Source organism: Photorhabdus caribbeanensis, assembly GCF_018448885.1.
In the GTDB taxonomy this organism is placed as follows: Bacteria; Pseudomonadota; Gammaproteobacteria; order Enterobacterales; family Enterobacteriaceae; genus Photorhabdus; species Photorhabdus caribbeanensis.
This window is the reverse complement of the sequence record NZ_RCWB01000008.1, coordinates 115,343-167,142: the sequence shown is the minus strand read 5'-3', so window position 1 is coordinate 167,142 and position 51,800 is coordinate 115,343. Positions and strand designations below refer to the sequence as shown.

Genomic DNA, 51,800 nt, shown 5'->3' with positions numbered 1-51,800 from the left:
AAACCACCCGGAATTTCACAGACTGTAATAACAGTGATTCCAGATCAATATCGGCCCGTTTACTGACCAGCATTAAAGATAGGGTAAAGAGTTCGGATAATTCCTCCTGCAAAGAAAATTCAGCTACCGCAAACGTTTTCTCCGGCAAATCGGTAATATGACAAAGAAAGTGTAATCCATCGTTCATATGGACTCCTTATTTTTGATGTTTAGGTAAATTAATAATATGGCCTTGGTGACGTTACTTTATTTTCCAGTAGTCTATTGTTTGACGATTAAGATCGATTCGTCCATCAGGATATTCAACCCATTCCTTCCCCTTAGTTATAGTAATTTTTGGCATCTTAGTTTCATCTAATTTAGGTTTATAAGTAATTTTCCATTCTGCACCCGGCGTTAACCTCAACCGAAAGGGATACATATCGACCCTACCTTGCAAAAATATACTCTTCGGGAATTTCTCAGATATTTCCAAAACAGGATAAATAACCGGACTAAAATCAATGGTATTCAATGCCGAAATTTCACTAATATTCGTCTGGACAGCATCATTAATAAATGCGGTTAAGCCGGTTCCCGTATATGGCACAGCATCTTTCACCAGATGTCGGACATCGGTATATCCCACTGCCACAGAAGCTTGATTGATTTTCCATTTACACCATCCTCCACCATTGAAAGGCAATTTCGCCTGAAAGTAACCAGTTTGTGGATCAGCTTTTACATCCAAATCCAATCCATAATAAGTCGGCACTTGATAAGGCGACATACCTGCATCAAACTGATATCTAAGACAGTCTTTTGAGATATATTGCGCAGACACATACGGTTTTGTGTATTTCGGCACGATACCCTCCACCGTAATCAACTGTTTCTTCTCGTCAGGTGAAAAAGGAAAAAGCCCGTCAAAAAAGGTGTCACCAAACGCCCAGTAAATAGAATAGAGAAATAATAAGGACAGCGTTATCTTCAATATTTTCATACGGACAGTTCCTGTTTATCACAGTAATGCTGTAAGGCCAGTATTCCTTATTCTTCCTACTGGCCCACGGTCAATGGTTTTTACTGGAAACTCTGTTAGCACTACTTTATTTTCCAGTAATCAATAGAATCTCTGTCTAAATCAACTCTGCCATCAGGATATTCAACTCTTGAAGGTTCTTTACCTGGTGGGATAATAATTTTAGGCATTTTGGTTTCATCTAACTTAGGTTTATAGGTAATTTTCCACTCCGCTCCTGGCGTTAACATAAACCTGAATGGACGCATTGCTTTCTCACCTCGCAAATATATTCTTTTTGGAAATTTGTTAACTATTTCCAAAACAGGATAAATAACTGGGTGGTAATCTATAACATTCAATGTTGCAGTTTCGTTAAGATATGTCCGAACCGCATCGTTAATAAATGCAGTTAAACCTGTTCCTTCCGCGCCTTCATCCTGAACCGCATCTTTTACCAAATGGCTGACATCGGTATAACCTACCGTCACAGAAGCTTGATTGATTTTCCATTTACACCATCCTCCACCATTGAAAGGCAATTTCGCCTGAAAGTAACCAGTTTGTGGATCAGCTTTTACATCCAAATCCAACCCATAATAAGTCGGCACTTGATAAGGCGACATACCTGCATCAAGCTGATATCTAAGACAGTCTTTTGAGATATACTGCGCGGACACATACGGTTTTGTATATTTCGGCGCGACACCTTCCACCGTAATCAACTGTTTCTTCTCGTCAGGTGAAAAAGGAAAAAGCCAGTTAAAAAAGGTATCGCCAAACGCCCAGTAAATAAAATAGAGAAATAATAAGGACAGCGTTATTTTCAATATTTTCATACAGACAGTTCCTTTTAATAACAGTATTCTCATGTTGGCATTTAGATAAACTGGTGATATGACCTTAGTGAGTTACTTTATGTAACGGGTATCTGCCATCTGGGTATTGATTTCAATGTGCCCTCCGGGATACTCAACCCATTCACCTTTCCTAGTTACTATAACCTTCGGCATTTTAGTTTCATCCAATTTAGGTTTAAAAGTGATTTTCCATTCCGCTCCTGGAATTAATTTTAGCCGAAAAGGAAACGAATCCACTACACCCAGTAAGGAAACTCTGTTTGGACGTCCCTCTACCATTTTCAATACAGGGTAAATAACCGGCCTGTAGTCTATAGTATTCACTGCGCGCGTCTCAGAGGCTTCAGAATAATCTTCTCGTTCAGCATCGTTGATAAAAGCGGTTAAACCTGTCCCTGAATAGGGAACAGCATCTTTCACCAAGTGACTGACATCGGTATAATTCGCCGATACATAAGCCTGCTCAATTTTCCATTTACACCAACCTCCGCCACTAAAAGGCAATTTCGTCTGAAAATAACCTGTTTGGGGATCAGTAGTTACCTCCTGATAAAGCACATTATAAGTCGGTACTTTATGAGGTGACATATCTGAATCAAACTCATATTCAAGACAATCTTTTGAGATATACCTTGCCGCTACATACGGCTCGGTGTATTTCGGCATAATACCTTCCACTGTGATCCACGGCCCTTTTCCCTTAGATGAAAAAGGAAAAAGCCAGTTAAAAAAGGTGTCACCAAACGCCCAGTAAATAGAATAGAGAAATAATAAGGACAGCGTTATCTTCAATATTTTCATACTGATAATTCCTTCTTATCACAGTAATGTTGTAAGGCCAATGTTCCTTGTTCTTCCTACTGGCTCACGGTCAGTGATGTTTACTGGAAACTCTGTTAGCGCTACTTTATTTTCCAGTAGTCTATTGTTTGACGATTAAGGTCAATTCGTCCATCAGGATATTCAACCCATTCCTTCCCCTTAGTTATAGTAATTTTTGGCATCTTGGTTTCATCCAGCTTAGGTTTAAAAATAATTTTCCATTCCGCTCCTGGCATTAATTTCAATCGAAAAGGAAACGAACCCACTATGCCTTGTAAGGAAATGCTGTTTGGATATCCCTCAACCACGTTCAAAACAGGGTAAATAACCGGGCTGAAATTTATCGTATTCAATGCACGAGTTTCAGAGGCTTCAGTATAATTTGTTCGTGCAGCATCATTAATAAATGCGGTTAAACCGGTTCCCGAATAGGGCACAGCATCTTTCACCAAATGTCGGACATCGGTATATCCCACTGCCACAGAAGCCCGGTTAATTTTCCATTTACACCAACCCCCGCCATTGAAAGGCAATTTCGCCTGAAAGTAACCAGTTTGTGGATCTGACTTCACATCTAGACGCAATCTATAATAAGTCGGCACTTGATAAGGCGACATACCTGCATCAAGCTGATATCTAAGACAGTCTTTTGAGATATATTGCGCAGACACATACGGTTTTGTGTATTTCGGCACGACACCCTCCACCGTAATCAACTGTTTCTTCTCGTCAGGTGAAAAAGGAAAAAGCCAGTCAAAAAAGGTATCACCAAATGCCCAGTAAATAAAATAGAGAAATAATAAGAACAGCGTTATCTTCAATATTTTCATACGGACAGTTCCTTTTAATAACAGTATTCTCATGTTGGCATTTAGATAAACTGGTGACACAACCTTATAGAACGTTACTTTATGTAACGGGTATCTATCATTCGGGTATTGATTTCAATGTGCCCGTCAGGATATTCAACCCATTCACTTTTCCTAGTTACTATGACCTTTGGCATTTTAGTTTCATCCAGTTTAGGTTTAAAAATAATTTTCCATTTGGCTCCCGGTGTTAATTTCAACCTAAAAGGATACAATTCAACTTTACCTTGTAAGGACACGCTTTTCGGAAATCCTTCAACCATTTCTAAAACAGGGTAAAGAACCGGATTAAAATCAATCGTATTTGATGCAGGGATTTCGCTAATATTTGTCCGGGCAGCATCATTAATAAATGCAGTTAAACCAGTTCCCGTATACGGCACGGCATCTTTCACCAGATGTCGGACATTGGTATACCCCACTGCCACAGAAGCTTGATTGATTTTCCATTTACACCATCCTCCACCATTAAAAGGCAATTTCGCCTGAAAGTAACCCGTTTGTGGATCTGACTTCACATCCAGACGTAATCCATAATAAGTCGGCACTTGATAAGGCGACATACCTGCATCAAGCTGATATCTAAGACAGTCTTTTGAGATATATTGCGCAGACACATACGGTTTTGTGTATTTCGGCACGACACCTTCCACCGTAATCAACTGTTTCTTCTCGTCAGGTGAAAAAGGAAAAAGCCAGTCAAAAAAGGTGTCACCAAATGCCCAGTAAATAAAATAGAGAAATAATAAGAACAGCGTTATCTTCAATATTTTCATACTGATAATTCCTTCTTATCACAGTAATGCTGTACGGCCAGTTCTCCCTGTTCTTCCTACTGGCTCACGGTCAGTGATGTTTACTGGAAACTCTGTTAGCGCTACTTTATTTTCCAGTAGTCTATCGTTTGGCGATGAAGGTCAATTCGCCCGTCAGGATATTCAACCCATTCTCCCCTTCCGTTAGTGATAATAACTTTCGGCATCTTAGTTTCATCCAGTTTAGGCTTATAGATAATTTTCCATTCAGCATCCGGCGTTAACCTGAATCGAAAGGGATACATACTAACTTGACCCTGTAAAAATATTCTTTTTGGGCTCCCCTCAGCCATTTCCAAAATAGGGTAAATAATTGGGCTGAAATCAATGGTATTCAATGCCGCAATTTCGCTAATGTTTGTCTGAACAGCATCGTTAATAAATGCGGTTAAACCTGTTCCCGCATATGGCACAGCATCTTTCACCAGATGACGTACATCGGTATACCCCACTGCCACAGAGGCCCGATTAATTTTCCACTCACACCAACCTCCGCCACTAAAGGGTAATTTCGCCTGAAAGTAACCAGTTTGTGGATCTGACTTCACATCCAGACGTAATCCATAATAAGTCGGCACTTGATAAGGCGACATACCTGCATCAAGCTGATATCTAAGGCAGTCTTTTGAGATATACTGCGCAGATACATACGGTTTTGTGTATTTCGGCGCGACACCTTCCACCGTAATCAACTGTTTCTTCTCGTCAGGTGAAAAAGGAAAAAGCCAGTTAAAAAAAGTATCACCAAACGCCCAGTAAATAAAATAGAGAAATAATAAGGACAGCGTTATCTTCAATATTTTCATACGGACAGTTCCTGTTTATCACAGTAATGCTGTAAGGCCAGCTCCCCTTGTTCTTCCTGCTGGCTGACAGCCAGTGATTTTATTAACTGCTTATCCATATCCAGAAAATAGAGATTTCGGTAGTAAACATTGTCAGGGATAAGCATCTTATAACTGTCCATTTTCTCCTTAAATTGACGCTGACTGTCCTGATAGACTGTAACCTTATCCGGCTCACATAACTCTCTGAGGCGCTTATCAATATAACCCGCATATTTATACGAGCTATGGTTAGAAAAACCGAATCCGCCTTTCAAATCAGCACTTCTGTTTTCAACAAACAGTTTGTCTTTTTCTTGTTGACTGAGCTGATTAAACAACGCATTCTGCCGCTCACCGGCCAGCGAAAAATCCTTTTCTGTTTCCTGATTTAACTCAGGAATTAAGTAGAGTTTTGTGGTGTTATCCAATATTTTTTCAGCAACACCCGTTATAAGAGAGGCATTCCGGGCGGAAACCAGCCATTCCGGGCAACTGTTGGCTTGAAAAAAATGAACCACTTTACCGTGATGCAAATAGATTTCTTTACTGGCTGTCGCCTGTTTAATTGCCTGAATAACCGGTGACGGCGACAACAACTTCATCACTGCCCAATCGTACCCCGCCGGGGCCCAATAATTGAAAAAAACATTATCCATATCCTGCTCAAATGGCACCGCAGGGATGACATCATCTTCATTAACATGACGATAGTGGATAATAGAAGATAATTCCTCTACCGCACTACGGGTTAATGTTCGCGGCATCCCGTAACTGTAGAGACAAGGATTGTGTTCTTTCAGTTGTGCGCTGTGCAATAATGCTAAGGCTCCCCCCAAGCTGTGACCACAGATAAATAGCTTTCTATTTTTAACCAAATTCTGGATATCACTGAACACTTCTTTTTTTTCATCATCGCTGGGAACTGTCAGCTTCCCAACCAGATTAAATGCCTCCCAAAACCCTTTATGCACTTTACCATGATGAATAAACTCGCTGCACAACGCTTTGTCATCATCGCAACTTAAAGCCAATGGCTGGAAAGTGGCATCAGTCAGGTAATTATCCAGGCTAACGGTTCCCCGCCAACTAACAATCATATCTTTCTTACTGGCAACATAAAACAGTTTGGTATCACCTTGCTTATTGTCTCCTGCTTGTGAATCAATAAACTCCACCCGGGTATAACGTTCACTAAATGGCACATCACAAACTACAGGAGTCGCCGATGCTTTTTCCACCTGATAAGGCAACTTCGAGGCATCCACCATTTGACGGTTAAAAAAGTGTTTAACGGAGCCTGCTACATTGACATCCCCATCGGCATAGGCCAGTACACTCATCAAGCACTGGTTATAAGCATTCACAATGGAATACTCCTTCTGATGATGTAGCAGTAAAACCCAGGCTCGAAAAGGACATATTTCTAGCACATAGCGTCGATTTAACGGATGAACCTGATAGCCTTTTGGTTCCGGGTCTGGGAAATGATAGGGAGGTGGAATTTTTTTGGGATCATTCCAATCATCTAGCGCTGGCAATCCATCACTGATCTGCCCGATAGTCACATAGCGATATTGATGGCCTTCCGCTTCTGCTTTTGGTTTCACCACCGAAGCCTCTTCTCCCCGTTCTTCCCGCAACGGGCGCTGTTCCATTTCATTGGCCAGCGGCTGAGCATCAATATATAGCGTCACCGGATGAGGCAACAGATCCTCTTCTCTGAGCACACCGAAACCATCCGTCACCCCTTGACGCACATAACCTGGGGTTCCGCGACTTATCAGGCGATAAGGCATGTTGACCAGCGGCTTTCCCTGTTCATCCACCAACTGAAATTCCACCCAGTTTTTCAAAAACCGTTTACAATCAAAACACAAACGTGGATCTGATATACCCATTAGTTTTACTTCCTTCTTTTAACGTTACAAATGTAAGCACGCAGACCGCACGTTATGCGTTGAAAATCTCACAAGATTTCCCCGCCCGGCTATCAATCACTTTCATCAGCATCAATATCCTGTCAGGAATAGCCGTGATTGATTGCGTCACTACAGAAACAAGATAGTAAAAATCCTATTACCACAGATAAGAAAAACCGCTTATACCGTGAGTAATAGCAAGTTGAACGACAGGAAGACGAAATGTATCCCCATCGATTAATCCCTTTGAATAAGGGAACAGGAGTTGGAAGGTCCTTCATATTGTCCATATGACGGAACGCAAGTTATGATTATTAAACCATCACCAAATAGCAAGAAAAATTTTCATTTTTTTAATTTACAAAAAGTAGATTTTGTAACAAAGTGTTACAAATTCAATAATGATTAAGTTATTGTAAATATAATAACGGATTCAATGACAAAAATACCCCATTCCCAAAAAAGCAATCTACGATATATGAAAAAGCCTGACCTTTACTGATTTCCCACTCAATAACCAATTCAACATATTAATTTTTAATGAGAAATACCTTTATTACCACTTATTCAAGCGACCAATGACATCATCTATTTAAAAGGTTGACTTCATCTGTGTTACATCACAGCCCGTTAGGTGTAAGACACCTAACCAGTGACAGAACCGTGGTAGAAGCGGCATGTTTTCATTATCATCTCCTGACTTCGCTGTATCGAATGTAGAACACATAGCATTTTGTGTTTTAAGGGTATTGTGATTATCGCCATTTTATAAATTTATTTTATGTTTAACTGGATATAATAACCAGTCACGAGAAGATATTTATCTCATGGCTGGTTATTATTTTTACATCAATAATAATATTATTATTTTAGTATCAATATCACACGATTAAACTTAATCAATTCATATGGAATATAAGTTACTAATTTATCACTCATACTAAAATATCAAATCAGAAATTAGTGAATTTAATGGCTCTTTATATTTATTTCTCAGAGTATAAGCACAATACCTTACCGATGGCGCTGGACGTGATTCAAAATTCAGAAACGCTATACCTTTATCAATATGGGCAGAATAGCGCATTTCATTGGGAGTCATTAAACTTATCGCGACACCCGTTTTTACCAGATCTAATCTATTAGTAAAATCAGGCACCGTCAATAACGCTAGATTCTGGCATTCAGGCGAGTAATTCAATGGCATAAAATTATCGCATTGCTTTAAAAAGGCACTATTATGCTGAACCAAAGGAAAACTATATATTATTTTATCAGCATGACTTTCTGGTTCTAAAATATCATTGGATACAGCAAGAGACAGCTTTTGATAAGCACCATCTATCCTGATAATATCATCATTATCTGGGTAACATTCCGTCGTCACATAAACCGTTATATCCCCTTTCATTACGGAAGAAAATACCGCATCTTGTCTTATTAAATCATCAATGAGGAAATTATTGATGATACAAATATCGCGGTAATGATAACGTTGTACCGCTCTTTTTACGACCGTAGATATCTTATTAACATATTCCCCGCTTGTGCCAATAACCAGTTTGTCTCTGTTTGATAATTTATAATTTCGACGACAATTCCAGTTATCCTCAACTTTCTGGATTCTTTCATAACACGGCAACAGTTCCTGATATAACGCCTTGCCCTCTTCTGTGAGCTTGGTTTTTCCCGGTAATCGCTCAAATAATTGGCATCCCACACGCTGCTCCAGTTGATATACGAGCCTGCTAAGTGGAGAGGGGGTAATACAAAGCGTATCCGCTGCTAACGTGAATGACTCTTTCTTAGCTGACTCCATAAAATACTTTAGTTGCTTTGAACAAAATATCATCACATACCCTCTTGTTTTCATTCCAGAAATAGAATATTAACCACAGAACATGACAACCGTGTTTCTACTTTGCATTCTTTTACATTAGGACATGCGTTAATTGACATTGGATTTCACCACTTTAATTCTTAATATTTATTTAATAATTACATTATATTTATAAAATAAATATAATTTACCACTATGTTGGAATAATGATTTTAATGAAAACCCAGATCATTTCATTGAATATAAATATATCTTATCATCATTCATATTTTATATTTCAATTTATTACAAAAATATTTCCATTAAACAAACCAAAATATAACATCAAATAATTTACATCAACCACAACTTATTAATATTTCACAAGAAGAAACTAACCACATTTCTTCTTGTTTAAAATCGCCATCATAATGATAGGTTTATAAATTCGTAAAATATTGACTATTACTCGCTAATTAATGCCCGTATATTGTTCATTGAGCGTCTGTAAATAATCTGCACTGGTCAGGTGACTAATATTACATCCACTTTCTAAACGCGATTTCAGCCAATCAATAATCCGTTCCTGTAATTTCCCTGCTGGCTTATCCAGCTTATCAGCCAATTCACCGTGGTTTTCCCATAAATCGCTAATAAGTGCGAATACCTGACCTTGAAAAGCATAATCAGAATGTAACCAAGCCTCAATTAAATGGTCGCCCAAGACAAAGGGTTGTTCACTGCCACCGTGACCACAATTTTCAGGCCGATAATAAATCTGTGGCTCGGGCATATCGATCATGAGTTCACTCACCGGTGTCAAAAATGCCGACCAATCGCTGACGATCATTGCCGGTAATAACTGACCGAGGATACGCGCATCCATACTGCGTAAGAGCACCTGTTTCTCCTGTAATATCACCTGCTGGCGTGAACGCCAATGATTAAGCTGTCGCGCCCATAAATCCTCACTGCGATAAGCCCAACCCCAACTGTTATCGCTCAGGGTATGGCTATCAAGCAGATGACCGATTACTGACAGACAGCCTGACTTAGGCTGAACCAGCCAGGGGCTTTGCGCCAGCAGGTGATCCATTGGTGTATTGCTGTATAGCGGAAAAGTCTGCTCTACCCAGTCATTACGATAAAAGAGCTCCACCGGGTTAGGTTCCGCCAGTGAATTGAGCATAAAGAAAACAGGTGGCTTATTAGGCGTAGTCAGCCATTGTTTCCAGTTCATAGAAGTGTTCATACATCCTCCTGGTTATCGATAATCAAGTTAGCTTCCAATTGAGCCTGCACAGCACAAAGCGGTCTGGCAGGATACTTAAGGCGCGACGCCTTACCGTGATCAACTATTTCTCCTCGTCAGGTGAAAAAGGAAAAAGCCAGTTAAAAAAAGTGTCCCCAAACGCCCAGTAAATAAAATAGAGAAATAATAAGGACAGCGTTATCTTCAATATTTTCATACTGATAACTCCTTCTTATCACAGTAATGTTGTAAGGCCAATGTTCCTTGTTCTTCCTACTGGCTCACTGTCAGTAATTTTTACTGGAAACTCTGATAACACTACTTTATTTTCCAGTAATCAATAGAATCTCTGTCTAAATCAATTCTGCCATCAGGATATTCAACTCTTGAAGGTTCTTTGCCTGGTGGAATAATAATTTTAGGCATTTTGGTTTCGTCTAATTTAGGCTTATAGGTAATTTTCCATTCAGCACCTGGAGTTAACCTTAATCTAAAGGGACGCATTCCTACTTCACCCTGTAGAAATACTCTGTTTGGGCGCCCATAAACTATTTTTAGAATAGGATAAACAACCGGTCTGTAATCTATATTATTCAATGCGTTAGTTTCGCTGAGATATGTCTGGGCTGCATCATTAATGAATACAGTTAAACCTGTTCCCTCAGCTCCTTCCTCTTGAACAGCATCTTTCACTAAATGGCGAATATCAGTATAACCTACAGTCACAAAGGCACGGTTAATTTTCCATTTACATCGGCCTCCGCCATTAAAAGGTAGTTTTGCCTGAAAGTAACCAGTTTGTGGATCGGCCTTCACTTTCAAGCGAAGCCCATTATAGGTTGGCGCCTTATAAGGTGACATGTCAGCATGTAGCTGATATTCAAGGCAATCTTTTGAGATATACTCTGCGGATACATATGGTTGTGTGTATTTAGGCGCTACCCCTTCTACGGTGATCCACTGATTCTCTTTGGGAGGAGAAAGCGGTTCATTAGGGTCAGCGCAGCCCGATATTAAAATCACTGACAAGACAGATAAGTATTGCTTGATATTTATCATGGTAAGTTTTCCTCAATTCCTACAGAGGGGGCATTATTTTATTTTCCAGTAATCAATAGAGTCTCTGTTTAAATCAACTCTGCCATCAGGATATTCAACTCTTGAAGGTTCTTTGCCAGGTGGGATAATAATTTTAGGCATTTTGGTTTCGTCTAATTTAGGCTTATAGGTAATTTTCCATTCAGCACCTGGAGTTACCCCTAATCTAAAGGGACGCATTCCTACTTCACCCTGTAGGAATATTCTTTTGGGGAATCTATTAACCATTTCCAATACAGGGTAAATAACCGGACTATAATCTATAGTATTCAATGCTGCCGTTTCGCTTAGATTTGTCTGGGTTGCGTCGTTGATAAATGCAGTTAAACCAATGCCCCCAGTTCCTGCTTCTTGAGTAGCATCTTTCATCAAATGGCGGACATCGGTATAACCTACAGTAACAAAGGCTCGGTCAATTTTCCATTTACACCGGCCTCCTCCATTAAAAGGTAACTTTGCCTGAAAATAACCGGTTTGTGGATTGACCTTTACATCCAGATTCAATCCATTATAAGTTGGTACTTTAAAAGGAGACATATTGGAATCCAGACGATATTTAAGACAGTCTTTTGATATATACACAGCGGACACATATGGTTTTGTATACTTCGGCGCCACACCTTCTACGGTTATCCACTGATTCTCTTTAGGAGGAGAAAGCGGCTCATGGGAGTCAGCGCAACCCGATATTAAAATCACTGATAAGACCGATAAGTATTGTTTAATATTTATCATGATAAGTTTTCCTCAATTCCTACAGCATTATCTATATAGCGTGTTAAGGCTAAAGGTCCTTTTTGATCCTGTTGAGTGCAAATCAACGCTTGCTTTAAGTGATGATCCATCTGTAAAAATAGTGCATCGCGCTGCCGAATATCTGCAACAACATCGGGCCTCTCATTCAGCGTTTTTTCAAATAACTGTTCTTGATCTCGGAAAAAATGGTATTTACCCGGTGCAACCAGTTCTGCTAGTCGTGCACCAATGTAGCTGGCATATTTTCTTGAACGGTGATCAGGGAAACCCAAGGCATCTTTTTCGGTCGGATTCTCATTCAACGGAAACCATTTGGCTTTATCCGCCTCACTTATTTGCTTAAAAAATCCTTTCTGAATCTCACTCGCATTCTTTAGATTATGTTCTGTTTCACGGTTTAACGACGGAATTAAATACAATTTTGTTTTGGTGGGTAAGGTGGTTCTGAGCCGTATATGGTTGCTTGGGTTACGCTCTTCCAGCCATTCAATAACCAGGTTGATTTTACAAAAGTGCACTATTTTTCCGTGATGCAGGAAAATTTCACCGCTTTTGGTAACATCTAGCAACTCAATAGGGCTGAATAGATAGCCGAGTGGTCCCCAACAATCATATAGCCAGTTATCCAGATTTTTTTCCGGTGGTAAAGAAGGAATAGGATCATCTTCATTCACATGGCGGTAATGGGTGATATCCGTTAATTCCCGTATTGCACTGACTGTTAATACCCGTGGCATTCCGTAGCTGTAAAAACACGGATCATATTCTTTCAGTTGTGCACTATGTAGTAATGCTAATGCTCCTCCTAGGCTGTGACCACATACAAATAGCCTTCGTTTTTGAGCTAATTTAATGATATCAGAGAATACTTTTTTAGTATTATTACTGGGGACTTGCAACTTCTCAACCAGATTGAATGCTTCCCAAAACCCTTTATGTACTTTGCCGCTACGAATAAACGCGCTACATAGAGCTTTTTCATCGCAACTTAACCCTAAAGGTTGGTACGTAGCATCAGTTAGGATATCTTCTTTACTGGCTGTACCTCGCCAACTGATAATCACATCGTTTTTACTAGCCACATAAAACAGTTGGGTATCACCTCCTACCCCATCAATATTTGATGAATCAATAAATTCCACCTGAGTATAACGTTCACTAAACGGCACATCGTAAACGACAGGTGTTGCCGATAATGTCTCCACTTTATAAGGCAATCTTGAAACATCCACCATCTGCCGGTTAAAAAAATGTTTCACAGAACCTTCAATACCAACATCCTCATCAGCATAGGCCAGCACACTCATCAAACACTGGTTATAGGCATTAACAATGGAATATTCCTTCTGATGATGCAGTTGCAAAACCCAGGCTCGAAAAGGACATATTTCTAGCACATACCGGCGATTTAACGGATGAACCTGATAGCCTTTTGGTTCCGGGTCTGGGAAATGATAGGGAGGTGGAATTTTTTTGGGATCATTCCAATCATCCAGCGCTGGCAACCCATCACTGATCTGCCCGATAGTCACATAACGATATTGATAGCCTTCGGCTTCTGCTTTTGGTTTCACCACTGAAAATTCTTCTCCCCGTTTTTCCCGTAACGGACGCTGCTCCATTTCGTCGGCCAGTGGTTGGGCGCCGATATACAACGTTACCGGATGAGGCAACAGATCCTCTTCTCTGAGCACACCGAAACCGTCGGTTGTCCCCTGGCGTACATAACCTGGGGTTCCGCGACTGATCAGGCGATAAGGCATGTTGACCAGCGGTTTTCCCTGTTCATCCACCAACTGAAATTCCACCCAGTTTTTCAAAAACCGTTTACAATCAAGACACAAGCGTGGATCTGATATACCCATTAGTTTTACTTCCTTCTTTTAACGTTACATATGTAAGCACGCAGACCCCACGTCATGCGTTAAAAATCTCACAAGATTTCCCCGCCCGGCTATCAATCACCTTCATCAGCATCAATATCCTGCCAGGAATAGCCGTGATTGATTGCGTCACCAAAGAAACAAGATAGTAAAAATCCTATTACCACAGATAAGAAACACCGCTTATACCGTGAGTAATAGCAAGTTGAACGACAGGAAGACGAAATGTATCCCCATCGATTAATCCCTTTGAATAAGGGAACAGGAGTTGAAAGTTCCGTCATATTGTCCATATGACGGAACTCAAGTTATGATTATTAAACCAGCACCAAATAGCAAGAAAATTTTTCATTTTTTTAAATTTACAAAAAGTAGATTTTGTAACAAAGTGTTACAAATTCAAAAAAAGATTAAGTTATTGTAAATATAATGGCGGGTGCAATGACAAAAATACCCCATTGCCAAAAGAAGCAGTCCACGATATATAAAAAAATCTAGCCTTTACTGATTTTCCACATCCAGTTTTGAGCAAAAAACAATTGCAAATTTTGCGTCTGCTTTTTTTGCAACAGCTATTTAAAGAAAACAGTGAGATAGTGATGATCCTCATCTTCCTATAGAACGGAGTCACTCTCTTCTCTCTATTATATCGATTTGTATTGATGATACAGAGATCACACGGATGTTTCATTTACCTTATGATTTAAAAGGAATAAACATGAATTCATACGTGAAAGAGATACCTGATATATTACAAAGTCAATGTGGTATTAATTGTCTGACAGATATTTGCCACTATTCTTTTAATGAATTCCGTCAGCAAGTATCTGATCATCTCTCCTGGTCAGAGACCAATCGCTTATATCGTGATGCACAACAGGAACAAAAAGAGAATCAATTATATGAAGCTCGTATTCTTAAACGCGCTAACCCGCAGTTGCAAAATGCAGTGCATCTCGGTATTACCCTCCCTCATGCTGAATTACGAGGCTATAATAGTGAATTCGGTGGCCGAGCCAGCCAATATGTGGCGCCGGGTTCGGTTTCCTCTATGTTCTCCCCCGCCGCTTATTTAACTGAACTCTATCGTGAAGCACGTAATTTACATGCTAGCGACTCCGTTTATTATCTGGATCAACGCCGTCCAGATCTCCAATCAATGGAGCTCAATCAGCAAAATATGGATGCCGAACTTTCCACTCTTTCTCTGTCCAATGAAATTTTGTTGGCAGGAATTAAAGCTAATCAGTCTAATCTGGACAGCGATACTAAGGTGATGGAAATGTTAGCCACGTTCCGTCCTTCCGGCACGATACCTTATCACAATGCTTACGAAAATGTGCGTAAAGCTATCCAATTACAAGATCCTAAACTTGAGCAATTTCAGAAATCACCCGCTGTCGCCGGATTAATGCATCAAGCTTCATTATTAGGAATTAATAACTCTATCTCGCCGGAATTGTTTAATATCCTGACGGAAGAGATTACCGAAGCTAACGCAGAGACAATTTATAAACAGAATTTTGGCGATATTGACCCTAGCTGGCTAGCAATGCCAGAATATCTGAAAAGTTATTATCATCTTAGTGATGAAGAACTGAACCAATTTATTCACAAATATCCAGATAATGAACTAAATACTCAGAAAATACATTTACTAAAAATCAACAAAATTATTCTGTTATCACGGGCCGTAAACCTGCCGTTTTTAAAATTAGATGAAATTGTTCCAGAACAGAATATTAACCCAACAGTATTAGGAAAAATCTTTCTAGTTAAATATTATATGCAGAAATACAATATTGATACGGAAACTGCCTTAATACTATGTAATGATTCCATTTCACAATACTCCTATAATAATCAACCCAGCCAATTTGATCGCCTATTTAATACCCCGCCACTCAACGGACAACATTTTGCTACTGGAAATACCGATATTGACTTAAGTCTGAATAGCAGAGATAACTGGCAAAAAACAGTACTTAAACGTGCTTTTAATGTCGATGATATTTCTCTTTATCGTTTACTCCATATTGCCAATCATAACAATACCGATGGAAAAATCGTTAATAATATAAAAAATCTTTCCAATCTTTATATGACTAAACTACTGGCCGATATTCATCAATTAACGATTGATGAGCTGTATTTACTACTAATGACTATCGGCGAAGATAAGATAAATTTATATACCATTGATGATAAAGAGCTTGAAAAACTCATAAACAGACTCGATACCCTAAGCAATTGGCTGCATACACAAAAGTGGAGCGTCTATCAGTTATTTTTAATGACCACCACCAACTATGACAAAACACTAACGCCTGAAATTCAAAACTTACTCGATACGGTCTACAATGGCTTACAGAACTTCGATAAAAATAAAACCAAACTTCTGGCAGCCATAGCGCCTTATATTGCTGCAACGCTACAATTACCGTCTGAAAATGTCGCACATTCTCTTCTTCTCTGGGCTGATAAGATAAAACCGAGCGAAAATAAAATAACGGCAGAAAAATTCTGGAACTGGTTACAAAATAGAGACACGTCAACATCATCAAAACCGCCAGAAATGCAGGAACAAATTATTCAGTACTGTCACTGTCTGGCACAATTAACAATGATTTATCGTTCTTCCGGCATTAATGAAAACGCTTTCCGCCTGTTTATCGAAAAGCCAACCATTTTTGGTATTCCTGATGAACCGAATAAAGTCACACCTGCCCATAATGCACCAACATTAATCATCCTAACCCGTTTTGCCAATTGGGTTAATACACTGAGTGAAAAAGCCTCCCCTATTCTAACCGCTTTTGAAAATAAAATCTTAACCGCAGAACAACTGGCTAATGCCATGAACCTTGATGCTAATTTACTGGAACAAGCCAGTATTCAGGCACAAAATTATAAGCAAGTTACTAAAGAAAATGCATTCTCCAATTGGCAATCCATCGACATTATTCTGCAATGGACCAATGTAGCAAATAATTTTAATATCTCCCCACAAGGTATTTCATCCTTGATCGCATTGGATTATATACAATCGGCGCGAAAAACACCGACCTATTCCCAATGGGAAAACGCAGCTATGGTATTAACTGCCGGGTTAGATACTCAACAAACTAATACTCTACACGCATTTCTGGACGAATCTCGCAGTACTGCATTAAGCAATTATTATATTGGCAAGATTGCTAATCGGGCAGCATCAATTAAAAGCCGTGATGATTTATACCAATATTTACTGATTGATAATCAAGTTTCTGCTGCAATAAAAACCACACGCATTGCCGAAGCCATTGCCAGTATCCAATTGTATGTCAACCGAGCGCTGGAAAATATAGAAACTCATGCTGTTTCTGATGTTATTACCCGTCAATTTTTTATCGATTGGGATAAATATAATAAACGCTACAGCACCTGGGCTGGCGTTTCACAATTAGTTTACTATCCCGAAAATTATATCGACCCGACAATGCGTATCGGACAAACGAAAATGATGGATACGCTATTGCAATCCGTCAGCCAGAGCCAATTAAATGCTGATACGGTAGAAGATGCATTTAAATCTTACCTGACCTCGTTTGAGCAAGTCGCTAATTTGGAAGTCATTAGTGCTTATCATGACAATGTTAATAATGACCAAGGGCTGACCTATTTTATCGGGCACAGTAAAACAGAAGTTAATCAATATTACTGGCGCAGCGTCGATCACAGTAAATTCAACGACGGTAAATTCGCTGCTAACGCCTGGAGTGAATGGCACAAAATTGACTGCGCAATTAATCCCTACCAAAGCACTATTCGCCCAGTTATCTATAAATCCCGCTTATATCTGATTTGGCTGGAACAAAAGGAAACAGCTAAACAAGATCAGGATAATAAAGTCACTACTCATTATCATTATGAATTAAAATTGGCTCATATTCGCTATGATGGCACCTGGAATACACCAATATCCTTTGATGTGAATAGCAAAATATCAACGTTAGAACTGATAAATAAAGCACCTGGACTCTATTGCGCAGGTTATCAAGGGGAAGATACACTATTAATCATGTTTTATAGAAAAAAAGAGAAATTGGATGATTATAAAACTGCACCAATGCAAGGATTTTATATTTTCTCCGATATGTCTTCCAAAGATATGACCAATGAACAATGCAATTCTTATCGGGATAACGGTTATACACATTTCGATACTAATTCTGATACTAATAGCGTCATAAGAATAAATAATCGATATGCAGAGGATTATGAAATCCCTTCATTGATCAATCATAGCAACAGCCATGATTGGGGGGAATATAACCTTAGCCAAGTATATGGCGGCAATATAGTTATCAACTATGAAGTTGCATCAAGTGATTTAAAAATCAAGATTTCACCAAAATTAAGAATAATCCATGATGGACGAGAAGGCCAAGAGCGTATTCAATGCGAGCTGATGAAAAAATATGGCAAATTAGGTGATAAGTTTATTATCTATAAAAATCTAAGTGTCAATACGCAGTGGACGTCAAATAAAAACCTTATATACCCGGTTTATCAATATAGTGGAAGCACCACTAATAATAGCCAAAGTAGATTACTGTTTTATCGGGATAACCAAATTGGTAAAGTAAGTGTCTATCTTCCTACTTGGGGAAAAAGCCTATACTCAGAGGCTACCAATAGTAATAGTGGCTATATTATAGATACTTCTAATCAAGAATCTTTATTTAAGCAATATCTCTACATGGAGGACAAGAATAATGGAAACCGTATTATTGCTACTGATGTCAGGGAAGCAAAAGAGATCAAAACTGCAATTCCTACTACAAAAGTTCAGGTAACAGTAAAAGCGGGTAGCAAAGAACAAATCTTTACCGCAGATAAAGATGTCTCCTCTCAACCATCACCTAGCTTTGATGAAATGTGTTACCAATTTAATACTTTCGAAATAGATGGCTCTAATCTGAATTTTATTAACAATTCAGCCAGTATTGATGTCACTTTTACCGCACTGGCAGATGATGGACGCAAATTGGGTTATGAAACTTTCAATATCCCTGTTATCCAAAAGGTTAAGAACGATAAAGCTCTAACTCTTTTCCATGATAAGAATGGCGCTCAATATATGCAATGGGGAGCCTATCGCGTTCGTCTTAATACCCTATTTGCTCGCCAATTAGTTGAACGCGCTACTACGGGTATTGATACGATTCTAAGTATGGAAACTCAGAATATTCAGGAACCGATGATGGGAATAGGGGCTTATATAGAACTCGTTATGGATAAATATAATCCTGATATCCACGGCACTAATAAATCATTTAAGATTATGTCTGGTGATATTTTTAAAGCAGGCGATCATTTTCCTATTTATCAGGGAATATTAAGCGATATTACACAAACAACAGTAAAATTATTCTTACCTCGCGTTGATAACGCTTATGGAAATAAAAACAATCTCTATGTTTACGCGGTCTATCAAAAAGTGGAAACAAATTTCATTCGATTCGTTAAAGAGGATAATAAGAAACCCGCTACATTCGACACGACCTATGAGAACGGGACTTTCCCAGGGCTTGCATCAGCCAGAGTAATACAAACTTTCACAGAACCTATGGATTTCAGCGGCGCAAACAGCCTCTACTTTTGGGAGTTGTTCTACTATACCCCGATGCTGGTTGCTCAGCGTTTACTACATGAACAAAACTTTGATGAAGCTAACCGTTGGCTGAAATATATCTGGAGTCCATCCGGTTATATTATTCGTGGCCAAATTAAAAACTATCGCTGGAATGTGCGCCCGTTATTGGAAAACACCAGTTGGAACAGTGATCCTCTGGATTCCGTTGATCCTGACGCGGTGGCACAGCACGATCCAATGCACTATAAAGTAGCCACCTTTATGCGCACTCTCGATCTACTGATGACTCGGGGCGATCATGCCTATCGCCAACTGGAGCGGGATACGTTGAACGAAGCCAAAATGTGGTATATGCAGGCGCTGCACCTGTTGGGCGATAAACCTTATCTGCCGCTGAGTTCTGTATGGAATAATCCACGTCTGGACAATGCCGCAGACACCACCGTACAAAAAGCATATTCCTATGCAATAACCACCCTACGACAAGGCACGCAAACACCAGCATTATTATTGCGCTCCGCTAATACCCTGACCGATCTCTTCCTGCCACAAATCAATGACGTTATGTTGAGCTACTGGAACAAACTGGAACTGCGTCTGTATAACTTACGTCATAATCTCTCTATCGATGGTCAACCGCTCTATCTGCCGATGTATGCCACACCGGCGGACCCGAAAGCGTTACTCAGCGCCGCCGTCGCCACTTCTCAAGGCGGAGGCTCTCTCCCACAGCCATTTATGTCACTGTGGCGCTTCCCGCATATGCTGGAAAATGCCCGCAGCATGGTCGCTCAACTCACGCAGTTTGGTTCCACGTTGCAAAATATTATTGAACGCCAAGATGCTGAGGCTTTAAACGCTCTATTGCAAAATCAAGCCAAAGAACTGATGTTGACGACGCTCAGCATCCAAGACAAGACCATTGAAGAAATAGATGCTGAAAAAACCGTACTGGAAAAATCCAAAGCCGGAGCAAAATCGCGCTTTGATAACTACAGCAAATTATACGACGAAGATGTCAACGCCGGTGAGCGCCAAGCTCTGGATATGCGAATAGCTTCCCAAAGTATTACTTCTGGATTGAAAGGCTTGCACATGGCTGCCGCCGCACTGGAGATGGTGCCCAATATCTACGGCTTTGCAGTCGGAGGAACGCGCTTTGGGGCGATTGCCAATGCCATTGCGATTGGTGGCGGGATCGCCGCAGAAGGTTTGTTAATTGAAGCGGAGAAAGTCTCGCAATCTGAAATTTGGCGCCGTCGCCGCCAAGAGTGGGAAATCCAGCGTAATAATGCCGAAGCAGAGATAAAACAAATCGAGGCTCAACTTAAATCGCTAACAGTGCGGCATGAAGCGGCGGTATTACAAAAAACCAGCCTAAAAACCCAACAGGAACAAACTCAAGCGCAACTAGCCTTCTTGCAACGAAAATTCAGCAATCAAGCGTTGTATAACTGGTTACGTGGTCGGTTAGCCGCCATTTATTTCCAATTTTACGATTTAGTCGTCGCCCGTTGTTTGATGGCAGAACAAGCTTACCGTTGTGAAACCCATGATAGCTCTGCTCGCTTTATTAAACCGGGAGCCTGGCAAGGAACCTATGCCGGTCTGCTTGCCGGAGAAACCCTAATGCTGAATCTGGCGCAAATGGAAGATGCGCACCTGAAACAAGAGCAACGTGCGCTGGAAGTGGAACGCACGGTTTCCCTGGCGCAGGTGTACCAATCCTTAGGGGAGAAAAGCTTTGCTTTGAAAGATAAAATTGAAGCATTGCTACAAGGAGATAAAGAGACCGCCGCCGGTAACGACGGTAATCAATTGAAATTAACCAACAATACACTATCCGCGACGCTAACCCTGCAAGACCTGAAACTCAAAGATGATTACCCAGATGACATGCAGTTAGGCGAAACACGCCGCATTAAACAAATTAGCGTCTCCCTACCGGCACTATTGGGACCCTATCAAGACGTGCAAGCTGTCCTGTCTTATGGCGGCGACGCCACCGGCTTAGCTAAAGGTTGTAAAGCCCTGGCGGTCTCCCACGGCCTGAATGACAACGGTCAGTTTCAGCTCGATTTCAACGATGGCAAATTCCTGCCGTTTGAAGGGATCGATATTAATGACAAGGGGACACTAACGCTAAGTTTCCCCAATGCCGCCAGTAAACAAAAAAACGTATTACAGATGCTGACCGATATTATTCTGCATATTCGTTACACTATTCTCGAATAACCAGCCCCAATATCACCTGCGACAGGCCCTAATCAGGGCCTGTTATTAAAATTCATCTTACGTACCGCTGTTATTTCAATTACCTCAGTAGAAAAATTATCCTTATTATGTGGAAGGAGTGAATTTAACATTAATTCACTGTAACGTAGATAAAATAACGATTGCAGAAATTATTCAACATAACAAAGGAAGTAGATGACGATGGAAAACATCGACCCCAAACTTTATCAGCATACGCCTACTGTTAGTGTCCACGATAACCGTGGGCTGGCTGTCCGTAACATCAGTTTTCACCGTGCTACCACGGAAGCAAATATTGATACCCGTATTACTCGCCATCAATATAATGCCGGTGGATATTTAAACCAAAGCATTGATCCTCGCCTGTATGACGCCAAGCAAACTGACAATACGGTGAAACCAAATTTTATCTGGCAACACAATCTGACCGGCAATATCCTGCGAACAGAGAGCGTCGATGCAGGCCGGGCTATTACCCTCAACGATATTGAAGGCCGCCCGGTATTGACCATCAACGCAACCGGCGTCCGCCAGAACCATCGCTACGAAAATAACACCCTGCCCGGTCGCCTGCTCGCTATTACCGAACAGGTACAGACAGAAGAGAAAACCACCGAACGTCTTATCTGGGCCGGTAATACACCACAAGAAAAAGAGCACAACCTGGCTGGTCAGTGTACCCGTCATTACGATACCGCAGGACTCACTCAACTCAACAGCCTTGCTCTGACCGGCGCCGTTTTATCACAATCTCAACAACTGCTTATCGATAACCAAAATGCCGACTGGACAGGTGAAGACCAGAGCCTCTGGCAGCAAAAACTGAACAGTGATGTCTATACCACCCAAAGCAGCATTGATGCCACCGGGGCTTTACTTACCCAGACCGATGCCAAAGGCAACATTCAACGGCAAGCCTATGATGTAGCCGGGCAGCTAAAAGAGAGTTGGTTAACACTCAAAGGTCAGGCCGAACAAGTGATTATCAAATCGCTGACCTATTCCGCCGCCGGACAAAAATTATGCGAAGAGCACGGTAACGGCGTTATCACCGAATACAGCTATGAACCGGAAACCCAACGACTTATTGGCATCACCACCCGCCGTCCGTCAGATACCAAGGTGTTGCAAGACTTACGCTATCAATATGACCCGGTAGGCAATGTCATTAGTATTCGTAATGATGCCGAAGCCACCCGCTTTTGGCGCAATCAAAAAATAGCCCCGGAGAATAGCTATACCTACGATTCCCTGTATCAGCTTATCAGTGCTACCGGGCGTGAAATGGCCAATATTGGTCAACAAAATAACCAACTTCCCTCCCCGGCTCTACCTTCTGATAACAACACCTACACTAACTATACCCGTTCCTATACTTATGACCGTGGCGGCAATTTGACGAAAATTCAGCATAGTTCACCAGCCACGCAAAATAACTACACGACGAACATAACGGTTTCAAATCGCAGCAACCGCGCGGTACTCAGCACATTGACCGAAGACCCAACCCAAGTTGATGCCTTATTTGATGCGGGAGGCCATCAAACCAGCTTGTTACCCGGTCAAGTTCTCGCTTGGACCCCGCGAGGCGAATTGAAACAAGCCAACAGCAGCGCAGGAAATGAGTGGTATCGCTACGATAGCAACGGCATACGACAGCTAAAAGTGAATGAACAACAAAATCAGAATATCGCGCAGCAGCAAAGAGTCATTTATTTGCCAGGGCTAGAACTACGCGCAACTCAACACGGCAGTACTACCACGGAATATTTGCAAGTTATCACACTCGGTAAAGCCGGTCGGGCGCAAGTTCGAGTATTGCATTGGGAGAGCGGTAAGCCAACAGATATCAACAACAATCAACTTCGTTACAGCTACGATAACCTTATCGGCTCCAGCCAGCTTGAATTAGATAGCGAAGGACAAATTATCAGTGAGGAAGAGTATTATCCATTTGGCGGTACAGCGCTGTGGGCGGCAAGGAATCAAACCGAAGCCAGCTATAAAACCATTCGTTATTCAGGTAAAGAACGGGATACTACCGGGCTGTATTACTACGGCCACCGTTATTACCAACCGTGGGCGGGCAGATGGTTAAGTGCAGACCCGGCAGGAACCATTGACGGACTGAATTTATATCGCATGGTGAGAAATAACCCGGTGACGCAATTTGATGTTCAGGGATTATCACCGGCCAACAGAACAGAAGAAGCGATAATAAAACAGGGTTCCTTTACCGGAATGGAAGAAGCCGTTTATAAAAAAATGGCAACATCTCAAACTTTCAAACGTCAAAGGGCTATTGCAGCACAAACAGAGCAAGAAGCCCATGAATTATTAACTAGCAATCCCGGTGTAGATATTAGCCCAATTAAAAACTACACCACAGACAGCTCGCAAATTAATTCAGCAATAAGGGAAAACCGCATTACGCCAGCAGTGGAAAAATTAGATTCCACATTATCTGCCCTACAAGATAGACAAATGCGGGTAACTTATCGGGTGATGACCTATGTAGATAATTCCATGCCCTCCCCCTGGCACTCCCCACAGGAAGGAAATAGCATTAATGTTGGTGATATCGTTTCAGATAACGCTTATTCATCAACATCAGCTCATCGTGGTTTTCTGAGTTTTGTGCATAAAAAAGAAACCAGTGAAACTCGATATGTCAAAATGGCATTTTTAACCAATACCGGCGTCAATGTCTCAGCGGCATCTATGTATAACAATGCCGGTGAGGAGCAAGTATTTAAGATGGATTTAAACGATTCGAGAAAAAGCCTTGCTGATAAATTGAAACTAAGAGTCAGTGGACCACAAGCTGGACAAGCGGAAATATTGCTCCCGAGAGAAACACCATTCGAGGTTATTTCAATGAGACATCAAGGTAGAGATACCTATGTATTATTACAAGATATTAAACCATCAGCGATTACTCATAGGAATGTACGTAATACTTACACAGGTAACTTCAAGCCATCCAGAGCAGATTAAATTGTGCAAAACAGTTATTCATTAATTTAGTTATAAAAGATCCCCTGAACATTGATTCAGGGGATTTCACAACCAATCATCATTAAAACTTCAAGAAAGTTTCATTCAATTACGATAATATTTCATTAATCCAGACAAATGGTTTAATTAATTCAATGATAAATATCTTAAATCAATCCTAAGCAATTAAATCCGAAATCAATAAATTCAATGGCTCTTTATATTGATGCCTGAGAGTATAAGCACAATACCTCACTGACGGCGTTGGATACGATTTAAAATTCAAAAAGGTAATGCCTTTATGAAGATCAGCAGAACAGAGTACTTCATTCGGTGTCATTAAGCTTATCGCGACACCTGATTTCACTAAATCCAACCGATGAGTAAAATCAGGGACAGTTAACAAAGTTAAATTTCGATGCTCAGGGAGATAATTCAGCGAAGTAAAATTGTCACACTGTTTAAAGAAAGCGCTATTATGCTGAGCCAAAGGCAGTGTATATATCATATTATCAGCGTTACTTTCCGATCCTAAAATATCATTCGCGATAGCAAGGCGCAAAATCTGATAAGTTCCGTCTATTCTGATAATATCATCGTTGTCAGGATAATGTTCAGTCGTCACATAGACGGTTATCTCTCCTTTCATTAATGAAGAAAATATCGCCTCTTTTCTTGCCGAATCATCAACCAGAAAATTGTTTTTTATGTAAATATCACGATAATGATAACGTTGCACTGCCCTTTTTATCACTTCCGGGATTTTATTAATATATTCCCCACTGGTCCCAATAACCAGTTTTCCTGAGTTTGTTAATTTCTCACTTCTACGATAATGCCAATTATCCTCAACTCGTTGAATTCTCTCATAACACGGCAATAGCTCCTGATATAAGGCCATCCCTTCCTCAGTCAATTTGGTCCTTCCCGGCAATCTTTCAAACAATTGACAACCTACACGTTGTTCCAGTTGATATATGATCCTACTTAGGGGGGAAGGAGTAATACAAAGCGTATCCGCTGCTAAAGTGAATGATTCTCTTTTCGCCGATTCCATAAAATACTTCAAGTGCTTTGAACAAAACAGCATCATATATCCTTCTATTCTAATTAATTGTTCCATCCTAAATAGAATGGAATATTAACAATGAAATATTACAACGACTTTTCTTCTTTGCATTATTTAACATTGAAGTATGCATTAACTGAGATTGAGTTTTATCATCTTTATTCTTAGCAGTTATTAAACATTTTTTATTATTGTTGCAAAATAAACGTAATTCACCCTTACATCACAATAATAATTCTAAATAAAAATCACATGTTATTATTAAGAAAAAACAGGCAACATTAACCATTTAATTAAATATTTCAATTGGTTGACAAAATACTCATGATGTTCAATATAAAATAATCACAAATTTAACATCAAATAAATTATACAATCTATATTCACCATCACTGAACTTCATCTTTCTCGCACAGTTCATTATGTGAACAACAAAGTGCCATCTCTCCTCAAACCTGATTAAAAAGTCAGTTGCAAATTTTGCATCTGCTTTTTTTGCAACAGCTATTTAAATAAAACAATGAGATAGTGATTCTCTGAGAGATCAAGATTAGGTTTATTTTTTACTCGCAAACTATTTCTATACATATCTCAGCGATTTCTCAAAACCTATCCTTGATTATCCCTTCTTCCGATGGAACGGAATCACTCTCTTATTGGTCCATGATGTAAAAGAAACAAGGCTGTTTCATTTACTTTATGATTTAAAAGGAATAAATATGAACGAGTCTGTAAAAGAGATACCTGATGTATTAAAAAGCCAGTGTGGTTTTAGTTGTCTGACAGATATTAGCCACAGCTCTTTTAACGAATTTCGCCAGCAAGTATCTGAGCACCTCTCCTGGTCCGAAACACACGACTTATATCATAATGCACAACAGGCACAGAAGGATAACCGCTTGTATGAAGCGCGTATTCTCAAACGCGCCAATCCTCAATTACAAAATGCGGTGCACCTTGCCATCATCGCCCCTAATGCCGAATTGACAGGCTATAACAATCAATTCAGCGGCAGAGCCAGTCAATATGTCGCGCCGGGTACCGTTTCCTCCATGTTCTCCCCTGCCGCTTATTTGACTGAGCTTTATCGTGAAGCACGTAATTTACACGCCAGCGACTCTGTTTATTGTCTTGATACCCGCCGCCCAGATCTCAAATCAATGGCGCTCAGTCAACAAAATATGGATACAGAACTTTCCACACTTTCTTTGTCCAACGAGCTATTATTGGAAAGCATTAAAACTGAGTCTAAGCTGGAAAACTATACCAAAGTGATGGAAATGCTCTCCACTTTCCGTCCTTCCGGCGCGACGCCTTATCATGATGCTTATGAAAATGTACGTGAAGTTATCCAGCTACAAGATCCTGGACTTGAGCAACTCAATGCATCACCGGCAATTGCCGGGCTGATGCATCAAGCCTCCCTATTAGGTATTAACGCTTCAATCTCGCCTGAGCTGTTTAATATTCTGACGGAGGAGATTACCGAAGGTAATGCTGAGGAACTTTATAAGAAAAATTTTGGTAATATCGAACCGGCCTCACTGGCTATGCCGGAATACCTTAAACGTTATTACAATTTAAGTGATGAAGAACTGAGCCAGTTTATTGGTAAAGCCAGCAATTTTGGTCAACAGGAATATAGTAATAACCAACTTATTACTCCGATAGTTAACAGCAGTGATGGCACAGTCAAGGTATATCGGATTACCCGCGAATATACAACAAATGCCTATCAAGTGGACGTGGAGCTGTTTCCCTTCGGTGGTGAAAATTATCGGTTAGATTATAAATTCAAAGATTCTCGGGATGTCTCCTATTTATCCATCAAGCTAAATGATAAAAGAGAACTTGTTCGAACTGAAGACGCTCCTCAGGTCAACATAGAATATTCCGCAAATATCACATTAAGTACCACTGATATTAGTCAGCCTTTTGAAATCGGCTTAACACGAGTATATCCTTCCAGTTCTTGGGCATATGCCGCCGCAAAATTTACCGTTGAAGAGTATAACCAATACTCTTTTTTGCTAAAACTCAATAAAGCGATTCGTCTATCCCGGGCAACAGAATTGTCACCCACGATTCTGGAAGGCATTGTGCGTAGTGTTAATCAGCAACTGGATATCAACGCAGAAGTATTAGGTAAAGTTTTTCTGACTAAATATTATATGCAGTGTTATGCTATTAATGCTGAAACTGCCCTAATACTCTGCAATGCGCTTATTTCACAACGCTCATATGAGAATCAAACTAGCCAATTTGATCGCCTGTTTAATACGCCATTACTGAGCGGCCAATATTTTTCTACCGGAGATGAAGAGATTGATTTAAATCCAGGCAGCACCGGCGATTGGCGCAAAACCATACTCAAGCGTGCATTTAATATCGATGATGTCTCGCTCTACCGCCTGCTTAAAATTACCGACCATAATAATAAAGACGGAAAGATTAAAAATAGCCTAAAGAATCTTTCCAATTTATATATTGGGAAATTATTGGCAGAAATCCATCAATTAACCATTGATGAATTGGATTTATTGCTGGTCGCTGTGGGTGAAGGGGAAACTAATTTATCTGCTATCAATGATAAGCAATTGGCTACCCTGATCAGAAAACTCAATACCATTACCGGCTGGTTACATATACAGAAGTGGAGCGTGTTCCAGTTGTTTATTATGACCTCCACCAGCTATAACAAAACACTAACGCCTGAAATTAAGAATCTACTGGATACCGTCTACCACGGTTTACAAGGTCTTAATAAAGACAAAGCAGATTTACTGCATGTTATGGCGCCCTATATTGCGGCCACCTTGCAATTATCATCAGAAAATGTCGCTCATTCAGTGTTGCTTTGGGCAGATAAGTTAAAGCCCGGCGACGGCGCAATGACAGCAGAAAAATTCTGGGACTGGTTGAATACTAAGTATACGCCGGGTTCATCGAAAGCAGCAGAAATGCAGGAACATATCGTTCAGTATTGTCAGGCCCTGGCGCAATTAGAAATGGTTTACCACTCCACCGGCATTAACGAAAACGCCTTCCGCCTGTTTGTGACAAAACCAGAAATGTTTGGCGCTGCAACTGGAGCAGCGCCTGCGCATGATGCCCTTTCACTGATTATGCTGGCGCGTTTTGCGGATTGGGTGAACACACTAGGCGAAAAAGCCTCCTCGGTGTTAGCGGCATTTGAAACTAACACGTTAACGGCAGAACAACTGGCTGACGCCATGAATCTTGATGCTAATTTGCTGTTGCAAGCCAGTACTCAAGCACAAAATCATCAACATCTTCCCCCAGTAACACAAGAAAATGCGTTCTCCTGTTGGACATCTATCGATACCATCCTGCAATGGGTTAATGTTGCACAGCAATTGAATGTCGCCCCTCAGGGCGTTTCTGCTTTGGTCGGACTGGATTATATTCAATCAATGAAAGAGACGCCGACCTATGCCCAGTGGGAAAACGCGGCGGGAATATTAACCGCCGGATTGAATTCACAACAAGCGGATACATTACACGCTTTTCTGGATGAATCCCGCAGTGCCGCATTAAGCACCTACTATATCCGCCAAGTCGCCAAACCAGCGGCGGCCATTAAAAGCCGTGATGACCTGTATCAATACTTGCTGATTGATAATCAGGTTTCCGCTGCAATCAAAACCACCCGAATCGCCGAAGCCATTGCCAGCATTCAACTGTACGTCAACCGGGCGCTGGAAAATGTGGAAGAAAATGCCAATTCAGGGGTTATCAGTCGCCAATTCTTTATCGACTGGGACAAATACAATAAACGCTACAGCACCTGGGCAGGTGTTTCTCAATTAGTTTACTACCCGGAAAACTATATTGATCCGACCATGCGCATCGGACAAACTAAAATGATGGACTCATTACTGCAATCCGTCAGCCAAAGCCAGTTAAACGCCGATACGGTCGAAGACGCCTTTATGTCTTACCTGACATCGTTTGAACAGGTGGCTAATCTCAAAGTTGTTAGCGCATATCACGATAATATTAACAACGATCAAGGGCTGACCTATTTTATCGGACTCAGTGAAACTGATGCCGGTGAATATTATTGGCGCAGTGTCGATCACAATAAATTCAGCGATGGTAAATTCGCAGCTAACGCCTGGAGCGAATGGCACAAAATTGATTGTCCAATTAATCCTTACCAAAGCACTATCCGTCCGGTGATATATAAATCCCGCCTCTATCTGCTCTGGTTGGAACAAAAGGAGATCACCAAACAGACAGGAAATAGCAAAGATGGCTATCAAACCGAGACGGATTATCGTTATGAGCTGAAATTGGCGCATATCCGCTATGACGGCACCTGGAATACGCCAATCACCTTTGATGTCAATGAAAAAATATCCAAGCTAGAACTGGCAAAAAATAAAACGCCCGGACTCTATTGTGCCGGTTATCAAGGTGAAGATACGTTGCTGGTGATGTTTTATAACCAACAAGACACACTAGATAGCTACAAAACCGCTGCAATGCAAGGGCTATATATCTTTGCCGATATGGCATCCAAAGATATGACCCCAGAACAGAGCAATGTTTATCGGGATAATAGCTATCAACAATTTGATACTAATAGTGTCAGAAGAGTGAATAACCGCTATGCAGAGAATTATGAAATCCCTTCATCGGTAAATAGCCGAAAAGATTATTATTGGGGAGATTATTACCTCAGCATGGTATATAACGGGGATATTCCGATTATCAGTTATAAAGCCACATCAAGTGATTTAAAAATCTATATCTCCCCAAAATTAAGAATTATTCATAACGGATATGAAGGTCAGCAACGCAACCAATGCAACCTGATGAATAAATATGGCAAACTGGGTGATAAATTTATTGTTTATACTAGCTTGGGGGTCAATCCAAATAACTCGTCAAATAAGCTCATGTTTTACCCCGTCTATCAATATAGCGGAAACACCAGTGGACTCAATCAAGGGAGACTACTATTCCACCGTGACACCACTTATCCATCTAAAGTAGAAGCTTGGATTCCTGGAGCAAAACGTTCTCTAACCAACCAAAATGCCGCCATTGGTGATGATTATGCTACAGACTCTCTGAATAAACCGGATGATCTTAAGCAATACATCTTTATGACTGACAGTAAAGGGACTGCTACTGATGTTTCAGGCCCAATAGAGATTAATACTGCAATTTCTCCAGCAAAAGTTCAGATAATAGTCAAAGTGGGTGGCAAGGAGAAAACGTTTACCGCAGATAAAGATGTCTCAGTTCAGCCATCACCTAGCTTTGATGAAATGAATTATCAATTTAATACCCTTGAAATAGACGGTTCTGGTCTGAACTTTATTAACAATTCAGCCAGTATTGATGTCACCTTTACCGCATTTGCAGAAGATGGCCGCAAACTGGGTTATGAAAGTTTCAGTATTCCTGTTATCCGCAAGGTGAGTACCGATAATGCCCTGACCCTGCACCATAATGAAAATGGGGCGCAATATATGCAATGGCAAGCCTATCGTACTCGCCTGAATACTCTATTTGCCCGCCAGTTAGTTGCACGCGCCGCCACCGGAATCGATACCATTCTGAGCATCGAAACTCAGAATATTCAGGAACCACAGTTAGGCAAAGGTTTTTATGCTACGTTCGTGATTCCTCCCTATAACCCATCAACTCATGGTGATGAACGTTGGTTTAAGCTTTATATCAAACATGTTGTTGATAATAATTCACATATTATCTATTCAGGCCAGCTAACAGATACAAATATAAGCATCACATTATTTATTCCTCTTGATGATGTTCCATTGAACCAAGATTACAACGCCAAGGTTTACATGACCTTCAAGAAATCACCATCAGATGGCACCTGGTGGGGCCCTCACTTTGTTAGAGATGATAAAGGAATAGTAACAATAAATCCTAAATCCATTTTGACCCATTTTGAGAGCGTCAATGTCCTGAATAATATTAGTAGCGAACCAATGGATTTCAGCGGCGCTAACAGCCTTTATTTCTGGGAACTGTTCTACTATACCCCGATGCTGGTTGCTCAACGTTTGTTGCATGAACAAAACTTTGATGAAGCCAACCGCTGGCTGAAATATGTCTGGAGTCCATCCGGGTATATTGTTCACGGCCAGATTCAGAACTACCAATGGAACGTCCGCCCATTACTGGAAGACACCAGTTGGAACAGTGATCCTTTGGATTCTGTCGATCCCGACGCGGTAGCACAACACGATCCAATGCACTACAAAGTTTCAACCTTTATGCGCACCCTAGATCTATTGATAGCACGCGGCGATCATGCTTACCGTCAACTGGAACGAGATACACTTAACGAAGCGAAGATGTGGTATATGCAAGCGCTGCATCTATTGGGCGACAAACCTTATCTGCCGCTGAGTACGACATGGAGTGATCCACGGTTGGACAGAGCCGCGGATATGACTACCCAAAATGCTCACGCCAGCGCAATAATCGCCCTGCGACAGAGTACACCGGCACCTTTATCACTGTACAGCGCCAATACCCTGACCGATCTCTTCCTGCCGCAAATCAATGAAGTGATGATGAATTATTGGCAGACATTAGCTCAGAGAGTATACAATCTGCGTCATAACCTCTCTATCGACGGCCAACCGTTATATCTGCCAATCTATGCCGCACCGGCGGACCCGAAAGCGTTACTCAGCGCCGCCGTTGCTACTTCTCAAGGTGGAGGCAAACTGCCGGAGTCCTTTATGTCCCTGTGGCGTTTCCCGCATATGCTGGAAAATGCTCGCAGCATGGTTAGCCAGCTCACCCAGTTCGGCTCCACGTTACAAAATATTATCGAACGTCAGGATGCGGAAGCACTCAATGCGTTATTACAAAATCAGGCCGCCGAGCTGATATTGACTAACCTGAGCATTCAGGACAAAACCATTGAAGAATTGGATGCCGAGAAAACAGTGTTGGAAAAATCCAAAGCAGGAGCGCAATCGCGCTTTGATAGCTACAGCAAACTGTATGATGAAAACATCAACGCCGGTGAAAACCAAGCTATGACGCTACGAGCGTCCGCCGCCGGACTTACCACAGCAGTTCAGGCATCCCGTCTGGCTGGCGCGGCGGCCGATCTGGTGCCTAACATCTTCGGCTTTGCCGGTGGTGGTAGCCGTTGGGGAGCCATCGCTGAGGCAACAGGTTATGTGATGGAATTCTCCGCTAATGTTATGAACACCGAAGCGGATAAAATCAGCCAATCTGAAACCTACCGTCGTCGCCGTCAGGAATGGGAGATCCAGCGTAACAATGCCGAAGCGGAGCTGAAACAACTCGACGCCCAACTTAAATCGCTGGCAGTACGTCGTGAAGCCGCCGTATTGCAAAAAACCAGTCTGAAAACTCAACAAGAACAGACCCAATCCCAATTGGCCTTCCTGCAACGTAAGTTCAGCAATCAGGCGTTATACAACTGGCTACGTGGCCGACTAGCGGCGATTTACTTCCAATTCTACGACTTGGCTATCGCGCGTTGTTTAATGGCAGAACAGGCTTACCGTTGGGAAATCAGTGATGACTCTGCACGCTTTATTAAACCGGGCGCCTGGCAAGGAACCTATGCCGGTCTGCTCGCTGGTGAAACCTTGATGCTGAGTCTGGCACAAATGGAAAACGCCCATTTGAAACGCGATAAACGCGCATTAGAAGTTGAACGCACGGTGTCGCTGGCCGAAGTTTATGCTGGATTACCAAAAGATAAAGGCCCATTCATTCTGAGTCAGGAAATTGAAAAGCTGGTGAATAAAGGTTCAGGCAGTGCCGGCAGTGGTAATAATAATTTAGCGTTCGGCACCGGCACGGACACTAAAACCGCTTTACAGGCATCAGTTTCATTAGCTGATTTGAAAATCCGTGATGATTACCCGGCATCTATTGGCAAAATTCGACGTATCAAACAGATCAGCGTTACCCTGCCCGCGCTACTGGGGCCATATCAGGATGTGCAAGCAATATTGTCTTACAGCGATAAAAGCGGATTAGCTAACGGCTGCGAAGCGCTGGCAGTTTCTCACGGTATGAATGACAGCGGCCAATTCCAGCTCGATTTCAACGATGGCAAATTCCTGCCATTCGAAGGCATCGCCATTGATCAAGGCACGCTGACACTGAGTTTCCCAAATGCATCCATGCCGGAAAAAGGCAAACAAGCCACTATGTTAAAAACCCTGAACGATATCATTTTGCATATCCGCTACACCATTAAATAACCGTCCCAACGTACTAAAACAGGCTCCGAATCGGGGCCTGTAAGGAGTTTTCATGCAAAATTCACAGACATTCAGTGTCACCGAGCTGTCATTACCCAAAGGCGGCGGCGCCATTACCGGTATGGGTGAAGCGTTAACACCCGCCGGGCCGGATGGCATGGCGGCCCTATCTCTGCCATTACCCATTTCTGCCGGACGTGGTTACGCCCCCTCGCTCACTCTGAATTACAACAGTGGAACCGGTAACAGCCCGTTTGGTCTCGGTTGGGACTGCGGCGTCATGGCAATTCGTCGGCGCACCAGCACCGGCGTGCCGAATTACGATGAAACCGATACTTTTCTGGGGCCGGAAGGTGAAGTGTTGGTCGTAGCATTAAATGAGAGTGGTCAAGCGGATATCCGCAGTGAATCCTCATTGCAGGGCATCAACTTGGGGACAACCTTCACCGTTACCGGTTATCGTTCCCGTTTGGAAAACCACTTTAGCCGGTTGGAATACTGGCAACCCAAAACAACTGACACAACCGATTTCTGGCTGATATACAGCCCCGATGGACAGGTCCATTTACTGGGCAAAAATCCTCAGACACGTATCAATAATCCACTCAATGTTAGCCAAACGGCGCAATGGCTGTTGGAGGCTTCGATATCATCCCTCGGCGAACAGATTTATTATCAATATCGGGCCGAAGATGAAACAGGTTGCGAAACTGACGAGCTCGCCGCCCACCCGAATGCAACCGTCCAACGTTACCTGCAAGCAATACATTACGGGAACCTGACCGCCAGCGACGTTTTTCCTACGCTAAACGGAGATGACCCACTTAAATCTGGCTGGTTGTTCTGTTTAGTATTTGACTACGGTGAGCGCAAAAACAGTTTATCTGAAATGCCGTCGTTTAAAGCCACAAGCAACTGGCTTTGCCGCCAAGATCGTTTTTCCCGTTACGAGTACGGTTTTGAATTGCGTACCCGGCGCTTATGCCGCCAAATACTGATGTTTCACCGTCTACAAACCCTGTCTAATCAGGTTGAGGGGGATGACGAACCCGCGCTAGTTTCGCGTCTGATACTGGATTATGACGAAAACGCGATGATCAGTACGCTCGTTTCTATCCGCCGAGTAGGCCATGAGGACAACAACACTGTCACCGTGCTGCCACCACTGGAACTGTCTTACCAGCCTTTTGAGCCGGAACAAAAAGCACTCTGGCAACCAATGGATGTACTGGCAAATTTCAACGCCATTCAGCGCTGGCAACTGCTTGACCTGAAAGGAGAAGGCGTGCCCGGCATTCTGTATCAGGATAAAAATGGCTGGTGGTATCGATCTGCCCAACGTCAGGCCGGGGAAGAGATGAATGCGGTCACTTGGGGGAAAATGCAACTCCTTCCCATCACGCCAGCTATGCAGGATAACGCCTCGCTGATGGATATTAACGGTGACGGACAACTGGACTGGGTGATTACCGGGCCGGGGCTAAGAGGCTATCACAGCCAACACCCGGATGGTAGCTGGACACGTTTTACGCCATTAGATGCTCTGCCGATAGAATATTCTCATCCTCGCGCTCAACTTGCCGATCTAATGGGGGCCGGACTGTCCGATTTAGTGCTGATTGGTCCCAAAAGTGTACGCTTGTATGCTAATAACCGTGATGGTTTTACCAAAGGACGGGATGTGGTGCAATCCGGTGATATCACCCTGCCGTTACCGGGCGCCGATGCCCGTAAGTTAGTGGCATTTAGTGACGTACTCGGTTCAGGCCAAGCACATCTGGTTGAAGTAAGTGCAACTCAAGTCACCTGCTGGCCAAACTTGGGACATGGCCGTTTTGGTCAGCCAATCACACTGCCGGGATTCAGCCAATCTGCCGCCAACTTTAATCCTGATCGGGTTCATCTGGCCGATCTGGATGGCAGTGGTCCTGCCGATTTGATTTATGTTCATGCTGACCATCTGGAGATTTTCAGCAATGAAAGTGGTAACGGTTTTGCAAAACCATTCGCACTCCATTTTCCTGACGGCCTGCGTTTTGATGACACCTGCCAATTACAAGTGGCCGATGTACAGGGATTAGGGGCTGTCAGTCTGATCCTGAGCGTACCGCATATGGCGCCACATCATTGGCGCTGCGATCTGACCAACGCGAAACCGTGGTTACTCAGTGAAACGAACAACAATATGGGGGCCAATCACACCTTGCATTACCGTAGCTCTGTCCAGTTCTGGCTGGATGAAAAAGCTGCGGCATTGGCTACCGGACAAACACCGGTCTGTTACCTGCCCTTCCCGGTCCATACCCTTTGGCAAACAGCAACCGAGGATGAAATCAGCGGTAATAAGTTAGTGACCACGTTACGTTACGCTCACGGCGCCTGGGATGGACGTGAACGGGAATTTCGTGGCTTTGGTTATGTTGAGCAAACAGACAGCCATCAACTCGCTCAAGGCAATGCGCCGGAACGCACACCACCAGCACTCACCAAAAACTGGTATGCCACCGGAGTCCCGGAGGTAGACAATATGCTATCCGCTGGATATTGGCGTGGTGATAAACAAGCGTTCACCGGTTTTACACCGCGCTTTACTCTCTGGAAAGAGGGCAAAGATGTTCCACTGACACCGGAAGATGACCATAATCTGTACTGGTTAAACCGGGCGCTAAAAGGTCAGCCGCTGCGTAGTGAACTTTACGGGCTAGATGGCAGCGCACAGCAAAACATCCCCTATACAGTGACTGAATCCCGTCCACAAGTGCGCCAATTACAAGATGGCGCTACCGTTTCCCCGGTGCTCTGGGCCTCAGTCGTGGAAAGCCGTAGTTATCACTATGAACGTATTATCAGTGATCCCCAGTGCAATCAGGATATCACCCTGTCCAGTGACCTATTCGGGCAACCACTGAAACAAGTTTCCGTGCAATATCCCCGCCGCAATAAACCAACAACCAATCCGTATCCCGATACACTACCGGATACGCTGTTTGCCAGCAGTTATGACGACCAACAACAACTATTGCGGTTAACCTGCCACCAGTCCAGTTGGCACCATCTTATTGGTAATGAACTCAGAGTGTTGGGATTACCGGATAGTACACGCAGTGATGCCTTTACTTACGATGCCAAACAGGTACCTGTTGATGGCTTAAATCTGGAAGCCCTGTGTGCTGAAAATAGCCTGATTGCCGATGATAAACCTCGCGAATACCTCAATCAGCAACGAACGTTCTATACCGATGGAAAAACCGATGGCAAAAACCAAACACTACTGAAAACACCGACACGACAAGCTTTAATCGCCTTTACCGAAACGGCGGTATTAACGGAATCCCAGTTATCTGCATTTGATGGTGGTATTACGCCAGACGAATTACCCGGCATTCTGACGCAGGCCGGATACCAACAAGAGCCTTATCTGTTCCCACGTACCGGCGAAAACAAAGTTTGGGTAGCGCGTCAAGGCTATACCGATTACGGGACGCAAGCACAATTTTGGCATCCTGTCGCACAACGTAACACCCTGTTAACCGGGAAAACGACGCTAAAATGGGATACCCACTATTGTGTCATCACCCAAACCCAAGATGCTGCCGGTTTCACCGTCTCAGCCAATTATGACTGGCGTTTTCTCACACCAGTGCAACTGACTGATATCAATGACAATATGCATCTCATAACCTTGGATGCACTGGGACGCCCTGTCACGCAACGTTTCTGGGGGATCGAAAGTGGTGTGGCAACAGGTTACTCTTCACCAGAAGAAAAACCATTTTCTCCACCAACCGATATCAATACTGCCATTAACCTAACCGGGCCACTCCCTGTCGCGCAGTGTCTGGTCTATGCACCGGACAGTTGGATGCCACTATTCAATCAGGAAACCTTCAACACATTAACGCAGGAAGAGCAGAAGACGCTGCGTGATTTACGGATTATCACGGAAGATTGGCGTATTTGCGCACTGGCTCGCCGCCGTTGGCTACAAAGTCAGAAAGCTGACACGCCACTGGTTAAATTGTTAACCAACAGCATCGGTTTGCCTCCCCATAACCTTACGCTGACCACGGATCGTTATGATCGTGATTCTGAGCAGCAAATTCGTCAACAAGTCGCATTTAGTGATGGTTTTGGCCGTCTATTGCAAGCGTCTGTACGACATGAGGCAGGCGAAGCCTGGCAACGTAGCCAAGACGGCTCTCTGGTGACAAAAATGGAGGATACTAAAACGCGCTGGGCGGTCACGGGACGCACCGAATATGACAATAAGGGGCAGACGATACGAACTTATCAGCCCTATTTTCTCAACGATTGGCAATATGTGAGTGATGACAGCGCCAGAAAAGAGGCTTATGCGGATACTCATATTTATGATCCGATTGGGCGGGAAATCCGGGTTATTACCGCAAAAGGCTGGCTGCGACAGAGCCAATATTTCCCGTGGTTTACCGTGAGTGAGGATGAAAATGATTTAGCCGCTGACGCGCTCGTGTAATTGAACCCATATTCGCTCGTTTAATGTTAACGAGCGAATATAATACTGCATTGTTGAGTTCTAAATAGAGGAACAAGATATTTTATTACCTTTTATTTCATAAGTAATAACGTTTAATTCCTGTAAAAATCTATCATCATGGGAACTAAAAATAACAACTTTCTCTTCTGCAAGAGAAATCAGCAACTCAATTAAAAATGTTATAGAATCTGAATCAAGGCCATTTGTTGGCTCATCAAAAATATAAACATCGGCATCGGTAATAAAAGCGGACATCAATAAAAACTTCTTCTTTATCCCAAGCGACATTTGCCCATATTCAACGCCAGAATAATTATATATACCAAAACCATTTAAATAGTAATCTAATTGATATTTTAGATTACTTTTCCTATAACGTTTACTTAGATTTATCACATCCATTCCAGTAATAAAGTTATAAAAATTAACATTATCCGATATATAAAAGCCATGCCGTTGCAAACTAAACTTATGCTTTTCTCCATTTTTTATAAAATTAACCGTTCCTTTTCTAACCTTGTTTACGCCAGCAATACTTGAAAGAAAAGTCGTTTTACCAGCCCCATTAACTCCCGCAATACGGTTTAATCCAACACGAAAATTACAGTTAACTCCTGAAAAAATAGTCTTACTATTAATAACAACTTCTAACCCAACAACCTCAAGCATAAATAACCCCTAAAAATAGCGTAAAAAAGAAAACAACACCAACAATAATAATTTTCGTGTATTGCGTTCTCAACAGAGAAATAAAAGAAACAATAATAGAAAGAAAGACATAAGATAAAAATATAATCACAGAGAAAGATTTAATAACAAGAAAACAAAAAATAAAAAAACAAACAAGATAAAAAAACAAACAAGATAAAAAAACAAAGAAACACAATAATTAAAAAAGAATATTTTCCGCACAGATAAAAAGTTGGACAAATATGAAAGATAATTTATTTCAATATATGAAAGATTATAGAATAACAACATGCATATATACAAAACAACACTGGAATATATTAATAATATATAATCAGCCTTGTTTGGTATTTGAGAAAAAGCACTTTCACATAATAGATATAAAAGCAGAACAGATAATACCATAATAAGCACAGATATTTTATTTTTATTAAAATAAGAACGAAGGTTCATTATATAAGGCAAAGAAAAAAAAGCTAATGAAAATAATTTTTTATTTCTATTAATTATGTAACATGGTGTGAAATTCAAATATAATATCAATGCTACTAATGGAATAACTAATGTAAAAATCAAATCATATAATATTCCATTCCTGAATGATGCTGCCAGAATAAAGAACACAGTAACAATAAAAAAATGTAAAAAACTTAACTCAAATAAGCAAAATCCAATTACAGCAAAAGAAACCATCAAAAAAAACATAGATGAAAGGTAATGTAAACAATTAACATTTTCAGAGAAAAAACCCATAAAAAAGAAAATAACCATCGGAAAAGCACTATAAATAAAGAAAACAACACGACAAATAAACAAGTTTTTTTTACCTACCAAAGAAACGATGATTGAATTCTCCTTTGCAGAAGGAAAAAACCTTAGGTTAATCAAATAAAATACCAGATAAACTATTAAAGATATGGAAGAAAAATAAAATGATTTTATATGATTCTCTGGAATAACAATATTAGAAGATAAATTAATTAAAACCTCAATGACACCACTGAGCTTTGCCGGGAGTAATAAAAGAAAAATAAATATAATGACATTTCTATTCCCAGACGCGAATTTTTTTACTCTGCCTTTATATTCCAAGGCATCAGCGATTATTAAATTCATACTGCCTCTCTAAAACCAAAATCTAAACAATTTTCTTGGTGAATCGGTATGGGTGCCATAATTAACATAATCCAATCCAGTTGGGTGAACGTTTTCTTTTTGACGATTGTCAGATCACTCAAACCGGATTAAGTTCCTTCAAGGAAGCCATTATAAGTTGTTACCTTAAAAGACGACATATTGGAATCCAGACGATATCTGAAACAATCTTTTGAGATATACATAACAGATACATACGATTTTGTGTATTTCGGCACGATACCCTCCACCGTAATCAACTGTTTCTTCTCGTCAGGTGGAAAGGGAAAAAGCCAGTCAAAAAAGGTGTCACCAAACGCCCAGTAAATAGAATAGAGAAATAATAAGGACGGCGTTATCTTCAATATTTTCATACGGACAGTTCCTGTTTATCACAGTAATGCTGTAAGGCCAGTTCCCCTTGTTCTTCCTACTGGCTCACGGTCAGTGATGTTTACTGGAAACTCTGATAGAACTACTTTATTTTCCAGTAATCAATAGAATCTCTGTTTAAATCAATTCTGCCATCAGGGTATTCAACTCTTGAGGGTTCTTTACCTGGTGGGATAATAATTTTAGGCATTTTGGTTTCATCCAACTTAGGCTTAAAGATGATTTTCCATTCCGCTCCTGGCGTTAATTTCAACCGAAAAGGAAACGAATCCACTATGCCCTGTAAGGAAACTCTGTTTGGACGTCCCTCTACTATTTTCAAAACCGGGTAAATAACCGGTCTGTAGTCTATAATATTCACTGCGCGCGTCTCAGAGGCTTCAGAATAATTTTCTCGTTCGGCATCGTTGATAAAAGCGGTTAAACCTGTCCCTGAATAGGGAACAGCATCTTTCACCAGGTGACTGACATCGGTATAATTCGCCGATACATAAGCCCGTTCAATTTTCCATTTACACCAACCTCCGCCACTAAAAGGCAATTTCGTCTGAAAATAACCTGTTTGGGGATCAGTAGTTACTTTCTGGTAAAGCACATTATAAGTCGGCACCTTATGGGGTGTCATCGTTGCACTAAATTCATATTCAAGACAAGATTTTGAGATATATCTTGCTGCCACGTACGGCTCGGTGTATTTCGGCATGACGCCTTCCATCGTTATCCACGGCCCTTTTCCCTTAGATGAAAAAGGAAATAGCCAGTTGAAAAAGGTATCCCCCATCGACCAGTAAATAAAAGACAATAGTAATAATGACAATGTGACTTTGAATATCCTCATACTGGAAGTTCCTTATCATCGCAGTAGTATTGTAAGGCCAGTTTCCCTTTTTCTTCTTGCTGACTGACGGCCAATGATTTTATTAACTGTTTATCCATTTCTAGAAAACAGAGATTACGGTAGTAAACCGCGTCAGGTGTCAGTCTCTTATAAACATCCATTTTCTCCTTAAATTGACGCTGACTGTCCTGATAAGTCGTCATTTTATCCGGTTCGCATAACTCTTTAAGACGTGCATCAATATAACCGGCATATTTAGATGAGAAGTGATTAAGGATACTTATTCTGTCTTTTAACTCAGGATTTTCATTTTCATCAAACAATTTATCCTGTTCTTGCGGGCTTAGCTGATTAAACAGGGCATTTTGCTGTTCACCGGCCTGAGAGAAAAAGTGTTCTGTTTCTTTATTCAGTTCAGGAATTAAATACAGTTTTGTCGTATTGTTTAATATTTCCTCTGCACCCAATCTGGTTATCAGCGATACATTACTGGCAGCAATCAGCCATTCTGGGCAGGCACTGGCTTTTAAAAAATGAACCACTTTGCCGTGATGCAGATAAATTTCTTTACTGGCTGTCGCCTGTTTAATTGCCTGAATAATCGGTGAGGGTGACAACAATTTTACAATTTCCCAGTCATATCCCGCCAAAGTCCAGTAATTGAAAAAAACATTATCCATATCCTGTTCAAAAGGCACCAAAGGAATAGGATCATTTTCATTAACATGGCGATAATGGATAATAGCAGATAATTCTTGTACTGCACTGCGGGTTAATGTTCGCGGCATCCCGTAACTGTAGAGACAAGGATTGTGTTCTTTCAGTTGTGCACTATGCAATAATGCTAAAGCCCCCCCCAAGCTGTGACCACAAATAAATAATCTTTTTTTTGCGGCCAAATCCAGAATATCACCGAATACTTCTTTGGTTTTCTCATCAGGAACTTTTAACTTCCCAACCACATTAAATGCATCCCAAAACCCTTTATGCACTTTGCCGCGGTGAATAAAACCGCTGCACAGGGCTTTTTCGTCATCGCAACTCAAACTTAACGGCTGGAAGGTAATATCAGTCAGGTCATTCGCCAGACTGGCTGTACCCCGCCAGCTAACAAGAACATCACTGTTGCTGGCGATATAAAACAGTCGGGTATCACCCTGTTTATTGTCTGCCGTTTTTGAATCAATAAACTCTATCCGAACATAACGTTCACTGAACGGCACATCATAAACCACAGGCGTTGCCGAAACATCGTTCATCCGATAAGGCAACTTCGAGACATCGACCATTTGCCGATTAAAAAAGTGAAGTACAGAACCTTCAACATCGACATCCCCATCAGCATAAGCCAGCACGCTCATCAAACACTGGTTATAAGCATTCACAATAGAATACTCTTTTTGATGATGTAGCAGTAAAACCCAGGCTCGAAAAGGACATATTTCTAGCACATAGCGTCGATTTAACGGATGAACCTGATAGCCTTTTGGTTCCGGGTCTGGGAAATGATAGGGAGGTGGAATTTTTTTGGGATCATTCCAATCATCTAGCGCTGGCAATCCATCACTGATCTGCCCGATAGTCACATAACGATATTGATAGCCTTCGGCTTCCGCTTTTGGCTTCACCACAGAGGCCCCTTCGCCACGTATTTCCCGCAACGGGCGCTGTTCCATTTCATCGGCCAGTGGTTGGGCACCGATATACAGAGTTACCGGATGGGGCGGCATATCTTCTTCCCGTAATAATCCGTTGCCATCAGTGACGCCTTTACGTCCCAGCAAAGGATTTCCACGGATTTTCAAACGATAAGGCATATTGACCAGAGGTTTCCCCTGTTCATCCACCAACTGAAATTCTATCCAGTGTTTCAGCATGTTTTTACAGTCAAGACAATCGAGTGGGCTTAATTTGCTCATTGATACTCTTTCCTTACAATTAAATTACAAATAGGCACGCAGCCCAAACATCATGTGGTGAAAATTCCACAAGATTTCCCCGCCCGGCTATCAATCACTTTCATCAGCATCAATATCCTGTCAGGAATAGCCGTGATTGATTGCGTCACTAAGGAAACAAGATAGTAAAAATCCTATTACCACAGATAAGAAACACCGCTTATGCCGTGATTAATAGCAAGCTGAACGACAGGAAGACGAAATGTATCCCTATCGATTAATCCCTTTGAATAAGGGAACAGGAGTTGGAAGGTCCTTCATATTGTCCATATGACGGAACTCAAGTTATGATTATTAAATCATCACCAAATAGCAAGAAAAAATTTCCACTTTTTTCATTTACAAAAAGTAAACTTTGTAACAAAGTGTTACAAATTCAATAATGATTAAGTTATTGTAAATATAATGGCGGATGCAATGACAAAAATAACTCATCCCCAAAATAGCAGTCTACGATGTATGAAACCATTTGGCCTTTACTGATTTTCCACTCAATGATCATGACTCTAAACATTCAACATATTAATTTTTAATTAAAAATACCTTTATTACCATTTATCAAGCGACCAATAACATCATCTATTTGAAGGATTAGCCTCATCTGTGTTACATCACAGCCCGTTAGGTGTCTTATACCCAACAGGTGCAGAACCATGATAGAAGCGGTATGTTCTTATTATCATCTCCTGACTTCGCTGTATCGAATGTAGAACTCATAACATCCTCTGTTTTTAAAGTATTGTTTTTAAAGTATTGTGACTATCGCGGTTTAATAAATTTCTTTTATCTTTAACTATGATATACAAGTGATTGGTTATTAAGCATCATCGATATATCAAATCTGCCAACCACTTGTTTTTCTGATGGTTGATCAATCACACTCACTATCTGAAACTTTAATTCCTATTTATACAATCTCAAAAATTACCAAAGCGTTTGCATTAATAACATCACGATAAATCGCTTTCCTTGCCTGTTTAGTGATAAGGTCTTTTGGTTGTTGCCATAACTTAAATTTTCTTAACGATTAACACCATCTAAGGAGTTAAAATATGAGCAGTTACAATTCTGCAATTGACCAAAAGACCCCCTCGATTAGGGTATTAGATAACAGGAAATTAAATGTACGTACTTTAGAATATCTACGCACTAAAGCTGACGAAAACAGTGATGAATTAATTACGTTCTATGAGTTCAATATTCCGGGATTTCAGGTAAAAAGCACCGATCCTCGTAAGAATAAAAACCAGAGCGGCCCGAATTTCATTCGTGTCTTTAATCTTGCGGGTCAGGTTCTACGTGAAGAAGGGGTTGATGCCGGTCGGACTATTACCCTCAACGATATTGAAGGTCGCCCAATATTGACCATCAATGCAACCGGTGTCCGCCAAAACCACATCTATGAAGATAACACCCTACCCGGTCGCCTGCTCGCTATTACCGAACAAGTACAGGCAGAAGAGAAAACGACCGAGCGTCTTATCTGGGCTAGTAATACTCAGCAAGAAAAAGAGTACAACCTTGCCGGTCAGTGTGTCCGCCATTACGATACCGCAGGACTCACTCAACTCAATAGCCTTTCCCTGACTGGCATCGTGCTATCACAATCTCAACAACTACTCGTCGATAACCAAAATGCCGACTGGACAGGTGAAGACCAAAGCCTCTGGCAGCAAAAACTGAGCAGTGATGTCTATACCACCCAAAATAGTACTGATGCTACCGGTGCTTTACTTATCCAAACCGATGCCAAAGGCAACATCCAGCGTCTGGCCTATGATATAGCCGGGCAGTTAAAAGGCTGTTGGTTGACACTCAAAGGTCAGGCGGAACAAGTGATTATCAAATCGCTAACCTACTCTGCCGCCGGACAAAAATTACGTGAAGAGCACGGTAACGGGGTTATCACCGAATACAGCTATGAACCGGAAACCCAACGGCTTATTGGTATCACTACCCGTCGCCCGTCAGACGCCAAAGTGTTGCAAGACTTACGCTATCAATATGATCCGGTAGGCAATGTGATCAATATACGCAATGATGCGGAAGCCACCCGCTTTTGGCGCAATCAGAAAGTGGTCCCGGAGAATAACTATACCTACGATTCCCTGTATCAGCTTATCAGTGCTACCGGGCGTGAAATGGCCAATAATATAGGTCAGCAAAATAATCAACTGCCCTCCCCTGCGCTACCTTCCGATAACAATACCTACACTAACTATACTCGCAGCTACAGTTATGATCACAGCGGTAATCTGACGCAAATTCGGCACAGTTCACCGGCCACCCAAAATAACTACACCACCGCTATCACCATCTCGCATCGCAGCAACCGCGGCGTTCTCAGTACGCTGACAACAGATCCAAATCAAGTGGATACATTATTTGATGCCGGTGGCCACCAAACCAGCTTATTACCCGGACAGACGCTTATCTGGACACCACGAGGAGAGTTAAAGCAGGTCAATAACGGCCCCGGAAATGAGTGGTACCGCTACGACAGCAACGGCATGAGACAACTGAAAGTGAGTGAACAGCAAACCCAGCATACTACGCAACAACAGCGGGTAATCTATTTGCCGGGGCTGGAACTACGCACAACCCAGAACAATGCCACAACAACAGAAGAGTTACACGTTATCACACTCGGTGAAGCGGGCCGCGCACAGATACGGATGTTGCATTGGGAAAGCGGTAAACCAGAAGGCATCAACAATAACCAACTACGTTACAGCTACGATAATCTGATCGGTTCCAGCCAGCTTGAACTGGACAATCAAGGGCAGATTATTAGTGAGGAAGAGTATTATCCATTTGGCGGGACAGCGCTGTGGGCAGCAAGCAGCCAAACAGAAGCCAGCTATAAAACGATTCGCTATTCCGGCAAAGAACGAGATGCCACCGGGTTGTATTATTACGGTTATCGTTATTACCAACCGTGGGCGGGCAGATGGTTAAGTGCGGACCCGGCAGGAACCATTGATGGGCTGAATCTATACCGAATGGTAAGAAATAATCCTGTGAGTTTACAGGATGAAAATGGATTAGCACCAGAAAAAGGGAAATATACCAAAGAGGTAAATTTCTTTGATGAATTAAAATTCAAATTGGCAGCCAAAAGTTCACATGTTGTCAAATGGAACGAGAAAGAAAGCAGTTATACAAAAAATAAATCATTGAAAGTGGTTCGTGTCGGTGATTCCGATCCGTCGGGTTATTTGCTAAGCCACGAAGAGTTACTAAAAGGTATAGAAAAAAGTCAAATCATATATAGCCGACTTGAAGAAAACAGCTCCCTTTCAGAAAAATCAAAAACCAATCTTTCTTTGGGATCTGAAATATCCAGTTATATGGCAAGAACCATAAAAGATACAATATCAGAATATGCAGAAGAGCATAGATATAGAAGCAATCACCCTGATTTTTATTCAGAAACCGATTTCTTTGCGTTAATGGATAAAAGTGAAAAAAATGATTATTCCGGTGAAAGAAAAATTTATGCGGCAATGGAGGTTAAGGTTTATCATGATTTAAAAAATAAACAATCAGAATTACATGTCAACTATGCATTGGCCCATCCCTATACGCAATTGAGTAATGAAGAAAGAGCGCTGTTGCAAGAAACAGAACCCGCTATTGCAATAGATAGAGAATATAATTTCAAAGGCGTTGGTAAATTCCTGACAATGAAAGCAATTAAAAAATCATTGAAAGGACATAAAATTAATAGGATATCAACAGAGGCTATTAATATTCGCTCTGCGGCTATCGCTGAGAATTTAGGAATGCGGAGAACTTCATAAATTTGGTCATAGAACTTTAAATAAAAACTAACTGTACTAGCTCAGACCCGAGCTAGTACAACTCTACATACTCGGATTCACTTGCGCTCGAATCTTGATGATTTTTGTTCTATTTAATTATAGTTTATTTAGTCTCACAATATGGCGTCGTTTTGGCACACACATTGAATTTTGTTAAAACAACGTTAAACTAATCAATGAAGCAAACTTAGTGTTTCACCAAACTAATATGTTCCGCTAACTCCAAATAAATAATGCAAACGAGTAGTGGATATCTATAGTGAACTAATAACCGCAATACGGTAGGAACAGGGCCTATGGCCATATTAGCAAATGAAAGAATCACCACAAGGGTGAGTTCAGAGACCAAAAGACTCATTGAACAAAATATGCGTATTCAATTGTGTCAAGAAGATGCATTGGCGTTTGTTCATGCATTGGAAAAACCAATCAAGGTAAACGAACGTTTCCTTCGTGCTGCTCGTAGACATAAAGAAACAATGGCTGCTGCAATAGAAATGATAAAAAGAGTAGATGCGATGTAACATTTCATTTACTGAATGCGGCTAACGTTCCCTCTGAATGAAAACTCAGAGGGAACGCTTTCACTAATTACAATACATCAATCGCGTTCAATTCTTTGAATGCCTGTTCCAGACGGGCAATCATAGAAACCTGACCGGCACGCAGCCATACCCGTGGATCGTAGAATTTCTTATTAGGTTTATCCGCGCCTTCTGGATTGCCTAACTGGCCTTGCAGATAGCCTTCGTTCTTTTGGTAGTAGTTGAGAATACCTTCCCAAGTCGCCCATTGGGTGTCAGTATCAATATTCATTTTAACGACGCCGTAGCTGACCGCTTCTTTGATCTCTTCCGCAGTAGAACCAGAACCGCCGTGGAAAACAAAATCCAGGCTGTTATGTGGCAGATTGAATTTCTCAGAAACATAGTCCTGAGAGTTACGCAAAATTTTTGGCGTCAGTTTAACGTTACCCGGCTTATAAACACCATGAACGTTACCGAAAGAAGCCGCAATCGTGAAACGTGGGCTGATAGCGTTCAGTTTCTCATAAGCATAAGCCACATCTTCCGGTTGAGTGTACAGAGCAGAGCTATCCATATGGCTGTTATCAACGCCATCTTCTTCCCCACCAGTACAACCCAACTCGATTTCCAGCGTCATATCGATTTTTGCCATACGAGCCAAATATTGGCTGCAAATTTCAATATTCTCTTCCAGAGACTCTTCTGACAGATCGATCATGTGAGAAGAGAATAAAGGTTTACCCGTCGCTGCGTAATGCTTTTCTCCCGCCTCTAACAAGCCATCAATCCACGGCAACAATTTACGCGCACAGTGGTCAGTATGCAGTATCACAGGAACACCATAATGTTCAGCCATCTGATGAACATGGCGAGCACCAGAAATTGAACCCAGAATAGCCGCTTGTTGACCTTCAACTTTCAAACCTTTACCGGCAATAAAAGCAGCACCACCGTTAGAGAACTGAATGATCACAGGAGAACGAACTTTAGCAGCGGTTTCCAGTACGGCATTGATTGAATCAGTACCTACACAGTTGACCGCCGGCAAAGCAAAGTTGTTTTCTTTGGCTATAGCGAACACTTTTTGAACATCATCACCAGTGATGACACCCGGTTTTACGAAATCAAAAATTTTAGACATGTTACGTGGGTCCTGTTTAGAGCGGGTAGCCAACCAATCAGCCGCTACCCGTCATGACTTAATTACTGTTTTGCACGTTCTTCCAACATTACAACCGCAGGCAGTTTTTTCCCTTCCACGAACTCAAGGAAAGCGCCACCACCCGTAGAGATATAAGAAATTTTGTCAGCAATACCGAACAGGTCGATCGCTGCCAACGTATCGCCGCCACCGGCGATAGAGAAGGCATCACTCTCTGCAATGGCACGCGCGACAATTTCAGTTCCTTGACGGAAATTAGGGAATTCAAATACGCCAACCGGACCATTCCATAGAATCGTTTTGGCGTTTTTCAGGATATCTGCCAGCCGTTGAGCGGATTCATCCCCCAGATCGAGGATCTGCTCATCATCTTTAATATCACTGGTAGATTTTAAGGTTGCTTCGGCCGTTTCAGAGAATTCTGTTGCTACGCGAACATCGGTTGGCACCGGAATATCACAGCTTATCAGCAATTTTTTCGCTTCCGGGATCAAATCATCTTCATAGAGAGAACGACCGACATTGTGGCCTTCCGCAGCAACAAAGGTATTTGCGATACCACCACCAACAATTAGTTGGTCAGCAATTTTAGACAGCGTATCCAGAACAGTCAGCTTGGTTGAAACTTTAGAACCACCGACAATAGCCACCATCGGGCGAGCCGGATTATCCAACGCTTTACCTAACGCCTCTAATTCCGCGGACAATAAAGGACCGGCGCAAGCAACAGGAGCGAACTTAGCCACGCCGTGAGTGGAAGCCTGAGCACGATGAGCCGTACCGAATGCATCCATGACATAAATATCACACAGGGAGGCATATTTTTTAGCCAAGGTTTCGTCGTCTTTCTTCTCACCTTTATTAAAGCGAACATTCTCCAGTACAACCAGTTCACCATCTGAGACTTCTACGCCTTCCAGATACTCTTTTTCCAGTCGAACGGAGGAGGATAATTTCTCTTTTAGATAGTCTACTACTGGTTTCAGCGAGAATTCTTCACTGTATTCGCCTTCAGTCGGGCGGCCAAGGTGAGAAGTAATCATGACCTTGGCACCTTGTTTCAGTGCTGCTTCGATGGTTGGCAAGGAAGCACGGATACGCGCATCAGAGGTGACTTTGCCATCTTTTACCGGAACGTTCAGGTCAGCGCGGATCAAAACACGCTTACCCGCCAGATCTAAATCGGTCATCTTAATTACAGACATGGTGAATCCTCTCATTGATTCTCTAAATTATTTAATCTTGCGCCGTGTGCAAATCTATTATGGACCGTCTATCAACAACAGATCATTTGAAACCTGTAGCAGCCATTGCTAACGTTGTATCTAACATTCGGTTAGCAAATCCCCATTCATTATCACACCAAACTAATGTCTTAATCAGGTGTTGCCCACTAACCCGCGTTTGTGTGCCATCAACAATCGCGCTGTGGGGATCGTGGTTAAAATCCGTTGAGACTAACGGCAATTCGGTATAGTCAACTATACCACGAAATGAAGTAGCTGCTGATTTTTGCATTAATTCGTTGATTTTTTTAACAGTTACTGAAGATTTTACCGTAACGCTCAAATCGATAGCGGTGACGTTAATCGTTGGTACGCGCACCGAGATAGCTTCAAAACGGTCACAGAACTTTGGAAAAATCCGGGTTATCCCTGCGGCCAACTTGGTATCCACTGGAATGATAGATTGACTGGCGGCCCGAGTACGCCGTAAATCTTTGTGATAAGCATCAATCACCGGTTGGTCATTCATTGAGGCATGAATGGTTGTTACTGTGCCAGATTCAATCTCAAATTCATCATCCAATAATTTAATGATGGGAATAATGCAATTAGTGGTACAGGAAGCATTGGACACAATGCGATCTTCTGCTGTCAGTAAATGTTGATTCACACCATAAACTACCGTCGCATCTAAATCATGGCCCCCCGGATGGGCAAACAGTACTTTTTTGGCGCCACTGGCAAGATGTGCCTGACCATCGGCTCTGCTGCCATAAATCCCACTGCAATCAAGAACAATATCAATTCCCAGTTCTTGCCAAGGCAACGTCGATATATCGGGTTGATGAAACAGGCGAATATTATCATCACCAACTTGCAACAAATCATTATTCAGACGCACATCCCAGGCAAAACGACCGTGACTTGAGTCATATTTCAGCAAGTGAGCAATCCCTTCGGCATCTGCCAGCTCATTAACAGCAATAACCACAATTTCAGCCCGGCGTCCAGATTCATAAAGAGCACGTAAAATACTGCGTCCTATTCTGCCAAAACCGTTTATTGCTACCTTGATTGTCATGTTACTCCCTGAATATAGTTATTACCACCCAACCGCTTAGAATAACTGACTAAATCACTGATGTACTGATTGCTTATCACAAAACTGTCAAAACCGTGCATAGAAAACCGCGTCAGACAACAAAATGAAACGATTCAGCTATAAATAACGAGATTACGGGAAAAGGAGATTGATAGCAATAGTAATTGATTGCAATGGCAAAAAGTGATCAACCTGCCAAGTGAAGATACCGAAAATTAATTGTTAGCAGAAAAATGCCGCTTTATTTTCTCCCCGTTCAAAGGCAAGGCTTCCTACTTCATTTAAA

At 41.7% G+C, this 51,800-nt stretch carries 28 protein-coding genes; 6 read left to right on the top strand and 22 right to left on the bottom strand.

Features of this window, described 5'->3' with window-relative positions; translation table 11 throughout:
• The 13 genes from EAE90_RS08135 to EAE90_RS08075 all read right to left on the bottom strand — a co-directional run.
• Positions 1–187 (bottom strand): hypothetical protein (locus EAE90_RS08135; RefSeq protein WP_214053077.1); only part of this gene is annotated, 187 nt, incomplete at its 3' end.
• Positions 188–241: 54 nt separating this feature from the next.
• Positions 242–982, bottom strand: coding sequence for a hypothetical protein (locus EAE90_RS08130; protein ID WP_214053076.1), 741 nt, complete (start codon positions 980–982; stop codon positions 242–244).
• Between the two features lie 101 nt (positions 983–1,083).
• On the bottom strand, positions 1,084–1,839 hold the full coding sequence (locus EAE90_RS08125; protein ID WP_214053075.1) for a hypothetical protein: 756 nt from the start codon (positions 1,837–1,839) through the stop codon (positions 1,084–1,086).
• 72 nt (positions 1,840–1,911) lie between these two features.
• Positions 1,912–2,661 carry a hypothetical protein gene (locus EAE90_RS08120; RefSeq protein WP_214053074.1) on the bottom strand — a complete coding sequence of 250 codons (750 nt, stop codon included), beginning with the start codon at positions 2,659–2,661 and terminating at the stop codon, positions 1,912–1,914.
• 101 nt (positions 2,662–2,762) lie between these two features.
• A complete protein-coding gene (locus EAE90_RS08115) occupies positions 2,763–3,512 on the bottom strand; it encodes a hypothetical protein (RefSeq protein WP_214053073.1) in 750 nt (249 codons plus the stop codon).
• A 74-nt stretch (positions 3,513–3,586) separates the two neighbouring features.
• Positions 3,587–4,327, bottom strand: a complete 741-nt coding sequence (locus EAE90_RS08110; protein ID WP_246550491.1) for a hypothetical protein — start codon at positions 4,325–4,327, stop codon at positions 3,587–3,589.
• Between the two features lie 101 nt (positions 4,328–4,428).
• Positions 4,429–5,172 carry a hypothetical protein gene (locus tag EAE90_RS08105; protein ID WP_214053072.1) on the bottom strand — a complete coding sequence of 248 codons (744 nt, stop codon included), beginning with the start codon at positions 5,170–5,172 and terminating at the stop codon, positions 4,429–4,431.
• Positions 5,169–7,091, bottom strand: coding sequence for a lipase family protein (locus EAE90_RS08100; RefSeq protein WP_214053071.1), 1,923 nt, complete (start codon positions 7,089–7,091; stop codon positions 5,169–5,171). The genes EAE90_RS08105 and EAE90_RS08100 overlap by 4 nt, the downstream gene beginning before the upstream one ends.
• Before the next feature lie 961 nt (positions 7,092–8,052).
• Positions 8,053–8,964 (bottom strand): helix-turn-helix domain-containing protein, encoded by a 912-nt coding sequence (locus EAE90_RS08095; RefSeq protein ID WP_214053070.1) that lies wholly within the window; start codon positions 8,962–8,964, stop codon positions 8,053–8,055.
• 439 nt (positions 8,965–9,403) lie between these two features.
• Complete coding sequence (locus EAE90_RS08090; RefSeq protein ID WP_214053069.1) at positions 9,404–10,183, bottom strand: DUF4123 domain-containing protein; 780 nt, start codon at positions 10,181–10,183, stop codon at positions 9,404–9,406.
• 318 nt (positions 10,184–10,501) lie between these two features.
• A complete protein-coding gene (locus EAE90_RS08085) occupies positions 10,502–11,242 on the bottom strand; it encodes a hypothetical protein (RefSeq protein ID WP_214053068.1) in 741 nt (246 codons plus the stop codon).
• 33 nt (positions 11,243–11,275) lie between these two features.
• Entirely contained in the window at positions 11,276–12,016 is a 741-nt protein-coding gene (locus EAE90_RS08080) for a hypothetical protein (protein ID WP_036780732.1), read from the bottom strand.
• Positions 12,013–13,902 (bottom strand): lipase family protein, encoded by a 1,890-nt coding sequence (locus tag EAE90_RS08075; protein ID WP_214053067.1) that lies wholly within the window; start codon positions 13,900–13,902, stop codon positions 12,013–12,015. Before EAE90_RS08075 ends, EAE90_RS08080 begins: the two co-directional genes overlap by 4 nt.
• Before the next feature lie 736 nt (positions 13,903–14,638).
• Between EAE90_RS08075 and EAE90_RS08070 the strand changes: the two genes are divergently transcribed.
• Positions 14,639–21,793 carry a Tc toxin subunit A-related protein gene (locus EAE90_RS08070; protein ID WP_214053066.1) on the top strand — a complete coding sequence of 2,385 codons (7,155 nt, stop codon included), beginning with the start codon at positions 14,639–14,641 and terminating at the stop codon, positions 21,791–21,793.
• Positions 21,794–21,994: 201 nt separating this feature from the next.
• Positions 21,995–24,811 carry an RHS repeat domain-containing protein gene (locus EAE90_RS08065; RefSeq protein WP_214053065.1) on the top strand — a complete coding sequence of 939 codons (2,817 nt, stop codon included), beginning with the start codon at positions 21,995–21,997 and terminating at the stop codon, positions 24,809–24,811.
• Positions 24,812–24,989: 178 nt separating this feature from the next.
• Here EAE90_RS08065 and EAE90_RS08060 read toward each other — a convergent pair whose 3' ends face one another.
• Complete coding sequence (locus tag EAE90_RS08060; RefSeq protein WP_281422325.1) at positions 24,990–25,901, bottom strand: LysR family transcriptional regulator; 912 nt, start codon at positions 25,899–25,901, stop codon at positions 24,990–24,992.
• Between the two features lie 698 nt (positions 25,902–26,599).
• Between EAE90_RS08060 and EAE90_RS08055 the strand changes: the two genes are divergently transcribed.
• Together EAE90_RS08055 and EAE90_RS08050 are read left to right on the top strand one after the other, a co-directional pair.
• Entirely contained in the window at positions 26,600–34,144 is a 7,545-nt protein-coding gene (locus tag EAE90_RS08055; protein ID WP_214053063.1) for a Tc toxin subunit A-related protein, read from the top strand.
• Positions 34,145–34,196: 52 nt separating this feature from the next.
• Positions 34,197–38,639 carry a SpvB/TcaC N-terminal domain-containing protein gene (locus tag EAE90_RS08050; RefSeq protein WP_214053062.1) on the top strand — a complete coding sequence of 1,481 codons (4,443 nt, stop codon included), beginning with the start codon at positions 34,197–34,199 and terminating at the stop codon, positions 38,637–38,639.
• A gap of 60 nt (positions 38,640–38,699) precedes the next feature.
• Here EAE90_RS08050 and EAE90_RS08045 read toward each other — a convergent pair whose 3' ends face one another.
• The 5 genes from EAE90_RS08045 to EAE90_RS08025 form a co-directional block, all read right to left on the bottom strand.
• Positions 38,700–39,329 carry an ATP-binding cassette domain-containing protein gene (locus tag EAE90_RS08045; protein ID WP_214053061.1) on the bottom strand — a complete coding sequence of 210 codons (630 nt, stop codon included), beginning with the start codon at positions 39,327–39,329 and terminating at the stop codon, positions 38,700–38,702.
• 126 nt (positions 39,330–39,455) lie between these two features.
• Positions 39,456–40,466 carry a hypothetical protein gene (locus tag EAE90_RS08040; protein ID WP_214053060.1) on the bottom strand — a complete coding sequence of 337 codons (1,011 nt, stop codon included), beginning with the start codon at positions 40,464–40,466 and terminating at the stop codon, positions 39,456–39,458.
• Between the two features lie 128 nt (positions 40,467–40,594).
• Entirely contained in the window at positions 40,595–40,858 is a 264-nt protein-coding gene (locus EAE90_RS08035) for a hypothetical protein (protein ID WP_214053059.1), read from the bottom strand.
• 101 nt (positions 40,859–40,959) lie between these two features.
• The gene (locus EAE90_RS08030; RefSeq protein WP_214053058.1) at positions 40,960–41,715 is read right to left on the bottom strand and encodes a hypothetical protein; all 756 of its coding nucleotides are present in this window, start codon (positions 41,713–41,715) and stop codon (positions 40,960–40,962) included.
• A complete protein-coding gene (locus EAE90_RS08025; RefSeq protein WP_214053057.1) occupies positions 41,712–43,634 on the bottom strand; it encodes a lipase family protein in 1,923 nt (640 codons plus the stop codon). The genes EAE90_RS08030 and EAE90_RS08025 overlap by 4 nt, the downstream gene beginning before the upstream one ends.
• Positions 43,635–44,725: 1,091 nt before the next feature.
• Here EAE90_RS08025 and EAE90_RS08020 point away from each other — a divergent pair.
• Positions 44,726–47,476, top strand: a complete 2,751-nt coding sequence (locus EAE90_RS08020; protein WP_214053056.1) for an RHS repeat-associated core domain-containing protein — start codon at positions 44,726–44,728, stop codon at positions 47,474–47,476.
• Between the two features lie 317 nt (positions 47,477–47,793).
• Entirely contained in the window at positions 47,794–48,021 is a 228-nt protein-coding gene (locus EAE90_RS08015; protein WP_214053055.1) for a type II toxin -antitoxin system TacA 1-like antitoxin, read from the top strand.
• 67 nt (positions 48,022–48,088) lie between these two features.
• On the opposite strand, the gene fbaA is transcribed toward EAE90_RS08015, so the two are convergent.
• The 3 genes from fbaA to epd all read right to left on the bottom strand — a co-directional run bounded on the left by fbaA (position 48,089) and on the right by epd (position 51,493).
• A complete protein-coding gene (fbaA, locus tag EAE90_RS08010; protein WP_214053054.1) occupies positions 48,089–49,165 on the bottom strand; it encodes a class II fructose-bisphosphate aldolase in 1,077 nt (358 codons plus the stop codon).
• A gap of 62 nt (positions 49,166–49,227) precedes the next feature.
• Positions 49,228–50,391, bottom strand: a complete 1,164-nt coding sequence (gene pgk / locus EAE90_RS08005) for a phosphoglycerate kinase (protein WP_214053053.1) — start codon at positions 50,389–50,391, stop codon at positions 49,228–49,230.
• A gap of 82 nt (positions 50,392–50,473) precedes the next feature.
• Entirely contained in the window at positions 50,474–51,493 is a 1,020-nt protein-coding gene (gene epd / locus EAE90_RS08000) for an erythrose-4-phosphate dehydrogenase (protein ID WP_214053052.1), read from the bottom strand.
• Positions 51,494–51,800: the final 307 nt, after the last annotated feature.

Excerpts from the sequence above, each read along its gene's own strand:
- EAE90_RS08130 (WP_214053076.1), bottom strand. The coding sequence starts at position 982 with ATGAAAATATTGAAGATAACGCTGTCCTTATTATTTCTCTATTCTATT.
- EAE90_RS08125 (WP_214053075.1), bottom strand. The coding sequence starts at position 1,839 with ATGAAAATATTGAAAATAACGCTGTCCTTATTATTTCTCTATTTTATT.
- EAE90_RS08120 (WP_214053074.1), bottom strand. The coding sequence starts at position 2,661 with ATGAAAATATTGAAGATAACGCTGTCCTTATTATTTCTCTATTCTATT.
- EAE90_RS08115 (WP_214053073.1), bottom strand. The coding sequence starts at position 3,512 with ATGAAAATATTGAAGATAACGCTGTTCTTATTATTTCTCTATTTTATT.
- EAE90_RS08110 (WP_246550491.1), bottom strand. The coding sequence starts at position 4,327 with ATGAAAATATTGAAGATAACGCTGTTCTTATTATTTCTCTATTTTATT.
- EAE90_RS08105 (WP_214053072.1), bottom strand. The coding sequence starts at position 5,172 with ATGAAAATATTGAAGATAACGCTGTCCTTATTATTTCTCTATTTTATT.
- EAE90_RS08100 (WP_214053071.1), bottom strand. The coding sequence starts at position 7,091 with ATGGGTATATCAGATCCACGTTTGTGTTTTGATTGTAAACGGTTTTTG.
- EAE90_RS08095 (WP_214053070.1), bottom strand. The coding sequence starts at position 8,964 with ATGATATTTTGTTCAAAGCAACTAAAGTATTTTATGGAGTCAGCTAAG.
- EAE90_RS08090 (WP_214053069.1), bottom strand. The coding sequence starts at position 10,183 with ATGAACACTTCTATGAACTGGAAACAATGGCTGACTACGCCTAATAAG.
- EAE90_RS08085 (WP_214053068.1), bottom strand. The coding sequence starts at position 11,242 with ATGATAAATATCAAGCAATACTTATCTGTCTTGTCAGTGATTTTAATA.
- EAE90_RS08080 (WP_036780732.1), bottom strand. The coding sequence starts at position 12,016 with ATGATAAATATTAAACAATACTTATCGGTCTTATCAGTGATTTTAATA.
- EAE90_RS08075 (WP_214053067.1), bottom strand. The coding sequence starts at position 13,902 with ATGGGTATATCAGATCCACGCTTGTGTCTTGATTGTAAACGGTTTTTG.
- EAE90_RS08070 (WP_214053066.1), top strand. The coding sequence starts at position 14,639 with ATGAATTCATACGTGAAAGAGATACCTGATATATTACAAAGTCAATGT.
- EAE90_RS08065 (WP_214053065.1), top strand. The coding sequence starts at position 21,995 with ATGGAAAACATCGACCCCAAACTTTATCAGCATACGCCTACTGTTAGT.
- EAE90_RS08060 (WP_281422325.1), bottom strand. The coding sequence starts at position 25,901 with ATGCTGTTTTGTTCAAAGCACTTGAAGTATTTTATGGAATCGGCGAAA.
- EAE90_RS08055 (WP_214053063.1), top strand. The coding sequence starts at position 26,600 with ATGAACGAGTCTGTAAAAGAGATACCTGATGTATTAAAAAGCCAGTGT.
- EAE90_RS08050 (WP_214053062.1), top strand. The coding sequence starts at position 34,197 with ATGCAAAATTCACAGACATTCAGTGTCACCGAGCTGTCATTACCCAAA.
- EAE90_RS08045 (WP_214053061.1), bottom strand. The coding sequence starts at position 39,329 with ATGCTTGAGGTTGTTGGGTTAGAAGTTGTTATTAATAGTAAGACTATT.
- EAE90_RS08040 (WP_214053060.1), bottom strand. The coding sequence starts at position 40,466 with ATGAATTTAATAATCGCTGATGCCTTGGAATATAAAGGCAGAGTAAAA.
- EAE90_RS08035 (WP_214053059.1), bottom strand. The coding sequence starts at position 40,858 with ATGAAAATATTGAAGATAACGCCGTCCTTATTATTTCTCTATTCTATT.
- EAE90_RS08030 (WP_214053058.1), bottom strand. The coding sequence starts at position 41,715 with ATGAGGATATTCAAAGTCACATTGTCATTATTACTATTGTCTTTTATT.
- EAE90_RS08025 (WP_214053057.1), bottom strand. The coding sequence starts at position 43,634 with ATGAGCAAATTAAGCCCACTCGATTGTCTTGACTGTAAAAACATGCTG.
- EAE90_RS08020 (WP_214053056.1), top strand. The coding sequence starts at position 44,726 with ATGAGCAGTTACAATTCTGCAATTGACCAAAAGACCCCCTCGATTAGG.
- EAE90_RS08015 (WP_214053055.1), top strand. The coding sequence starts at position 47,794 with ATGGCCATATTAGCAAATGAAAGAATCACCACAAGGGTGAGTTCAGAG.
- fbaA (WP_214053054.1), bottom strand. The coding sequence starts at position 49,165 with ATGTCTAAAATTTTTGATTTCGTAAAACCGGGTGTCATCACTGGTGAT.
- pgk (WP_214053053.1), bottom strand. The coding sequence starts at position 50,391 with ATGTCTGTAATTAAGATGACCGATTTAGATCTGGCGGGTAAGCGTGTT.
- epd (WP_214053052.1), bottom strand. The coding sequence starts at position 51,493 with ATGACAATCAAGGTAGCAATAAACGGTTTTGGCAGAATAGGACGCAGT.